The following is a 57671-nucleotide window of genomic DNA, read 5'->3' as shown; positions in this document are numbered from 1 at the left end:
CAGCACTGTCCAGAAATATTGGCCAAGGCAAATCTCGAATAGAGGAAAAATAATCTGCACTGTCTGCCCGGTAGGGCAGTTCAATGATACGCAGGGTCGGTGAGCTCATGCCGGTATTTTACGTGAACTGTCGCCAGCCAAGAAGTGCTAGTGCACTGGCTGGGGCACCGATGGCCGCCTGTTGAGACAGATTTTTATTCAGAGACTGAATCGGGCGATGAAGCGCTTTTGCCAAGCGTTTAGCTAAAAAATGACCAATACCAACCGCAATGATGGGATCCTCATCTCCCAATGAATGCTGCTGTACGACTTGGTTTGCACTGACAATTAACTGTTGGAGTTGCTGTTCGGCATACCAATTTGCCAGAGTCAGCCATTGTTCTGCGGTGAACTGCCCGGCGTCAGTCCCTACCATTCTGGCCAGCCTTTGCCGACAATGCGCCAGCTGCCAACTTTGTCCATCTGCAGAAATATCCTGAATGGTTGCCGGTAACGCATGACATATGCGCCAGATATCACCGGTAGTGGCAAAAAGCTCATTAGCGACGTGTTGTTGATAGCCAGCAAATGGCACCTGTTGGGCCAGGGCAATTAAAGGGGTTCTTATCACACCGGTATAAACCAACTCACCACTGCGTAGACGGGCTTGATCTGTCAACCCGGCTAATGCTGGTCGATGATGTTTGATGGCAATGATATCGGTTGTGGTACTGCCAATATCAACCAGCAAACCAGACTCAATATGTTGTCCGAGCCAACTGGCGGTTGCCAGCCAGTTCATGGAGGCGACTTGATGCCAGTTTTGCTGTGCTGCTGACAGGGACAACCAGCGGTCTGAGGCACTAAATACCCGACATTTTTCCGCTGCAATTTGTTTTCCGATGCAAGAAAGAATCTCATTGACACCATGTTGCCGATCCCTGAAACAGTCTGCTGACTCCCCGGTCAGGGTCAAAAAGTGAAAATCATTTTCATTATTGAGTTCTGATAAGACTTGATTGACTAATTTGTCTAGCTCTTGAATACCCCGCCAAAGAGGACAAACCCATTCCCGGCTATGGATAATTTCGCCAGCAGCATTGCACCGGCTAACTTTGAGATGTGCCCCTCCGATATCCCAGCCTGAGTAATATCTGGTCATGAAGGTAACGCCTCAAGGAGCAATTGTGAGGAAGAAATGCCAAGTTTTGGCACGTGATTAAAGGCGGTTGTCAGGCGCGGATTCACCTCAATGAGGTATGTCCTCTCAGCACTATGCAGCAAGTCAACCCCGATAAATCCCCATAGTCCAGGAATAGCACGGTGCAGTTGCTTGGCCAATTGCTGAGCATCCTGCTGGCTAAAGCTACTTGGATAATCAATCCCGGTTTCAACATGATGGAAATGAAGTTGTCCGGCTTGTTTTTCTATTTGCTGTCGGTTGAGTGATAACACCTGACAAGTTGAGTCACTGATAAATAAACACAGACTGAGTGACTGCCCTGTTAGATAGGGTTGTACCAGTTGTTGAGTCAAATCCTGATGTGAGGATTGTTCCAGGTGGGTCTGTAAGGCTTTTGCATCATTAAAAAAATAAGTTTCAACGCAGCCTGCGCCATCACGGGGTTTACAAATGAACGGACCTGAAAATGCCGGTTGCGCCAGCCAGTCTATGGCTAATTGGCCAGTGATAGTTGTGATACCGGCCCGTTCCAAGTGTTCTGCACAAAGCATTTTATCTGTACAAATAAAAATAGCCTCAGGCGTGCAACCAAGCCATTGACTGGTTGAGTCGGTTACGATTCTGGCCATGTCGTAGAGGATATGATTGGTTTCCGGAGCTATGATTAACGTCGCTTCTGCTTGTTCAAGTTGCGCTGCCAACAGCGCAGGAAATTCTGTCAGATCGCCGACCCACTGGTGTGCTGCGCCTGCTAATGGCAATAGAGATTGCGCTCGCAGTGTGGTGAGATTGAAAGGCGTATTCTGTAGATCCATGATTAAAGCTTGCAGCATGGCATCGCCTTCGGCGGTCAGGGCTGGATCCGGATTAAGGCCGGCTGCACCACTGGTAAAATATTCAAGAATGAGTATTTGCATAGTCGAGGAATATCACAATAGATGAAGATTATACCGGTCATTGATGTCAAGGCGGGGCAAGTTGTCATGGCCAATGGCAAAAATCGAGCTGACTATCCTTTACTGCGTTCCATCATAACGCCGCATACGACGCCGACTAAGGTAGTAGCGGATTTATTGGACTTTCATGACTTTGATACCCTTTATATTGCTGATTTGGATAGTATTATGGGCAATCAGTTTAACTGGCATTTTTATCAGGATTTGGCGGCCTGTTTTCCGCAGCTGACCATTTGGCTGGATGCCGGTTTGAAAAGCACAGATTTGCTGGCTAAAGCTGCGCCAAGAAAAAATGTGCAGTGGGTGGCTGCGTCTGAGACGTGTGCCTACAATGGTATGCCTGAAAGACAACATCCTTGGGTGTTATCGTTGGATTTCAAAGGGGATCAATTACTGGGTGACGCCCATTGGTTGGACTGCGTTGAAAACTGGCCGCAGTCAATTATTGTCATGGATCTGGATAGAGTAGGAAAACAGCAGGGACCGGGCATGTCGCGCCTGAAAACGTTAATGGCAGGTCGGGTGGAGCAAAACTGGATTGCGTCTGGTGGGGTTCGACATGTTCAGGATCTCCATACCTTACACCTGAGTGGGGTAAAGGCGGTGTTGTTGGCCAGTGCCTTACATCACGGCGTTTTAAATAAACAGCATCTTCTGGCGAGTGAATCTTGGACATAAAAAAACCGCCCCAAATGAGGCGGTTTTTCTTAAGCAAAAGTCGGGGCTTATTTTGCGCCGAAAGGATGCTCACTAGATTTGTATTGTGCAACAACGTCTGCTGCTTTAGGCTCACGCGCAACGGCACGTTTAATCGCCTCTTTCGTTGCACGGTAGTTCCAATCCTGGATCTTTTCATCACTGTCCGCTGTTGGTGAAATAAAGACGCCAACACAAATAAAGCAATCATCTGCTTCGGATGCCGGAATAGTCCCATCTTCAACACATTCTGCGACAGCGACGGAAACGCCTCGTTGCGCAGGACCAAACATTTGCACCGCTTGTTTCATGTTTTTGATGGTGACCTTGTTAAACATGACGGTAGCGGGTTTTACCATCAGATTAGGAGCAACAACGGCCAACAGACCGTTAACACCTTGTTTCTGATCCGTCATGGTACGGCAAAAGGCATCTTCTGCAGCTGAGCCACGTGGGCCCATTAGCAAGTCAATGTGAGCAACGTTATCGAGGTCACCGTCTTCGATGACCAGAGATTCACCTACGAGTACGCGATCGATTACTGGCATGATATATCTTCCTGTTCCAAAAAAATTGTCAAAAAGGCTCATTTTTTTTCCGCCCTTATCGGGGCGGTTTATACGTAATAAAGGAACGTATCACCTGCTCAGCGCCGTCCGCTAGATGCATTGAGCTACTGAAATTCGGTTAGCGTCAGCTGTCTCGGAAAGCTGATGTAGCAGCAAAGCGGCTGCAATCATGTCGGCAGTTGTTCCGGGATTGATGGCTTGACGTTTGAGTTGTTGGTCCCAGTCATGGAACTCATCTTGCAATGAATGGATGGAGGCTATCTGTGTCATTTTTGCAATAAAGCGTTGCGCCTGTTCAGATGTTGACTGAGCGAGTCGCCGTGAATATTTACGGCTAATCAATGTGTCTGGTACACGTGCTAAAACATTAAGATACGCGAAAGCCGCAGCCCATTCAACTTTTTCTCCACAATTCAACGCCTTTGTCAATTGCTTGAAAGCGATTTCCCATACTTCATTGAAATTATTAGTGTATTGCCGAGCAATGGTGTCTCGGTTTTCAGCTAATTTCATGGCTGCCAGCAGGGTAATTGTCGGCTTGCGGCTAATATCTTGGTCAACCTGTTTTCCTAATCCCCCAGCTTCAGCTAGCTGAATCGCCTGATAACTTAGCTCAGCATCATAAACAGTTAATGTTGCTAAAACATGACGCAGCATCGGTCGGATGTCTAAAAAGTGGCGTGATTGATAAACAGCCTGAATAATGGGGGCGAATAAAAGAATAATCCCTAAATTTGTATTGCAGTTGACCACCTTTCGTGTCGCCTGAACGCCAGCCAGAATACGCTCACCAACAGTGAATTCGGGGCGAGCCATGACGGGCGCAATGGCTGCTGCACTGCGCAGGAAATCGTCAATCAGCATATCGTGGCCATCACTTTGAGGATTCACATTTCCTGGTTTGGGGGCCATCACTTCCAGTTCACAGGCACGGCGAATACAGGTCGCTAAATCCGTTTCAGAGAGCATAATCAGGTGTTTGCTTGATGGTTGCTGAAATAGATTCCGCAACCATGTTGGCCAAGGCGCCAGCAATATCCTGACCCGTTGCGAGATATAAGCCTTTCCAGGCTGGCACACTGTTGACTTCCAGCACACTGAAATGTCCGTCCGGATCCTGAATTAAATCTACCCCTGCATAAGGGGCTTCAACCGCTTGTGCTGCACTGACAGCAAGTGCCTTCATTTCATCGGTGGCAACGGCGGGTAGGCATCGTGCCCCTTGGGCAAAATTGGTGATCCAACTATCAGATTGACGGGTCATACTCGCCACAACATGACCGCGAATAACCATCAAACGCCAATCCTGCCAATAATCTTGCTGTGCCGGCGAAATATAGCGTTGCAGGTAAAATGCGTGACCAACAGGGGCGATTAAATCCAATTGATCGAGGTGGTTAATACGGATAATGCCTTTGCCTTGGCAGCCAAATAAGGGTTTCATCACCAGCTGGTATCCCGCCGCCAGTTCTCGACGCACAATAGACATGGCTTGATCGCGGTCTTCACACGCCCATGTCATGGGGGTGCGAAGACCAGCTTGATGCAAACGCAGACTGGTTCGCGCCTTATCCACCGTGAGCTCAATAACGCGTGCTGGATTTAACACAGGAACGCCAAGTTCAGCCAAGGTATGCAAGATATCCATACGCAGTGTGATCTGCTCCAGACTGCCCGGTGCGATGCCTCGCACCATTACCGCATCGGGCAGTCCTCCTTGCTCAAAGCCGGGAATGGTGATGCCGGGCGATTGAGCAAGATCAATCCGGCATAGCGCCAGATCGGTAAGAACTGCTTCCATATTATGACGGACGAACGCAGCGATTAGCTGTTCACTGTGCCAGCCATGGGTATCATTAAAAATAGCAACCCGAAAAGGTTTCACAAAAACTTACAAGCCAAACGATTGATGCAGCAGTTTGCTGTTTAATTCGCCTGCGGTAAAACTCTTACCGGACTGCTGATTGGTGATAATCACACGTGCCGGGCTGAACAGCATTGGATCGATTTTGAAAAAGTCGTATTCGTATGATTTGAAAATCTCACCAAACGGACGACCATAATCGGAAGAGGTGTTGCTGGGCATACTTTCAGCCAGTTGCTGCGCCTCATCATCTGAAGCGTTGACGAACAAATGCACTGTACCACCATACAAAATAGCATCATTGGTTCTGCCCATAGCGGTCATAAAATCACCGCCAGGAGGAGCAACGGGTGTGGTGCCAAAACCATCAACAATTTTCTCAAGAGGGAAGTGCAATGTATGGGCTTTATGTAATGCGACCTCCAGGACACGAATCGCAATCTGCATAACACCGGCAAGACTAGTAGTCGGGGTCAAAATTAAGGTCAGATTTTCAGGAGCAATACCACAATTGTCGGCGATTTTATCGGCGATCTCGACAGGTGGCATCTGATCAACTTCCAGAACGATAACCGTTGCATCGGCTTTGTCCTGATAGTCCAGTTCTTTAAATAATTCTTCACGACCCGCTAAAGACCGGCCGGGACCAGAGCCTAGGGCATAAAATTTAATGTCATCAGATTTATGTGACAGACTCCACCCTGCGTACTGACTGCCAAGACAGCTCAGTACGGGTGTTTGAGTATGCACCGTGACAGACCAAGGCCAGTCATTAAAGCCACTGTGGCTACCTAGGGTCGCGGTGCCAAGACCTGCCATACAAATTTCGCCAATTCGGCGACCAGCCTCGAGGCCACCAACGGCTTTGATGCCAGCATCAACAATGCGAGTACCATTACTGAGTGTACTGATAATCAGTTGCAAAGCATCGGCTTGATTAATTAACTCATCAACCAGAGGCTGACAGCTCGCGTTGACACTGGTCCAGTTAGCGGAAAGGGCAGTCATTGATCCATCCTGTCATTAATTTAAAATCCGCATTATACGGCAACAAACACAGGCTCGCAGTGATGGCTATTCGTTATTCTGTTGATTCAGAAGAGCATCGATGGCGGTGATTCTTGCTTGTCGAATGGCTTTACCAATATCTGCTCCAGTCAATCCTTGCGCAACAAATGCCTGTGCTGAAATAGCGTTAGCAGCCTGAAAGCAAGCCATCAGGAAGGTATTATTTTTCAAGGGTTGATCACGGTACCCCGGGCGGCCTCTGAAATCAGCTTCTCCGACCAATAGAAAATCCTCAAACAGGCTAGGCCGACGAAAGCTATCCAGCTGTTCAAGTAGTTCCAGAATTTGTGTGGCAGTCAGCTCATATAGGCGATGAAAGTGGGTGTGCCATTCGGCCACCTTACGTGCCAACTGATGCAAGTCGTTAGGCACACGAAGTCGCTGACAAAGTGCATCCGTTAAAATGATACCCCGCGCTTCATGATCTGGATGTGCGGGTAACGATGCGGACGGGGTGGTGCCTTTGCCTAAGTCGTGACATAAGGCGGCAAATCTAACACTCAGCTTGTCACTTAATTGCGCCGCCTGATCTAGCACCAGCATGGTGTGCAAGCCGGTATCAATCTCTGGATGCCATTTTGGATCTTGCGGGACACCAAATAATTGATCAATTTCCGGAAATAAAATTGGCAATGCGCCGACATCCCGTAATGTCATAAAAAATTGAGAAGGGTTCGGTTCAGCGAGGGCTTTGGCGGTTTCCTGCCAGACACGCTCAGCTACCAGATGATGTAATTCTCCCGCCTCAATCATGGTTTGAATCAGGGTGCTGGTTTCTTCGGCCACAGAAAATCCAAAACGCGCCGCAAATCGAGCCAAGCGCAGAACTCGAACCGGATCCTCAGCAAAAGCAGGGGAAACATGTCGCAATAAACCGGCTTGTAAATCGGCTTGACCGCCATAGGGATCAATGATTTCACCGGTGTCAGTTTCAGCCATGGCATTAATGGTCAGATCCCGTCGTTGCAGATCCGCTTCTAACGTGACATCCGGGGCAGCATGGAAGTGAAAGCCATGATAGCCTGGTGCCGTTTTACGCTCGGTTCTGGCCAGTGCATATTCTTCGTGCGTTTCAGGATGCAAAAAAACGGGAAAATCTTTGCCAACGGGACGAAACCCCGCTTTTAGCATGGTAGTGACATCGGCACCAACGACAACCCAGTCTTGATCTTTTACCGGTAATCCCAGCAATCGATCACGAACACAGCCGCCAACTCGATACGTTTGCATCATGATAATTTACGGTGTTACCGGCTGCACATCCGGCATACGCTGTTTTAGCCGAGTGATTGGTTGTTGCAATTGGTAATCAAAAATAGCCGCGTAACTCATGACTGCACGAATATAGTGCCGAGTTTCATTAAAGGGAATATTTTCTGCCCAAATATCGGCTGGCAAGGCTTGCTGAGTTGGCAGCCAACGATTGACACGATGTGGCCCGGCATTATAGGCCGCCGTTGCCAGAACCGGATTACGTTGTAGATCTGAGTACACTTGCTTGAGATACCGACTGCCAATACGAATATTGCTCTCTGGTTGTAATAATTCCGATACTGAACTGAGTGGCTGCCCCAGTAGCTTCGCTGTGCTGCGCCCGGTTGCGGGCATGACTTGCATGAGCCCGAGCGCACCGGCATGAGAGCGTGCCGTGGGATTAAAAGCACTTTCTCGTCTGGCAATTGCGATTAACCAAGCGTTATCCAGCTTATTCATTTTCGCTGCCTGTTGTATTGCTTCGGTATGGACCAGAGGAAAACGTTGATCCAGTGGATCCCAGGATTGCGCGCGGCCTAATAAGGCAATGGTCTGATCATGCCATCCCCATCGGTGGGTTTCTAGCGCGAGTAATTCTAACTGGCGTTTACTGAGCACGTTTTGTAAATAATAGACTTCGCGCCGTGCTTCTAAATCTTCATTGAGATGAAAGAATTCATAAAGCCGCTGATAGCCAGCTGTTTGGCGGATTTCAGCTTGTTCCGCTGCACTCGCATTAATATCCCGGTCGTGCATCTGATAATCCAGATCAAGCCGGTCTGCTGCGAGGAAGGCATAATAATCACGCGCGTCACTTATGGTTCGCCAAATCGCGGCTGCAGCTTCTTTATCACCGGTCTCATACAGACTCCTTGCCAGCCAATATTGCCACTTGGCTTCTTGACGCAGATTGTCATCAAGACTGGCAATCGCCATTTTCACTGCAGGCCAGTTTTGTTGCCATAAAGCGGCGCGGACACGCCATGGTTCATTTTGTGTTTCACCGAAATAGCGCAGGGCATTGTCGCTACGGTTTAATGCTGCCCAAAGCCCAATTTGACGGTGGATTTGTTGTCGATCACTGTCTGAAAAACGATAGGCATCTTTGAGTCTTTGCCATTGCAGCCAGGCTTTATCGGGATCTTGTCTGGCAAGTCGATGTAGCCCATGCAGGATAATTTCTCGGGCAAGCGGCACATCATTGGCCAGACTGATACGGTTGTGATCAACTTGGGCCGGTAACTGATTCAACAACACGGGGGGATTTTGGTGGATCGTTTCCCAGCGTTCTGTCCAAGCAAGTGCGGTGGCACTGGCATTAACCGTTTTAGCCAGATAACGCGCCAGTCCAAACGCATTATTACGCAACGCTAGGCGCAGTCGTTCCCAGCGCATGTCATCGCTGATCGCATTATTGGCTGCCAGATAGGTGAAGACAGGATCACAGGCTTTGGGTTGCGAGTAACCGACCAGCCAGAGTGCTTTGGCGGATTGCTGCGCGAGTTGATGCTGACCTGTATGAATCAAGGCCTGGGTATACTGACATTGACGTTGAGCGGAGGCAGATTCTTGATAAAACCTTAAAAAGCTTGACCATTGTTTGGTCGCTGCCAGTTTATCGAGCATGGCTTGGCGAAGTCGTTCTGCGTAAAAGGTGTCCTCATGTTTTTCCAAAAAAGCCATGACGCTGTCATCATTCACCATGGTCAATCTTTGTCGTAAATAGAGGTAGTCGAGATAGCCTTGTAAGGGGTAATCGTCTAGTTGATTACGCAGTCTTTGAAACTCGGTTAACTGATTTGACTGAAGCGATTGCCTTGCCTGTTCGTAGGTCTTACGTTGCGTTTCCCGGTCCGAGGCGGCGAATCCGGCTAAGGAATAACTGAGCAAAATAGCGAAAAGAAATAACGGTTTGCAGAGACGCATAAGCGGGGTTTTCATAAAGAAACTGTCCAGACGGTCAGGGTGAGCTAAGTTGCTGATGAAGATGTTGTTCAATGGTATCCATATTTGGAATCAAAGCCAGCTTATTTCCGATTCGTACCTGGCAATGCAGCCACGGCTGAGGGGTGTCCTGTGCTTCTAATTGTAAGGCATCCGCATTCAAGGTGATAAGTTGTGGCGCACCACAACAGGGAAGTCCAAAAAAGCGCCGACTCGGGTGCGCATGGATGCTGTTCAGAATACACAGTTTGGTGATAGGCCGATCGGTTTCCGTACGGGTTGAAATAGAAGTAAAGTGATGTAAGTCAATCACCGGTAACATCGTCTCTCGCCAGTAATAGTTGCCAAGCAGTAAATCCCGGCTGGACTGTTTGGCTAACTGTTTCGGCAGGGGGATCACCTCCGCCACGGTCGTGTTGGGGAGTAACAAAAAATGCTCTGACAAAGGGATCAGCATGCAGTGTACATAGGTTTGGGCAGTCATCATGAATTCCGAAATTCTGAATGGCTGGCGGGATAACGTTGGCCCAGCAAGGATTTCATTACGGCAATCAATTCGTTTTCCTGATAGGGTTTGCCCAAGTAGTCATTGACGCCAATGGCCAAGGCTCGTTGTTTATGCTTGTCACCGGTGCGGGACGTAATCATGATAACGGGTAAATGTTGGAAACGATGGTCATTACGCACAATTGAAGCAAATTCAAAACCATCCATTCTCGGCATTTCAACATCGAGAAGAATGATATCTGGTGATTTTTCATGCAGCAATGCCAGAGCTTCAATACCATCTTTGGCAGTGATAACCTGAAAGCCCTGCCGGCTCATAAACTTGCCAGATGCTTTGCGCATGGTAATGGAGTCATCGACAATCAAAGCTAACGGCATGGCCGCTTCAGCGGTTTGCATTAAGCGGGCTTGCAAAGCATTTAATTTTGAGCTGGTTTGCTGCTGATGTGCTTCGATCAGTGTGGGAATATCCAGAATTAATACAACGCGCCCATCACCGAGAATCGTCGCGCCATTGATAGCGGCAATCTGGGACAGTTGTCGGCCAACCGGTTTAATGACGATTTCCCGGTTGCCCTCAATGCGGTCAACCAGAAGTGCAATATTAATAAGTCCCGAGCGGAATAATAACAGTGGCATCGGCTGACTGGCTTTATCAGGCAGGTTGAGTGGCGCATCAAACAAATGGCTTAGCGGAAAAAACTGATAGTCTTCGCCTTCAAATCGATACACGGGACGATCTTGAGTGAGCAAAGTTTGAATGTCAGCCGCAGGTAACCGCTCACCAGCATTCACATTGGATAATGGAATGGCATATTGCTGACCGCTTGCAGAGACTAATAATGCCTGAGTCAGGGATAAGGTTAATGGCAATCGGATATTAAACGTTGTGCCTTGGCCTTGCTGTGAAGCAATCAAGAGTCGGCCTTTTAATGCACGAATTTCATTATTAACGACATCCATGCCAACACCGCGACCAGCCAGTTGAGAAACCGAATCTGCGGTACTAAAACCGGACGTCAGAATATACTGCATCAATAAGTCATCTGAAGGCATATTTCGAGGATCGATGAGCTTGAGTGCCAAAGCTTTTTCTCGAATCTTATCAATATTCAGGCCTTGGCCATCATCGCTGACCTGAATAACAATTTCAGCACCTTCGCGCGCCAGCGTGATCTGAAGCTGACCATTATCAGGTTTGCCAAGTTGTTGTCGTGTTTGTGCAGTTTCAATGCCATGCGCTAAGGCATTGCGTAAAATATGCTCTAATGGCGCCACTAAGCGATCCAGCATGGCACGATCTAGTTCATGAGCCTCACCGTCGACAACCAATTGTGCCGTCTTCCCCAGTTCGTTAGCACTTTGCCGGACAATCCGCTCCAGCCGTGGTACGACATGACTGAACGGAACCAGCCGGGTGTGCATCAGGCCTTGCTGTAAATCACTGTTCAAACGAGATTGTTGTAACAAAATCGTATCGGTTTCACGCACCAGATTTTCCATGGAGCGACTGATGTCATTCAAGTCGATTACGCTCTCCGTTAAGCCTCGGGACAGCTGCTGAATTGTCGAAAAGCGATCCAGTTCCAACGGGTCAAAATCAATGAGATGATCGGCTTGTCCCTCTTCATATCGGAATAAAATCTGGGTTTCGGTTTCAATTTCAAGTTTACGAAGCTGTTCGTGCAGGCGGCTGACGGTTTCTTCCATTTCCCCCAGTTGTTGTCGCAGTGCACGATGCTGTTGCGAGACACGGTCTCTGGAAATACTGACTTCACCGGCAAAATTACTGAGATAATCAAGTAACGAAGCTCGTACCCGGATTTGCTCACTTGCCTGAGGCATTGAGGGCTGCATGATCTCATCAGGCTTGGTCGAGTCAGACGTCGATGCCACGACAGGATCGGTTTGATCCGGTACTGCATCCGTCGTGAAGGTCACGATTTCGGCTAAAAGACTGTCGTTAACCAGCATCGGCTGACGGGCTTGCAATTGCTCTTGCATGACGCTGAGTTGGTCGTGACAGCGTTGTAGCAGGTCAAAAAAGTCTTCACCAACCTTTGTTGGTTTTGCCTGAGTGACATGCATAACCAGAGATTCAGTTTGATGCGTCAAAGTGGCCATCGGTGCCAGGTTGGTCATTCTGGCGCCGCCTTTCAGGGTATGCAGATCACGCTGTAATTGCATGACAACGGCATCATGGTCCGGAACCTGTTGCCAGAGCCGGATCGCCTCATTGGCGGATTGCAACAATTCAAGCGCTTCTTCGGTAAAGGCGCTAAGTAATTCCGGGTCGGTGGCATCGTAGTCATTCTCTGGCTGCGGGGTAATTGAAGTTACCGGCTCAGTAGCGCTGAGGTCAGACGTGGCTGTTTCCAGAGAATGCAAAAATTGATTGATTTCATCACGAAATGACGGCAAATCAATCATGGGCTGATGCTGAATTAACGCCTCAATTTGATTGTTAAGTAATTCATAGCCCTGATCCAGCAGTGCACTCATACCCGAATGATTTGCTTGTGGGTGTTGAATTAAACCATCCAACAATTGATATAGCGCCGCAAGCGGTGAAATACCAGCGGACTCAGCGTGATCTGCGAGTTGTCGTAAAATATGATTCAGCGATTGTTTCTGCTCATCTTGCCCGCTTTGCTGCCAAGTGGTCAGTTGCCGGGTATATTGATCCAGCAAGCTGTCGGTTTCTTCAAGAAAACTGACCAATTGCTGTGGATCAAGCACGATGATGTTGTCATCGACGAGAGATTTTTCGGGACAGTGCTGTTCAATCTGTTGATGCAACAAACTGATATCGGGCAGTTCACTGCCATCATTAGTCAATTCAACCAATTGCGACAGATTTTGGTAAATCTGCTGGAGTTGGTGGAGTTGCTGGCTGTTGTAGCGACGTTGTTGCCGGTGACATTCACGCAGCATCTGATCCAGATCCGTGGCGATGAGGGCGACCGGTGTCACGCCAGCAATATTGGCGCAGCCTTTTAAGGAATGCGCAGCATTTAATTGCGCTTCGGTCATGGCATCACCCACCCGCATTGCCATGGCTGATTCCATCAAAATAAACAGGTGTTGTCTGGCTTCGCCAAGGAAAATTTGTCGTAATTCATCATCTTCCGAAATGTCGGCTGGCGGTTCAATTGGATCATGGCCATGATCCGCCGTGGCGAGGGCGTTTTGCTGCTCTCGAATATAACGTGTGACAGAGGTTTCTGATGGCGGCGCGGTGCGAACTGGTGGATTGAGCAAATAACGCTCAACACCGGTCAGTGGCCTTGCTGAAAGTTTGGGATCGACATCGATAGTTTGTGGGGCGCCGGATCGCAAGGCATTGGCTTCGGCGATTAACGTTGCCGCCGATGGTGTCAGCGTATTGTTGCCTTGCTCAAAAAGTGCAATTAAATCAGCAACGACGGTTTGTGCTGTTTGAACAACGCTCAGTAAGGCATGGTGAGGCAACCTGAGTCCTGATAAGACCGCGTTCAGTAAGTCTTCAATTGACCAAGCGGTTTCAGCGACTGCCGTTGCCGCAGCCATTCGTCCGCTGCCTTTGAGAGTATGAAAATGACGTCGGATTTCAGCTAGTACGACAGGATCGGCAGTTAATTGCCAATGCGGAATATGCTGTGCCAATAAGTTTAGAACATCATTCGCTTCTTCCAGAAAAACAGCTGCAATCTCGTCATCAAGTTCATCTTGCGATGCGGCTGTCGAAAGATCTTGACTGTCTGCTTGGGTGGCACTGGTCAGAGCGTCTAACGCATGATCATCGTTAGCCATTTTTTGCTGCAGGTAACGCTCTACAGAAGTCAGCGCCACCACTGTGCTACTGGCTTGTTGTTGAAGATAGCGCTCAACCCCGGTCAGTTTGCGGGCTGCCTGTTGTTTTTCGAGATAGCGCGCAACACCAGTTAAGGGCAATATCCGCTCATGACTTTCGCGCGTCGCAATGGTTTCAGGCGGCATTGAGTCACGTTGTCGCAGATAATGCTCAACCCCCGTTAGTCTTGGCTCAGAAACCGATTCAGCTTCGGCGCTGTCATCATTGTGTAATTGTTCGCCAAAGTGCTCCAGTGTCTGTTTGGCATTTGCCAGCAACATCGAATCAGCACGGCCATGTTGTTGCAGGGATTCCATGTAGAGTTCGCTGGCAACCAGAATATCAGCGAGATCCTGTAGTTTTTGGGTTGTTATGGATTCGGCGGTTTCTGTTGCCAGTCTACGTTCTGCGGCATCAAGCAAATCCGCTGCTTCGGGATGATTGAGCATCACGAGGCTGCCATTTAGCTGTTTTAGCGTCGCCGTCATTTGCGCCATTAGCGTTGAATCAATCTGTTGGTGCTGTCCTGCCAGCGTCAAGCTTTCTTTGAGATTGGCCAGTTCCAGCAAGCATTCCTGCAGGACGACGCGGTTAAGTTGTTGTGTTTCCGTATCTGATTGATTGATGCCGGTGCGGAGTTGTTTCTCCAGATCCAACAAAATATCCGCCAGGGCGGCCAGTCCCTCAGTCTGTTCAGGGCTCGTTTTTTCTGACAGCATTGCCAGCTGTTGTTGCTGTGTTCGCAAAATCTGGCTGGCGGGCATTTGATTGAGCATCACCAAGGTCTCAGCGAGCGTATCAATTTGTGGCGTGAGTTGGTTAAGTTGCAACCCGAGATCAGAGGTAGTCGGATCTATTTCACTCACCTCATCTTTGATGCGCTGCAATTCTTCAAGCACGCCTTTGATGGCATCCGACTGGGCAGTGCGGCTAACACCAAATATGGTCTGCTGCTGGTCATAAAAAGATAACCCATAATGCTGCTTGATATGGCTGATTAGCGGACCATGACTATTGGCTTTGGCCACCATCAGCATCAGCTGTTTTAACAGACTATCGGGAAAGACGGCCAACAGCGCATTCGGGTTTTGTTCACTAACGATTTTGATGGGGGCAACCAGCTTGCCAAGCAAGGTGCGTGACTCAGCCTGAAAATTCTCCAGACCTTTTTGCAGCAAGGCTTCAAGAAACGCTTCTGCACACCACCATAGTCGTGTCGTTTGTTCATGCTGGCTAACCAGTCGCAGATAATGCAAAATGCCGCGCATTTTTTTTAAACTGCTGTCATCTTGTTGACGCAGCCAGGTCAGCAGTAAGTGCTGATACGCACGTGCCAGTTGATTCGGCGAAATATCAATTGCAGGCGGACTTTGCAGGGGATCCGGCCGAATACCCTCAGGGACGGCAGGTTGATCTGGTACCTGAAAACACGCAAGGTCATCAAGCGCAGGAACAGAGCGAACTGAGCGTAGTGCATTGATGAGCGGTAGTAGGCAGATGAGATGGTCGGGAAAGATGTCATCAAGTTGTTGTAAATACTCGGGCAATAACAGCAATGCGCGAATCAGAGCCGACGTCGCCTCTTCGACTTGCTCGCCAGGCCTGTCCCGGAGTTGCTGGCAGACTGCTTGCATTTCCGCAGTGCATTGACGTGCGCCATCAAGATCCAGCATTTGTAGTGTGCCGTGGGTTTGATAAAGCTGTTCGATGGTGTCCGATAAGGCGGCGGAGTCACTGGTATCCAGATAATGCTGTACTGAGCGCAACGCAGAAGCTAATGCTTGCTGTAACTCAGCCTGTACCCACTGTAATGCAGTGTAATTGCCGGTTGTCTCTATTGCCATCTGGCTTCTCCGGAATCGGCGCGTAGGGAGTTAAGGCAGTTTAAAGCCGGAAACCGATTTACGCAGTTCATTGGTCAACTGCAAGAGACGCCCGATAGCCGCTGCACTCTCATTGGTACCGGTTGAGGTCTGCATGGTAATTTCCTGAATGACATTCATGCTTTCTGAGGTACTAACCGCAGCATTGGCCTGCTGTCGTGCGTTATCAGAAATATTATTGATGAGTTCGGCCAACTGCTGGGAAACGGTTTCAATCTGTTCCAAAGAGGTACCGGCATCTTGGGACAGCTTAGCTCCAGACACTACCTGTGCGGTACTCTGTTCCATCGAGCTGATAGCCTCACTGGTATCACTCTGGATGGTTTTTACCAGTGCATCAATTTGTCGAGTGGCATGACCGGAACGTTCTGCTAGTCGTTGAACCTCATCCGCAACCACGGCAAAACCTCGGCCGGCTTCACCGGCCATGGCCGCCTGAATCGCAGCGTTCAGAGACAAAATATTGGTTTGCTCGGCAATGTCGTTGATGAGCTCAACGATTTCACCGATTTGTTGCGAGCTTTCGCCTAATCGTTTCATTCGTTTGGCAGTTTCTTGAATTTGCTCGCGAATGGTATCCATGCCCTGAATCGACTTTTTAACAGCGCTATTACCTTGTACAGCTAGAGAAACCGACTGGCGAGCAACTTCTTGAGACTGGCTGGCATTCTGGGAAACCTGTTCGATAGAGCCGGCCATGCTGGTAATTGCAGAACTGACCTCAGTGATTTGCTGAGCCTGATGATCACTGGCATCGGTCAAGTGTAACGCCGTTGCCTGAGTTTCTTGCGCGGCCGAGGCAACCTGAAGAGTCGTCGAATTGATTTGTTCTACCAGACTGCGTAATGCGTCGATGGTGTAGTTAACTGAGTCTGCTATGGCGCCGGTGATATCTTCGGTCACGGTGGCAGAGACGGTCAGATCACCATCAGCGAGGTCGCCCATTTCATCCAGCAAGCGCAAAATGGCATCCTGATTGTGTCGGTTTTGCAGCTCCATGTTATCCATAGTTTGCTGTAATTGACTCAACGGAGCATAAGCCAGTCTTGCCGCCATCCAGACAGCACCGATTGCTGCCAGTATACTTATTATCACCGTGACGCGCGGGTCAGTGTAAATAAGGGTGTGTTGGTCTGTCGCTAAAAGCCAAAGCCCTGCGGCGACAATAATCAGAAAAAACAGGATTAACAGCAGATGAACAAGGTTGGCTTTTTGTTTAAGCGATGCAATGAAAATTTGGCGGGTCGCGTTCATAAAAAGAGTCCTAGCAAAGAATTAGGCAGCCGCATTGATAAACCTGGGATCATCGGCGAGTTTATGAAAATTCAGCACATACCAGAGTCTGTCCTGCTGGCGTAGTGTGCCTTGCAGATACGGTCTGATATTCATATGTAGAGTGGGGTCATTGATTGCGGGTGGCCGCTGAAAATGTTTTAGACCAAATACCTCATCAACCAGTAAACCGCTGTATAGCGAAGGGTGGTTGAGAATCATGATTCGACTGCGCTTATCAGGCTGACTGGTTTCGCCCTGCAAGAACAATTTCAGGTCGATTAAGGGTAATAAATCCCCTCGAATATTGGCGACTCCATAGATCCATGGTTGTGCTTTGGGAACGGAGGTGATTTGTGTTGGTAGCGGTAATACTTCACGGCTATGATCCAGCGGCGCCAGGAAAAACATATCCGCCAAACGAAAACCGATGCCAGTCCAACGCTCGCTACTCGGGTCATGTTGTGTGGATTGACCACTGACCGCTTGTCGGCTACGCCGCTCTATTTCCTGTAGCAAGGTAATAATGTCTGTGGAGGTGCGAAGGTCAGCCATGATCAGCCATCCGTTAAGTCATTAATTTGTGATAATAGTTCTGACTCGGCAACCGGTTTACCCAGATAGCCTCTGGCACCTTGACGTAAACCCCATAACTTATCGGTTTCCTGATTCTTTGAAGAAACAATAATGATCGGGATGTGGGTCGTTTCCGGATCTCGGGTCAGGCGCCGCGTTGCCTGAAAACCGTTAAGTTCAGGCATAACAACATCCATCAAAATCAGATCAGGCTGGGCTGACAACGCAACCTCAATAGCTTGTTCGCCATTATCCGCGACAATGACTTCATGACCATGTTTCTCCAGCATCTGGCGTAAAACATACACTTCCGTTGGAGAATCATCGGCAATGAGGATCAGTGCCATAAACTAGCTCTCCTTGTTGTTGGCGGGCGCGCAATAACGGCGAATGGCATCCAGCAGGTCTTCACGGGTAAAAGGTTTGGTCAGATATTGTTCTGCACCAACCATGCGACCTTTGGCCCGATCAAACAAACCATCTTTGCTTGATAACATGATGACCGGGATCTGCCGATAAGCAGGATTATTTTTGACCAGCGCACAGGTTTGATAGCCATCTAGGCGGGGCATCATAATGTCGATAAAAAGAATGTCCGGATGTTTTGCACTAATTAGCGGCAGCGCTTCAAAACCATTATCAGCCGTGATAACGTCACAGCCGGCTTTTTGAAGCAAAGATTCTGCGCTGCGCCGAATCGTTTTACTGTCATCGATGACCATCACTTTCAGGCCGGTAAATTCTGTCAAGGTTTCGCTCACGGTGATTGCAGTAGCTGAAAATAAATTATTGTCCGATTCTTACTAGTCCCGAAGATAACGTATTTTGTTCACATCGGCTAGTAAAATACCGGCATTTGAAACTAGGCGAAACACCCCGTTTCAATTCGTTAGCCCGAGTATGAAGGACTTGAAATCGGGAATCTGTGTCCCATATCACAGTAATCTGCGGCGTGATGTCGCTCAAGCAAAGGATACGATTGGTTATGAGTTCTGTTGTGCCTCACCTGACGACGGCTTTGAACGGGCCGCTACTACAATTAGAGTCGCACCTTCTGGCACGACAAACCGATGTAGAAGCCTGGCTTCGTGAGCAGTGGTTACAAACGCCGGCACCATTTTATGCTTCTGTCGATTTGCGTAATGCCGGATTTAAACTGGCACCTGTTGATACCAATTTATTCCCGGCAGGTTTCAATAACCTTAATCCCGCCTTTATGCCGCTGTGTATTCAAGCGGCTCAGGCAGCAGTGGAGCGGGTCTGTCCTCGCGCTCGGCGTATTCTCATCATTGCTGAAAATCATACCCGAAATCTGTTTTATCTCGAGAGCCTGGAAACCTTGCGCGGTATTTTTGAGCAAGCCGGTTTAGATGCTCGCATTGCCAGTTTGCGTGACGATATAACAGACGCAATGGAAGTCACGTTACTTTCTGGTAAAACGTGTCATTTGGCGCCGTTAGAACGTAAAGGAAATCGCGTTGCGATTGGTGATTTTTCGCCTTGTCTTGTGTTGTTAAATAATGATTTATCAGCTGGCAAGCCGGCGATTTTGGAAGATATTGAGCAAGAATTAGTTCCGCCGCTTAAAGCTGGCTGGTCAACCCGAAAAAAATCGGATCATTTTACCCATTACACGGATGTGGCGAATGCCTTTGCAGAAAAGCTTGATATTGATCCGTGGCTGGTTTCTCCCATGACATTGCAATGTGGCGAAGTCGATTTTATGGCGCGCAGTGGTACTGAATGTTTAGCCAGAAATGTGGAGACAATGCTCAACGCGGTGCAAAAGAAATATGATCAATATGGTATTGACCGGCAGCCCTTTGCAGTGGTTAAGGCTGACTCCGGTACGTATGGCATGGGTATCATGACCGTCAAATCAGTTGAAGAAATCACCAATCTGAATCGTAAGCAGCGCAACAAAATGGCTTCTGCAAAAGAGGGGTTAGTGGTAGATAATGTGTTGATTCAAGAAGGCGTTTATACCTTTGAAACTCTAGGCGAAGACCAGGCTGTCGCCGAGCCCGTCATTTACATGATGGATCATTTCGTTGTCGGCGGCTTTTACCGCGTTCATACTGGGCGAACCTTTGATGAAAATTTAAATGCCCCCGGCATGCATTTTGAGCCATTGGCGTTTGCGCAATCGTGTATTGAGCCAAACAAAGCGGATAAACCTGATGCGGAGCCAAACCGGTTCTATGCTTACGGTGTGATTGCTCGGTTGGCGTTACTTGCCGCAGCGCGAGAGCTTGCTTGACTCAATTAAGATGCTCGCCCAGATAGGCGATGGTCATGGTCTGATTATGTAGCAGGCCATGGCGGTCATCTTCACCTGAGCAAATCTCGCCATTAGAATAAAAACCCGTAATGGCCGTTTGCATACCCAGTAAACGCTGGACGGCGAAAACCTCATCGGAAACCTGCTCATCCATTACCAGCTTGCGGCCGACGCAACTGACACAGATAGCCAAAGCTTTGTCATTGATATTGACCCCTTTCTCCAGGATTTGCCGAGCAGCGTCACTGGCACCAATGACCAATTGATCATGGTCAGATTTCAAAAAACGTACCGTGGCACCGGTTTCAATATTCCCAGCAAAAGTCAGGCTATTATCTTGTTCGTTAATGGATAATAAGGTTCGAATGACATTGATATTTTTGTCATCCATGATGGCAAAAGGAAAGTTAAGTCCAGAAGAAGGCAGCGTATTGGCGTAATAACCGATATACATTTTATACAGAGGCAGGGCTGGCTTGTTATCCAACTCAAACACCACGTTTTTTTCAGCACGGGTAATGCGTCGTGGTGGACCGTAGGGTTTCCAACCGCCTTGAGCGCCGCTGGTAACAATAGCGTCTTGGCCATAAATGCCAACGGCAATCACAACCCGATCCTGAATTTTGCCATCATTCAACATTAATGTTTGTGTGAATTGTGCTGCATCACCAGCTAATCCACCCGTAATCGGAATGTTTGGCAGCACTTCCTGCAACCCTTCGACCAACTCAGAGCCATTGACATTGAGACCATCGCTCAGCACAAATAAACCTTTCAGATCCGGGGCGAGTAACTCATTCGCAATTTGGGCGCCAAGCGCATGAGACTGCGCCATACTGTTTACAGGTTTCGCGATAAAGCGTAACTGGCTTCGCTCCCAATGCATAGCGGTGATGTGCAAGCTGTCATCAAAGACGCCATCACCGGTGATTTCGCCCGAGGTGGTGCAGCCAATAATTTGGGCATCGGGGTAACGTTTTTGTAGCTGCAAGGCCAGATTGCGTTCACTAAAACGGTTGACCGAGCCAAACACCAGTACCCAATTCGCATTTGGTAATGGCGACTTGCCAGATAATTTAGACAGCGCCGTTTTGGCGGTGAGGTGTTCTTGAGCAAACTTCATTTGGCGGTATCCGGCATTCTGAAAAAAGGGTCGTTACGTCCATGTCATGACATTGCAACAAAACGCTCGACCGATACTACATCAGATAAAACCAGATAGGGAACCAAAAGCGATCGCTTTGTGAACTGCTCGCCAGATTTTTTATAGCGACTGCGACAGTCAACGGCACCGTCGCAGTCATGACTTACTCTGCCAGCTTTTGTTTTAAAATCGCATTGACTTGTCCGGGGTTGGCTTTGCCTTTCGAGGCCTGCATAACCTGGCCAACAAAATAGCCGAGCAACTGTTCTTTACCTTCTCGATACTGAACAACTTGCTGTGGATTGGCGGCGATAACGTCATCAATCATGGCTTCAATTGCGCCTATATCGGTGACTTGTTTGAGACCTTTCGCTTCGATAATGGCATCCGCATCCGTTGCTTCACCCTGCCATAAGGCTTCGAAGACTGACTTGGCAATTTTGCCGGAAATCGTGTTGTCTTCAATACGTTCGATAATCCCCGCCAACTGCTTGGCGGAAACAGGTGAATCCTCAATATCTAATCCGGCTTTATTCAGAGCGCCACTTAATTCAACAATGACCCAGTTGGCACAGATTTTCGGTGCCTTGCCGCCCGTTTCTGCCAAGACAGACTCATAGTAGTCGGCTAACTCGCGGCTGCTGGTCAGGACTGAGGCGTCATAGAGCGACAGGCCGAGCGCTTGTATGAAACGATCTCGTTTTTCATTGGGTAATTCGGGCAGACTGGAGCGGAGCGTTTCGAGTAAGCCAGGCTCCAACACGAGTGGCAGCAAATCTGGGTCCGGGAAGTAGCGATAATCATTGGCTTCTTCCTTGCTGCGCATGGAGCGCGTTTCATTTTTATCTGCATCAAATAGCCGGGTTTCCTGGATCACTTCTCCGCCACTTTCAATGACATCAATCTGGCGTTCCACCTCGATATTGATAGCACGTTCAACATTTCGGAAAGAGTTGATGTTTTTTAATTCGGCGCGGGTGCCAAATTTTTCTTGGCCTTTAGGACGAACAGAAACGTTGGCATCACAACGGAAAGATCCTTCCTGCATGTTGCCATCACAAATCTCTAAATACCGTACGAGAGAATGAATTTTCTTCATATATGCGACCGCTTCTTTAGCGCTTCGCATATCCGGTTCAGAGACAATTTCCAATAATGGCGTTCCAGCCCGGTTTAAATCGATACCGGTTTGGCCATCAAAGTCTTCGTGCAATGATTTACCTGCATCTTCTTCGAGGTGGGCACGGGTAATGCCAATCACCTTTTCACTGCCATCGTCTAATTCAATACTGATTTTGCCTTGCCCAACAACGGGTAACTCATACTGACTAATTTGATAGCCTTTGGGCAGGTCTGGGTAAAAGTAATTTTTTCGGGCAAACACAGAACGATCAGCAATTTCTGCGTCCACTGCGAGGCCAAATTTTAATGCCATGCGCACGGCTTCTTTGTTCAACACTGGCAAAACGCCTGGCAAGCCCAAATCAACGGCGCAAGCCTGTGTGTTTGGTGCAGCGCCATAATTGGTCGCTGCGCCCGAGAAAATTTTTGTTTTGGTTGCTAACTGGGCATGAATTTCCAGCCCGATAACCACTTCCCAATCCATAATTGATGGCCTGATTTAATTAGTTTGAAATGCTGAATTGTAGCAAGGATTACCGCAAGCTGAGAATTTTCCAGCCGCGTTGTTCGGCGACCTTGCGCAAGGTGGCGTCCGGGTCGACGGCAACCGGAAAGGTCACTTTCTCCAATAAGGGTAAATCGTTATGAGAGTCACTGTAAAAAATACTGTCTTCTAAGGTCTCGTCTTGTTCTGACAGCCAAGTCGTTAAACGACTTACTTTACCGTCTTGAAATGAAGGGATACCGGCAACCTTACCGGTATAACGACCATCGATCATTTCAGGTTCGGTAGCAATAAGGTGTTCGATACCTAAAGCTTCAGCAATAGGCTGAGTGAGAAAACGATTCGTTGCGGTAATAATCAGCAGGGTGTCACCTTGCTGTCGGTGATAAGTAATCAGCTCACTGGCTTTGGGTAGCATGATGGGTCGGATTTTTTCCTGCAAATAAGCTTCACGCCATTGCAGCAGATCCGGCAAGGTATTTTCCTTAAGCGGGGTGAAAACAAATTCCAGAAAAGCATTAATATCGAGCTGTCCGGCCTGATAATCATGATAGAAAGCCAAATTGGCCTCATGGTAAGCCTTGGCATCGACAATATTGTTTTCCGCGAGATAGCGTCCCCACAGATAATCACTGTCACCGCCAAGCAAGGTATTGTCGAGATCAAAAATTGCTAAAGCCATGGTGTTCCGTTGCATTGATAAAAAGAAAGTTGTCCATTGTAAGACAAAATGCGTTGCAACCTCGGATGGCATTGACTAATCTTAACTTAACTTAAATTAAATGCGGGCGCTTAAAGGTGCTGCCCGCGAGAGATGACACCGTGATTGACAAAGATGGCTTTAGAGCCAACGTGGGGATTATCATCTGCAATGATGACAATCAGGTTTTGTGGGCGCAACGTACCCAGCATGATTCCTGGCAATTTCCTCAAGGCGGCATAAAACAGGACGAAACGGCGGAGCAGGCCGCTTTTCGTGAACTGGCTGAAGAAGTCGGCTTATTGCCGCAACATGTTGAGTTGCTTGCCCAGTCGCGAGGCTGGCTACGTTACCGTTTGCCTAAACGTTATTTAAGATATGGCAATAAACCCCTTTGTATCGGTCAAAAACAGCGCTGGTTTTTAATGCGGCTGATTGGCAGCGAAGCGGATGTCCGGCTTGATGTGCACGAAAAACCCGAGTTTGATGATTGGCGCTGGGTAAATTACTGGACGCCGGTCGAAGAAATTGTGTTTTTTAAACGACGTGTTTATGAAAAAGCTTTGCACGAATTTGCCCCGGTTTTGTTTCCCGAGTATCGGCGTCATCGCCAGAAAAAAATCAATTGAGTGATTTTCGAAAAACGCTGGAATTACGTTGATAATTATACAGTGCCTGCTTTTCAACAGGCAGATCAGCAATATCAGAGCGTTGAAAACCATGCTCAATAAACCAATGTGCCGTCTGCGTCGTTAATACATAAAGCGCTTGTAACCCTTGCTGTCTCGCCCGTTGTTCTAATACGGCTAACAGCTGTTTGCCGCGACCGCGACGACGGTAACTATCTGAAACGGCTAGGCAGGCCAGCTCCGCTACCTGGCTTTCTGGATAGGGATATAGGGCAGCACAGGCAACAACGCTGCCGTCACGCTCCATGACGGTGAATTTTTCAATTTCTCGTTCTAACAGTTCGCGCGAGCGTTTAACCAAAACACCATTTGCCTCTAATGGGTGCAATAACTCCAAAATGCCACCGACATCATCAATAGTCGCTTGCCGGATAGACTCAAAAGAGTGCGCACTAATCAAGGTGCCAACGCCATCACGACTGAATAATTCTTGCAGTAGCGCCCCATCAATTAATCGATCCAGTAAATGCACTCGCTCAACGCCACCTAAGCAAGCGGTTTGTGCTGCAGCAAGCATGGGATGCTGATAGTCAGTTATCTGATCCAGCGTGATTTCTCGAGGCAAAGCCGCATCACGTTGACCAATAAAGATGAGTTTGTCTGCCTGTAAGCTGGTCGCCACAGCGGTGGCGATGGCTTCCGCTGACAAATTAAAAATTTCACCGGTTAGCGAGTATCCCAGCGGGGATAACAATACGACATTGCCTTGTTCTAATTGCTGATGAATCGCGACACTGTCAATACGCCTGACTTCGCCTGTATGGCCTAAGTCAATGCCATCAATAATGCCGGCAGGCCGCGCTGTGACCCAATTGCCACTCACGCAGCGAATACGCGCATCTGCCATCGGTGTTTGCGGCAGTCCCGCAGACAGCTTGGCCTCGATCGCAATCCGCAAATCACCGATAACCTGTCTGGCTATTTGCATGCTTGCATCGTCGGTAATGCGCAAACAGTGATGATAATGCACTGGTACCTGCAGTGCATGACAGCGCTGTTCGATTTGCGGGCGCGCACCAAAGATAAGGACAAGGCGAATTTCAAGGCTGTTTAAAATGGCCAGATCATGAATTAAATGATCAAACTCTGGCCCCGCAATGCTTTCACCATCAAAGGCAATAACAAAAGTCGCGCCGCCGTGCGCATGAATATAAGGCGCTGCAGCCCGAAACCAGCGAATCATATCCTGGCCAGACAATTGGTCATTTTTGCTTGTCATAGGATCCTTTTTATCGTAGTAACAGCACGCTTGCCAAGTTGCGTGTAAAATTAGTAAGTAATTTTGTGCAAATCTGCTTTTTTTTGCACGTATAAAAAGTCAGTGGAGAGTAAAAATGCCTGAATATCGTTCTAAAACCTCAACGGCCGGCCGAAACATGGCGGGCGCCCGAGCGCTTTGGCGGGCAACGGGGATGAAAGATGACGATTTCAATAAACCCATTATTGCTATTGCCAACTCATTTACCCAGTTTGTGCCAGGGCATGTCCATCTTAAAGATTTAGGCCAGTTAGTTGCGCGTGAAATCGAGTCTGTGGGCGGCGTTGCCAAAGAGTTTAATACCATTGCGGTCGACGATGGCATTGCCATGGGCCACAGCGGCATGCTTTACAGTTTACCGTCACGCGAAATTATTGCCGACTCGGTAGAATATATGGTTAATGCGCATTGTGCGGATGCGCTGGTTTGTATTTCCAATTGCGACAAAATAACCCCGGGCATGCTGATGGCGGCAATGCGTCTGAATATCCCAGTAGTATTTGTATCTGGCGGGCCGATGGAGGCGGGTAAAACCAAGCTGGCCGGCAAAGATGTCAAACTGGATCTGGTTGATGCCATGGTGCAGGCAGCGGATGATCGGATCAGTGATGCTGATGTCGAACAAGTCGAGCGTAGTGCTTGCCCGACCTGTGGCAGCTGCTCAGGCATGTTCACCGCTAACTCCATGAACTGTTTGACCGAAGCGTTGGGTTTGTCTTTGCCCGGCAATGGCTCATTGCTAGCCACGCATGCCGATCGGCGCGAATTATTTCTGGAAGCAGGCCGCCGCATTGTCGATTTGGCCAAACGTTACTACGAAAATGATGAAGCAGATGTCTTGCCCAGAGCCATTGCTAGTAAAGCCGCTTTTGAAAATGCTATTGCATTAGATATCGCCATGGGGGGGTCGACCAATACAGTGTTGCACTTATTGGCTGCGGCGAATGAGGCAGAAGTGGATTTCACCATGGCAGATATTGACCGCATGTCTCGTAAAATACCCAACCTCTGTAAAGTTGCCCCGGCAACAAATAAATATCACATGGAAGATGTACATCGTGCCGGTGGTGTTGTTGGGATTTTGGCCGAGCTGGCAGCGGGTGGCTTATTGCATACTGATGTCCCAACAGTACATAGCAAAACCATGCAGGTCGGCTTGGAACAATGGGATGTGAGTCGTAATCAGAATGAAGCCGCGCATAAACGTTATTCTGCGGGACCAGCAGGTATACCAACCCAGACGGCATTTAGTCAGGACTGTCGCTGGCCAGAGTTGGATCTGGATCGTGAAAATGGCTGTATCCGTCAGATATCGCACGCTTACAGTCAGGATGGTGGCTTGGCAGTACTTTACGGCAATATTGCAGAAGAAGGCTGCATTGTGAAAACGGCTGGTGTCGATGATTCGATTCTCAAGTTTTCAGGTCCGGCACGGATTTTTGAATCTCAGGATGCCGCCGTAACGGCCATCTTGACCGAGCAAATCGTTGCCGGTGATGTCGTCCTGATTCGCTTTGAAGGCCCGAAAGGTGGCCCTGGAATGCAAGAAATGTTGTATCCAACCAGTTATCTAAAATCTAAAGGGCTGGGCAAATCCTGTGCATTATTAACAGACGGCCGCTTTTCCGGGGGCACCTCAGGCCTATCCATCGGTCATGCCTCACCAGAAGCGGCAGAAGGCGGCAATATTGGGTTAGTTGAGGAAGGCGACATCATTCACATTGACATCCCCAACCGCACCATTAATGTTGATTTGACCAATGAAGAACTGGCCCATCGGCGTGCAAAAATGGAAACGCGAGGGGAGCAGGCCTGGAAGCCCGTCTCACGCCAACGCAAAGTTAGTCTGGCACTGCAGGCTTATGCCGCATTAACGACCTCTGCGGCTAAAGGTGCCGTTCGGGATGTGGACCAGCTCAAACGACGCTAGACCTGTCGGGCATAGAGTTTTCGATACAGTTGATCTTGTTTTATCAAACTATCGTGGTCGCCATCAGCAATGATGTCGCCACCATCGAAAACAATAATCCGATCCGCCTGGCGCACCGCGCTCAGGCGGTGCGCGATAATAATGGTTGTCCGGTCAGATAGGTAATCAGCAAGGGCTTCATGGAGTTGTGATTCTGTGTCGCTATCCAGTGCAGAGGTTGCTTCATCCAATACGACAACGCTGGGGTTTATCAATGCCATACGAGCGATGGCGAGTCTTTGTCGCTGACCACCCGACAATTTGACGCCATCTCTGCCCACCAAGGTGTCGAGTTGTTCGGGCATTTTGCGAATGATCGATTCCAGCTGTGCGATACGCAAAGCGGACCAGACTTGCTCGTCACTGCTGGGGCGGCCAAGCGTGATATTTTGTCTGACACTGTCATTAAACAGGGCGGGACTTTGTAACACGGTGGCGACGTGCTCCCGCACCGTCGGTAGTCCAATATCACTGACAGGTATCCCATTAAAATAAACCATGCCCTGATCTGCCGGATACAAGCCCAGTAAGACATTAACCAAAGTCGATTTGCCGGCGCCACTGGCCCCGACCAGCGCGACTTTCTCGCCGGCGTTGATACGCAGTGAAACGCCGTTCAGAATTTTTTCGTCGCGCAAATAGCCAAAGTGCAGATTTTCAACGTGAATATCACAAGCCTTGCCGGGTACAAACGGATTACGATGCGCCTGAAACTGTTGCTCCTGCTGTAGATTAAACAAATTATTCAGTCTGGATACAGCAGCTTGTGCGGCATAAAAAGCATATTGGATATTCAGAATTTCCTGCACGGGCGTCATCATGAACCAGAGATAGCCAAATACGGCGAACATCTGGCCAATGGATAGATCGGAGAACACCACCATAAACATGCTAACCGCTCGAAATACATCGAAGCCAAACAAGAAAATAACAAAAGAAAATCGATTGGCTGCTTCACTTTTCCAGGCAAAGTCAGCGGCATGTCGACGCACTTGCCGGGCGTGGTCGATGATGCGCTGCAGGTAATGCTTCTCCCGGTTGGCTACTCGGATCTGGGCGATGGCATCCAGTGTTTCGGTCAAACTTTGCTGGAAAATCTCAAAAGCCGAATTTTCCTTTTTTTCAATTGCTTGACCCGTTTCCCCACCACCATCGTGAAGTAGATAACCAACGGGTTCATTAATAAAATTAACAGGGCAAGCTGCCAGTGCAAAAACAGTAAAATCAGCGCCGTGCCAATAATACTTAATACAGCGACCACAAAACGGCTCACCGTATTACCGATAAAGTTATCAATGACTTCAATATCCGTGATGAAATGCGAGGCAATACTGCCACTGCCCCGGCTTTCATATTCACTGATGGCAATCCGACCAAGGCGATGAATCAGTTTTTGTCGTATCCGAAAGGTAATGCGTTTGGCAATAAGTGTGAAATAGCGGGACTGCACAACGTTGAGAATTAAAGCGGCAATGCGCAGTATTAGGGTCAAAAGCAGTACTGCCAGGATATAAAGCACCGGACCATGCCAGAGTTCCGGGGTGAATTGGTTGATAAAGCTAACGGTGGGACCGGGCTGATCCAGCAGTACTTCATCCACCATTAATGGCAGCAATAACGGCACCGGTACGGCACAGAGTGTGGCGATAATGGCGATAAGATTCGCTTTGACCAAATGTTTTTTAAAATGCAGCGCTTGGCGCAGGATGCCGGTTAAATCGTAGTTATTCTCAGTGGTCATAGTGCCCGTCATTGAGATGAGATGTTCAGACTAATACCTGACGACCATCCCTCGACTGCAGAACCTCAGGGTAATAACCCCAAACAGATTTCACCCGGTCTGGATGCAATATCGCATCAGGGCGGCCAGATGCAACCATCTTACCTTGATTTAACAACCAGATCTGATCGGCATAACGTCCCGCCAGATTAAGGTCATGCATAATCATCAGAATGGTGGCCTGTTGCTGTTGAGTGAGCTCGCGCAACATCGCCAGCAAGTCATGTTGTTGACCCAGATCCTGTGCCGAGGTCGGTTCATCAAGCAACAATAAAGGCGCTCGTGTTGCCATTGAGATTTGTAACAATACGCGGGCAAGTTGCACCCGTTGGCGCTCCCCTCCAGACAGGCTGGTATACAGGCGGTCAGCCAATGTCAGCGTGGCCGTTTTTTGCATCCAATGCCGGGTTTGTTGATCGATAGTGTGTTTATCCATGGAAAGCGGCGTGGCGCCAATCGCCACGACTTCTTGTGCGCGAAAAGGGAAATTCAGCTCACTGCTTTGTGGTAAGACACCAATATGCTGGGCGCGATCGCGTCGAGTCAAAGTCTGTAGTGGGGTATTGTGGAATAGAATGTGACCACTCTCTGGCTGCCATTGCGACGCCAATATTTTTAACAGACTGGATTTACCCGCGCCGTTAGGACCCAGCACGGCGACAATTTCAGCCGTATTTAGACTGGCCTGCTCAATATGCAGAATCGTTTTGCTGCTTCGTTGCAGGTGCAAATTATGAATATCCAGCAAAGCCATGATTAAAGCGCACTCAACCGCTGACGTTGCTGCAATAGCAGGAACACGAAAAATGGTGCTCCTAATAAGGCCGTAACCAGGCCGACCGGTAATTCAGCGGGTGCCATCCAGACTCTGGCACCAATATCGGCCATAAGCAGTAATCCAGCCCCTGCAAGGGCAGAGAGTGGCAGTAAAAGACGGTGATCCGGCCCCAGACTCATTCGAATCAAATGCGGTATCACCAGTCCAATAAATCCAATAATACCGGATGCTGAGACAGCAACACCGACGCCCACCGCCGTGATGACGATGAGTCGTCTTTTTAGCTTTTCGGTATCAATGCCCAGGTGCTCAGCTTCTGCTTCACCAATCAACAAGGCATTCAGTGACGCAGCGTGATGATGATAGATAACAAAAAGTACCAAGCTGGTCAGGCCAGTAAGCCAGAGCATTAAAGTTGATGCCCCGTTAAGCGAGCCCATCCCCCAAAGTGTGAGATCACGCAGAGCTTGATCATTGGCGATAAAAGTTAAAAATCCGACTACCGCACCGGTGAAAGCGGCAACGGCAACCCCTGCTAATAAGAGAATCAAAACCGAGGTTGACCCATATTGAGATTTGGCCAATCGGTAAACCAGCAAGGTTGTTACCAGGCCACCCAAAAAGGCCGAAACCGGCGTGAGAATGGTTGCCAGTGAGGCCGGTAACAAGACGATGGCAATCGCAGCGCCTAAACCCGCACCGGAAGAAACGCCAATAATGCCTGGATCAGCCAGCGGATTTCGGAACAAGCCTTGTGTTACGGCACCACACAACGCCAATAGGGCACCAACAAACAATGCCAGTAACGTTCGTGGCCAGCGAATGTCGGTGATCACCAATTGTTGATAACCTTCCAGTCCGGAAAACGACGAACCAAACAGCGCATCCCACAAGGTCAGCAGACTTTGGTCGGCGGGTAACGCCATCGGACCTGAGGTGATAGACAGCAAAACCCCGAAAATCAGCAAAATCAGCATTGCCAGCCAGACCAGTCTGACAACAAACACGCCGGAAAAGTACATGATGGATTAAGGCGAGCGGCTAGCAGACAGCAATGCGCTAACTCGCAAGGCTTCATCCAGAGCGCCAAGGCTCAGGCCGGCGATGAGTTTGGCAGCGTTGATGCCAATAATCTGTTGCTGAGTACCGGCACGGGTATTCTCCAGCAAAGGGTAACGTTCTAATAGATTCGCAGGATCCAGCTCTCCATCGGCACGCTGACCGATCAGAATGACATCCGGGTTAGCGCTGAGTAGGGCTTCAATGGAGACAGATTGGTAGCCTGAAAAAGTACTGATATTGTTGCCATTGAGTAAGGTAATCAAGGCAGCGGCCGTTGTACCTGTACCAGCCTGTGACAGACCACGATCGCCTAGATCCAGCAAAAAGACCATACGTAATTGATGACTCGAATTGGTATCAGCCAGTTTTTTCTGCCGCTGAGCAATATCGGTAACCAATGCCTTTGCCAGATCTTCTCGCGCCAGCATCGTACCAAGCTGCATGACATTGCCAGACAATGCGTCAAGGCTGGTTGGACTGGCCAGTTGCACCAGTTTTAAAGGGGCCTTTTCTAACAGGCGCAGTGTTTCAGGTGGCCCCATATGATCACTGCCAATCACCCAGTCAGCATTGGTTTGTAGCAGACCTTCTGCGGAAAGGGTTCGATGGTAGCCAAGATTGTCAACCGCTGAGGGCAATAACGACTGACTGGTGATGTCGGTTGCAACAATATGATCCCCCAGTTCAAGGGCAAGCAGAATTTCCGTGGCATTACTGTCAACACTGACAATTCTTGGCGCCAAGGATGTCACATCAGCATGACTGTATAGCGGGATAAATAGCGTTATCAGCAAGATAAGTTTTTTGAGCATAGGTGACATCACTGTTTTTTCTGGGAGGCAATACGCAGCAGTTTACGACAAAAAGCGGTGAGTAAAAATAGTTGGTAAATAATGAAAATAACAATTATTATCAGTTAGAATCAATTTATTTGTGGATAACCTTGCGAGAATTAAGCCAATGCATCTCTTAACCCGTAACAGACTATCAGTACTGATTGCCGCATTACTGCCCATTACATCCGTGCAAGCCACGGAAACCATTGCATTGGAGGACATGAAAATTACCGCAATAAGAGCAGATAGTGAGGCTTGGCTAACACGGCATGTCGATTTGGTTGAACAAGATGCGCTAGACCGACTGCAAGCGCAATCTGTGCCGGAAACGGTATCTAAGCTGGCCAATGTCAGTCTGCGTGGCGGACCACGAGAAGATGTGCAAAATGTCAATATTCGTGGCTTAGGGGATAATCGCGTTCTGCAACTGGTTGATGGCGTTCGCCAGAACTTTTTTTCTGGTCACCGGCCAACTTATTTCTTGGATCCCGCGTTATTGCAAAACGTTGAAGTCATAAAAGGCCCGGTTAGCTCATTGTGGGGATCGGGCGCACTCGGTGGCGTGGTTTCCAGCAATACCATCCACGCTGCTGATTTACTGGATGCAGGCGAATCTTTTGGTGGTTTTATTAAACAAGGTTTTAACAGCAATAATGACAAATGGTTAACGACGGCCGCGCTGGCAGGGCGTTATGGTGATGTTGACTTGCTGGTATCGGGATTTTATCGTGATGGTGATGATCTGGAAATTGGGGGCGGTGACACGTTAACCGACTCTGCCGTCAGAGATCGCGGCATGCTGGCCAAAATGGACTGGTTTATTGATTCGGCGCAAACGGCAACATTTAATTTCCGGACTTCGAACACCGATGGTTCTGTGCCCAGTAATGGCTCTGCGGTGCCAACAACGACATCCAATTTCCTGATTGAACGTCGCAATATTACCAATCATGCTTCAGTTGATTATCAATTTAACCCGGATAGTGACTGGATAAACAGCAACCTGAAGCTGTATTGGAATGAGACCAGAATGGACGAGCGTCGTGTTAGCGATGGTCGCAGCGACAATACCGAGATACGAACCTTAGGGATGAATCTCAATAATCTGAGTCAGTTGGGCAAGGTGCAACTTTTGTACGGAATTGATGGCTATCAGGACAAGTTCACTTCTGATCGCGGCGGCATGAACCGTCCGGCGCCACCGGAGGCAACTACGGATGTATGGGGCGTGTTTGCCAATGTGCAAGTACCGTTTAATACGCAATGGCTGCTGGAATTGGGCGCGCGTTACGACTATTTTGCGACTGAAGCAGATAATCTGGATGCGGATCGGAGTGATAATGCCTTTTCACCCTCAGCGGCGGTCAGCTGGTTACCGACAGAGGATTTACGCTTGACGTTCCGTTATGACGAGGCATTTCGTGCGCCAACAGCAGAAGAACTGTACACAACGGGCAGTCATTTTTGTATTTTCCCCGGTTTTTGTAACAGCTTTGTACCGGATCCGAGCCTGAAACCAGAAGAAGCGCAAAATATTGAGTTATTGCTCGATTATCAAATGCGTTCGATCTTTAATGACAATGACACATTGACCTGGCACGCGGCGGCTTTTCATAACGATGTGGATAATTTTATTGAGCAGATTGTGACGGATCCGGTTTTTAATGTCATGCCAAACCCACCCGGTCCGCCATCGGTGATTCCGGTTAATGCCGGTACCACTTTTAACCGCAATGTGGATGAAGCCAAACTGGTCGGCTTTGAACTTGCCATGCGTTATCAATGGCAGTCATGGCAGGCCTTTGTCAGTTATGGGCAAACACGGGCTCAAAATGAGCAAACAGGTGAGGCCTTGACTAATATCCCGGCGGATAAATGGGTCTTGGACTTAAATAAAAGCTGGCGTGCTGATAGTCTGCTGACCGGCCTGACAGTGAGTCGGGTAGAAAGCCAGACACATTTGCCCAATAGTTTTCAAAGTGCTGAATACGATCACTACACGTTGCTTGATATGTACGCCAGTTGGACACCACAGCAGTTTGATAATCTAACCGTGGATTTGACGCTCAATAACCTGACGGATCAAAAATATACAGTTGCGTTTGAGCAACTCGCTATGCCAGGCCGGGATGTTCGGCTTAGTGTAAAATATGATTTTTGATCGACCGAGCAGGAGCAGAGTTTGGCACCAACAGGATTTATGCCGGGACGACAGGCAGCGTCATTATTAACCGAAATAGCCGATTGGTCATGGGTGACCACGATTGTCATTCACGGCGGCAGTGTTTTTGAGTTTAAAGGCCCCTTCCCATCTGGCTCGGAAGGGCATGGCTTTTATAACCTGACGGGTCCATTGCCTGGTTTTCATGGCCATCTTAACCTGGAAAAAGTGGCTAAAATACAGTTTCAAGACAGACCGCACCGAGGCCGAGAGAGCTATGCATTTGTCTTTGAAGACGACCAGCAAGAGACGATATTTAAAATTTTTCTGGGCCGCACAGAATCAGGGGAGCTGATTGATAGTCAGGTCACCCGGTTTAAAGCATTACAACAACATTATTCCCAAGAGAGTCTGTCATGAATAACGCAGGGCTGGAAACCAGTATACAAAATGAAATCATGGCGTTGGTTGATGACCGTAAAAGCCTTATGTTGTCGTCGTTAGATGAGGAAGGCTTGCCATATGCGTCTTACGCGCCGTTTGCCTTTGATGAGCGTCATTTATATGTATTGATAAGTGATATTGCGGTTCATGGCAGAAATTTGCGTGCCAACCCGCAAGCATCTGTGCTTATCATTGAGGATGAGTCCTCAGCGGCAGAGTTATTTGCCCGTGTTCGCGTTTTTTATCGTGTACGAGCGAGTTTATTGGCTCCAGACAGTGCAGACTGGCAAACCGGTATCCGGGTTCTGCAAGCGCGTCATGGTCAGCGAATTGAGAGCCTCAGCCAGTTGAGTGATTTTCGGTTATTTCGATTACAACCTGAAGGGGGGCGATACGTCAAAGGATTTGGCAAAGCTTACCAAATTGAAGGCGGTAGCCTCGCTGGCGAGAGTCTGCAACACCTTCGTGAAGGCCACAAAAAACGTAATTAGCCCAGCCAATCAGAGGCAGCCGTAATTTACAGGCTGCCCCAGCTGCTTTTACGGCGTAATCTAAGACGCGGCAAGATCAGTCCCAGCACGATTCCAGCAAATAATACTGCGGCACCAATCAAAAACCAGCTTTTCGTGCTGTTATCCCGAAGAGCATTATTTTCAATCTGAGTGGTTTGAATTTCGCTGTCCATTTCCTGCAGTTTTTGTTTCAGCTGGCGGTTTTCATTTTCCAAGGCAACCGCGCTAGAAGCAGTTCGACGTAAATCATCCAATTCTTTGCGTAATCGTTGTGAGGTTTCTTTTAGAGACAGGTTTTGCGTGTCGGTTTCGTTATTCTGCGAACTGAGTTGTTCAATCTCGGTTTTGTAGTTCGCGACTTCAAGTTCCAGATTAGCCAGTTTTTGCTCATTTTCAGCAAGCAAGTCGCGCGCGCTGCCGGTTTGACTCAAATATCGGGTTAAAACCCAGCCTTCAACACCCTCTGCGGTACGAACTTGTGAGTAGCCACTATCACTGTTGTTTTGTAAAACCTGCAAACGTGTGCCTGACTTGAGCATTTTGCGGATGCCAAATTCCAGTCCTTGTCCATTTCGTAGCGTGATTTCCAGTTCATCAGAAACATAGCGTGTCTGAGCAAGCGCGACATCGACAGCCAGCAGAGACAGTATTAATACTAAAAATCTGGGAAAAATCATGTTCACATTAGAGTCCAGCACTATCAAAACTTTGCATTTTAACAGATGCCCAAAGGGAAAATCTTGACCTGTCCGGCAAAAAAAATAGTTTGAAATGACCGTGAGTAATCAGGCTGTCATATCTTGTTGATACCCTGCCAGAAATTTATAAAGCTACTTAAATTAGATATGGACACGATTCGAATTTTATTCTTATGTACGGGGCATTCGTGTCGTTCGCAGATGGCTGAGGGCTGGGCAAAAAAACTGGCAGGGAATGAATTTGAAATTCGCTCAGCTGGAATTGAAGCACGAGGTCAAAATTTACTGGCACGCCAGGTTATGGCTGAGGCAGGCGTAGATATTTCTGCGCAAGAGTCGATTCGCGTCAATGGTGAAATGTTGGAGTGGGCCGACTTGCTGGTTACCTTGTGTGATAACGCAGAAGAACAATGTCCTGTCCTGAATCCGCATACAGCGAGACTTCATTTACCGTTGACCGATCCCGCGAAATACCGCGGCAGTGAGGCTGAGAAATTGGCGGCATTTCGAGAAACGCGTGACAAAATTCGCCAGCGTGTGGTTTACGTGTTATCCGAATTGCGGGCCAAGGCGGTCGTTAACAGCCGTTGAAGCGCCCGGTAAATCGAGATCACGATTTGCCGGATACAATTCATACAGACTATGGCCGGCAATTTTCTTTGCCGCGGACTTTGCTTTACTGGCGTGTTCTGCTAGATCGACTTCATTCAGAATATCGTTAAATAATATAAGTTTGACGGCACCTACGGACAGGCTCAGTAGCGGATAAAAAACGGGTTTGCCATTGCGATCGGTTGCATAGAGACCTTGCTGCTGCAAATGTTGGGGCTGATACAAATCGGTATGCAGGGTATTAAAGGCATCAAAAATAAGCTGACATCGTGATCGCCAGTCATGACTTTCAAATGCAATGATGAAATCATCTCCGCCAACATGACCTAAAAAGTCGATTTCAGGATCCAGATTCTCACTTAGTAGACGCGCTGTCTGACTAATTACTTTGTCGCCTTTACCAAAGCCATAGGTATCGTTATAAGGTTTAAAGTTATCCAAATCAAAATAACAGACAGTGACGTCACGTTGCTCGGCAATGGCATCACACAAGTGTTCGGTCAGAGGAACGTTGCCTGGTAAACCACTCAAAGGGTTGGCATAGCGGGCTATGGTCAACTGCATATCGGTAATTTGTCTCAACAAATCCATCAGGCTGCCAATACCGCGGTAATAGCCATGTTCAGTGATAATAAACATGCTGTGTTGCTGCGTTGAATCCTGGCTTGTGATCTGTTGGGATAACGTTTTTAGTGGCAGCGCAGTTTCGGCGATAATTGGGCTGCGATCCATGAATTGATGAATCGGTTTACGTCCATGCAAATCACGGCCATAGCGGCTGGCATATAAGGTCATAAATTCATCACGCCAGACCATGCCGGCAATGGAGTTATCATCGTTGATAACGGGCAGAGCGGCTAATTGCACGGCATGCTGAAAGCGCTCACCAACAGAATTGACATCATGGTAAATCCGAACTGGCGTCAATGGGGTTAACAGACTGCTCACTAAGGTATTTGCTCGGGGCTTTCCGGTGTTGAGCAGGTTGGGCGTTTGCCGCTGTGCAAATAAGTTGGCATCCAACTCTTGCTTGGGAATCGCGTTCGGACGCGCAAAATAGTAGCCTTGAGCAAATTGAATTTCCATGGTCTGTGCCGCGAGATATTCTTCTCGCACTTCGACGCCTTCACCAATAATCTTGCAGTTGATACCTTGTGCGATATCAATGATCGATTGCACAAACTGACGCTTTTGCCGATCTTCGTGAATATTCTGAATAAAGTGCCGATCAAGTTTGACATAGTCAGGCTTTATTTCTGACCAAGTACGTAAGCCGGAGTAGCCAGCACCGAGATCATCAATGGCAATAGAAAACCCCATATCACGATAATGTGCGGTGGCTTCACGCATCACATCGTAATCATCAATAGGATATTGCTCCGTCAGTTCAATAACGACATGATGGGCAGACAGCCCCGCTTTTTTTAAAAACTGCAGGGTTAGTCCATGCGGATAGTCCGGTTGCAACAAGGCGGCAGGAATGGTGTTAATAAAAAGTTTGCTGGTCAGACCGAGTTCGCCAAACTTAGCAATAGCCAGTTCTCGGCATAGCAAATCTAATTCAGCTAGACGGCCATGGCGGCTGGCAGCGTCAAATAAATTAATCGGAGAGTGTAATAAACTATTTGAGGGGCCACGAATTAGCGCCTCGTAACCGTAAATCTGATGTTCCTTAAGTGACACAATCGGCTGAAAAATGGGCGTTAGGGCTGCATTTGCCAGAATATCTTCTAATGACTGAAATTGCAGTAGTTCTTCTTTGGTCACGTGATCATCTCAGCTAAACAAAAAAAAGCCCCACCCAAATGGGTAGGGCTTGATTCTGCATATCGGCCTACCAGAAAGCCTGTGCGCGGAATTTCAGTGCTGAAGGTTCAGCATCTGTATCCACACCATTGACGGTCAGGTCGGTGATTTTGTCGTAGTTAAGCATCAGACGCAGGTTTTTACGTGGAATATAGTTGATACCAAATGTAAATTTGTCTGCTTCGTCTTCAGTTTGAACGCTACCACCGATTACCCCTTCCGTTTCGATGTTCTCAAAGCGAGCAACTAGCTGCCATGCACCCCATGGTGACTTAGGTGAAACGCCAGAGTTGTAACCTTTTTTCCATTTGTAAGACTCACCAGTCAAGAAATAACCCGCTTCAACTGAGTAACCAGTAAAATCCTGGTCTGAGTTCACATTGCTTTCAGCACTGTAGTCAACGTATTCTGCCAATGCGTGGAACGGACCATAGATACCTAATACATCCGCAGTAAATGCCGTTGAGCCATCGTAGCCAGCAACTGACGTATCAATTGGACGCTCAGAAGTAATGTGGCTGACAGCGCGTTGGCGATAGCGGAAGGTGCCATCACCATTACCACGGTTCAAATAACCTGCACCAATTTGTAACAAGTGTTTGCTGTCTTGCATAAAGGGAACAAATGAACCACGAATCGCCCAAGTGTCTGCATCATCGACATCTGTTTCACCCGCGTCGATTGCACCACTCGTGAAAGATGTCGCTAACAACCAGCGGTAATCTTTATCATTGATTTGGAATACTGCACCACTTTCACGTGCCGGTGACAAAGCTGAATCAGCATAAAAAGGGCGATCAATGAAGCTCATGTATTTAGAACTGGCTTTCGTGTTGTAACCGAATGCAATGTGAGACTGACCGAGCTTAACGCCCCATTTGATGTTGTCGCTCAAGTTATTGCCATAACCAACATAGGCATCTTTGATAGAGGCATCGCCGCCAGCGAAGTCAGCTTCGAATTTGTAGCTCCAGTCGTAAATGCTGCCTTGAAAACCAAGACGGGCACGACGTAATTCTGTCCCGCGACCTTCGTTATCGCCGATACCTGTGCCATCATACAGGCCATCATTATCAACAGAGAGTGCATCCCACATGACACGGCCAATGGGTTGGAATTCCCAGTTGCCTTTTTTGTCAGCAACAACCAATTTTCCGTCAGTTGTGATTTCAGGCATGTTTGCTGTTGCTTCTTCGACTTCTTTTTTCATTTCTGCTTTTTCAGCTTCTGCCATTTCTTTGTCGGCGGCAGCAGCATTTTTCAGCATGTCGTAATCGTTGGCACTGATCGTGCCCTTATCACGCAGGACTTTTAATAAATCCAGCATGGCTTCGTTGTTCGCCTGAGCAGGCAAAGTGGCTGCGCCGAGTAACGCACCCGCGATAAGCATTGCAGATGTTTTTAATTTCAAGGGACTGTCCTCTTAGTTTGACAAAACATACGTTCGGCCCCGTAAGCCGGAGACCCGCACACGATAAGTCCGCAATGTTTCAGCGTGATGAAAAAACCATGACAGTTATATGACAGCGCAACAAAAATGCTTTTTTGTGGTTTTTAAGCGACAGCGACACGCTTGATATTAAGGCCAGATACCCCAATCTATTCATAAACGCTTAGATAAAATGGAAGGAATGCGCATGTTTCGGGGATTAATTTTACTTTTCTTGCTGGTGCCCCTGATAGAGCTATTTGTTCTGATTGAGGTGGGTGAGATGATTGGGGCTGCTTGGACGATCATGCTGGTATTAGGCACAGCCATTTTCGGCGCTTACTTGGTTAAACTTCAAGGTATTCAGACTTGGTATCGAGCACAAAATGCGCTGCAACAAGGGCAGCCACCTGCACTGGAAATGCTGGAAGGAGCAACCTTGTTAGTCAGCGGTTTCTTATTATTGATACCCGGGTTTGTCACTGATGCGCTGGGTTTTTTGCTGCTGGTACCTGCATTGCGGCAAAAACTGTTATTGCCTTTGGTGGACAGGAGCACCATGGTTTTTCGGCAACATACCACTAGGCGACCAACCTCGCAGGATAACATTATCGAGGGGGAGGTCATTGACGATGATGAGTCCCATTTTCGACGTTAATGGCTGCGGTAAATTTTTTTTCGTTTCTCTCTTGAACTCTGATTCAACAGCCCCATTTAAGGGGTTCTTAAACAACTTGTCTGTTAATTTTTTTACTGGAGGATATAACTGATGAATCTTCGTCCCCTTCATGATCGTGTGATTGTGCGTCGCATGGAAGAAGAGACCACCACCGCTGGTGGGATTGTCATCCCTGATAACGCAACGGAAAAACCGTCACGTGGTGAAGTGATCGCTGCGGGCAATGGCAAAGTCACTGATTCTGGCGATATTCGCCCATTGGCTGTAAAAGTTGGCGATAAAGTGCTGTTTGGCAAATATTCCGGCACGGAAGTCAAAGTTGAAGGCGAAGAGCTGCTGGTCATGCGCGAAGACGATATCGTCGCGGTCATTGAAGCTTAAGCTGAATTTTTACGAACGCCACATCGTTAATCACGTTAATTAAAGCATTAAAGAGGAATTAAGATGGCTGCTAAAGAAGTCAAATTTGGCGCTGATGCGCGTCAACTCATGGTCAAAGGTGTCAATACACTGGCCAATGCGGTCAAGGTAACCCTTGGCCCGAAAGGACGTAATGTCATTCTGGATAAAAGTTACGGTGCACCGACTATCACTAAAGATGGTGTTTCTGTCGCCAAAGAAATCGAACTGGAAGACAAGTTTGAAAACATGGGCGCGCAAATGGTTAAAGAAGTGGCTTCACACACTTCTGATGCGGCAGGTGACGGTACTACCACAGCGACCGTCTTAGCGCAGGCTATCCTGCGTGAAGGCATGAAATCAGTTACGGCAGGCATGAATCCGATGGATCTGAAACGCGGTATTGATAAAGCGGTTCAAGCTGCGGTTGAAGAACTGAAAACAATGTCTTCACCTTGCGATGATGACAAAGCCATTGCGCAAGTCGGTACGATTTCAGCCAACTCAGATAAATCTGTCGGTGACATCATTGCCGATGCAATGAAAAAAGTCGGTAAAGAAGGCGTTATTACAGTTGAAGATGGCCGTGGTTTTGCCGATGAACTCGATGTAGTTGAAGGTATGCAGTTCGACCGTGGTTATCAGTCACCTTATTTTGTGACGGATCAACAAACCATGGCAGCAGAGCTGGAAGATCCCTATGTTCTGTTGTTTGATAAAAAAATCTCCAACATACGTGAACTGCTGCCAACCCTTGAAGCAGTAGCAAAATCAAGCCGCCCACTGTTGATTGTCTCAGAAGACGTAGAAGGTGAAGCACTGGCGACTCTGGTTGTGAATAACATGCGTGGTATCGTTAAAGTCTGTGCCGTTAAAGCGCCAGGTTTTGGTGATCGTCGTAAAGCTATGCTGGAAGACATTGCCGTATTGACTGGCGGTACCGTTATTTCTGAAGAAGTCGGTCTAAGCCTTGAAAAAGTCACGTTGGATGACTTGGGCCAAGCCAAGAAAATCACGGTTAGCAAAGAAAACACTACCATTGTTGATGGTGCTGGCCGAGCAGATGAAATCAAAGCTCGTGTTGAACAAATTCGTGCCCAAATCGCTGAGTCTTCTTCTGATTACGATAAAGAAAAACTGCAAGAGCGTGTTGCCAAACTGGCTGGCGGTGTTGCCGTGATTCGTGTTGGTGCCGGCTCTGAAATCGAAATGAAAGAGAAGAAAGCCCGCGTTGAAGATGCGTTGCATGCAACTCGTGCAGCCGTAGAAGAAGGTGTTGTTGCGGGTGGTGGTGTAGCGCTGGTTCGTGCTGAAATGAGCCTGGGTACCCTGAAAGGGGACAATGCTGATCAAGATGCCGGTATTGCGATTGCCCGTCGTGCGATGCAAGAACCACTGCGTCAAATCGTCACTAACTGTGGCGATGAAGCGGCTGTTGTGCTGAGTCAAGTTGCTGATGGTGAAGGTAACTACGGTTACAACGCCGCAACCGGCGAATATGGCGATATGATTCAGATGGGTATTTTGGATCCAACCAAAGTTACCCGTACCGCATTGCAAAATGCTGGTTCTGTATCAGGCCTGATGTTGACCACGGAGGCGATGATTGCGGAACTGCCAAAGGAAGAAGCCGCAGCGCCGATGCCTGATATGGGTGGTATGGGCGGTATGATGTAAAAAATTAAACTCAAGTTTAATTTTTGCCTTCCCAAAAAGCCCCGGCATGAGCATGTCGGGGCTTTTTTATTGCCTAAACAACAAAGCACGTAGGTCAGAATTAGCCACCATCCCGATTAGCGGGATACATTGCGTTGTGCGTCCTGCGCTATTAGGGTGTAAAAGGCGTTAACAGGTCACTGGATATTGAAAAAGTCACGGTTAATTTGGCTTGGCAGACAGTCCGAATTCAAAGTAACAGTCTGTTCAGGATTTAATGGCACGGCTAAAAGAGGCCATTGCTGTGCCGGGCTAGCGTTTCCTCGATGTATTCTCTGACCCAAGTACGATGTGCAAGCTGATCTGAAACCAATGCAAAAGCACTTTTGGCTGTCCCTGAGCCTGCCAGCAGGTGAATGACATCTTGCCGTAGAGTGTTACGGCGAGGCCTTATCCAAGATCTTTGTGATGAGCAATGCTTGCGGATTAAACCGGGCCCTGTAATCAGTTACAAGCCTTGCCAAAAGGGCATTAAGGTCAGGGTCAGGACAAAGAGAATTAACACGAGGATGATGGAAAAGCGAAACGGATGCTGCAAAATAAAACCGCCAAACCCCGGTATTTCGCCATTAGCGCGCAGCGTGTCGTAGTGTTCACGTTGTATTACCGCACGCTGGGCCTGATATTCATCAATTATGGCACGGGCAACGGGCAATTGTTCATCGTTGTGTAACCAAATTGCGGCGACACCTAAGCCAAAAAAACCCGCATGGGTCTCATAAAAATCGAGGTTTTTGTCGGTCAGTAATTGCCGAACATCGTCGGCTTCATCTTCCGGTACATTGTTTAGATGAAACAACAGCGTCGCCATTTTTCTTCCTTGTATAATAGCGGGTTAACAATTTGTCGGTATAGCAAAGGCTATATTGTCACTGATTTTGCAAGGTGTTCGCAAAATTATGATTGACGTCCCGGTGACCGGCCTCATCGTCCCTGACTTTCAGGATGACATCACGTAACCGTGCATTATCTGGCAATTGCCAATAATCGATAGCAATTTGTGGTGCAGGAATGTTGTCGTAGGTGCCATCATCGACGCCATTGAGGTACTCGGTATAGCTGTACACCGCTTCTTCTTCGAGATAGCCAACGATGCGGTGGGCAACCTTGGAAGAAAACAGGTACAGCAGAAAAAACAAATTGTAAAAAACGCCTTGGGCAATAATGATGATTAATCGCTCCAGCCAACTTGGTTTAGCGATGTGAATGAATGTCATTAAGTGCATGCGCTCATTTTCCGCTTCATCAAGCAGCGTGCGAATCCAGCCCTCATCATCCTGCATGCGTCTAAGAGAACGTAAATGTTGCAGTGCCCCACCAACCATTCCCGGTACCGCTGCTACCGTTTCAAGAACTACGGCGCGATGACCGTAGCGCCCTGAAAAAAATGCGTCAGCGAAAAATCGCATGAATTTAACGACGCGCAGAGCAATCCGATCGGAAAGACATTGCGGTTGATAGTGGCTATGTAAAATTTGTTTCTCTGACATGACAGTGTCTCTTGTATTTTATTGTGATGGTACGACGTTAATCATGAACACAAAAGGGCAATTTTTCATTATCTTTAAGAGAGAGTTTTCGCCAATATTTCAGGCTTCTGGTAGTTTAGAAAAACGTTTGCCAATAGGCCAAAATCAGCGTGTTTAGTTAAAGAGGTAGTAATGCAGCAAAGTGATTTTTCTGATAATTGGCAGCATATTTTAGCTGAGCAGCCAACGATGGCAGACAGTGCGCTGACGGTATTGGCGGGGAGTGATTATGTCGTGCAGCAAGGGGAACGTAAACCCGAGCAAGTAAAGACGCTTCTGGCCAGTGATGATATCCGTCAGATCTATGATGACGAGACATTGCAGCAACGCTTGCCGGTGATTCTGGATACGGTCACAGAGGAAGCGGCCCTGCACCAGACGCTTCGCCAATTTCGTCATCGTGAAATGGTACGTATTATCTGGCGTGATTTGGCTGGCTGGGCGGATTTGGCGGAGACAACCCGGGATCTGTCTGCGCTGGCTGATGCCTGTATTTGTGCGACTTTGGCAAAATTGTACCAATGGCAGACTGCTACTGACGGCACGCCGCTGAATAACGATGGCGAACCGCAGCAGTTGGTTGTTTTGGGAATGGGCAAGCTGGGGGCCGGTGAGTTAAATCTTTCTTCAGATATCGATCTTATTTTTTGTTACGAGGACGAGGGTGAAACACAGGGGGGAAGGCGTAGTTTAACCCACGGTGAATTTTTCACCCGTTTAGGCCGGAAGCTGATTCAAGCACTGGATAATGTGACCCCGGAGGGTTTTGTTTTCCGCGTCGATATGCGCTTAAGGCCGTTTGGCGAGAGTGGGGCGCTGGCGGCCAGCTTTGATGCCATGGAAGAGTACTACCAAACTCAAGGGCGTGAGTGGGAACGCTACGCCATGATTAAAGCAAGACCCATTACCGGCACGGAGGCCGAGCGAAAAGGGATTAGCGCGTTATTACGACCCTTTGTCTACAGACGCTATCTCGATTACGGCATGTTTGAGTCTCTACGCGAAATGAAAGCCATGATTGCCAGTCAGTTGCAACACAAAGGCATGGAAGACAACATCAAATTGGGAGCGGGTGGCATTCGTGAAATTGAGTTTATTGGTCAGGTGTTTCAACTTATTTACGGCGGGCGTGATAAACCTTTACAACAACGACCTATTCTGATCATTTTGGATTTGCTGGCTTCACGTCAATTATTGTCTGACTATGCTGTGCAAGCGTTGAAAACGGCTTATGACTTCTTACGCCGAAGTGAGCACCGAATTCAGGCCTATGCCGATCAGCAAACGCACCTGTTACCGAAGCAAGCGATAGATCGTCAAAGGCTAGCCAGTTTGATGGGGTTTGCCGATTGGGCTGCGTACTTGCAGGTGTTGCAGGAGCATCGTCAACAAGTGCATGAACATTTTGAGCAACTGCTGGCATCACCTCAAGCCGACGATGAAGACGCGGATAAAAATTTATCCTTATTTACCGCAACAGATGAGCAGCGGACTGACTATTTGCAACGGTGGGGTTATCAAGATGCTGAGGCCAGCCTGAATACGATTGATAACTTGCTTAACGGTCATGCTTGCAGAAACCTCAGTGTGACGGGGCGAAATCGCTTGAAAAAGCTCTTGCCATTATTGGTTCAGGCAGCAGCAGGAACAGCCGATCCGGATACTTGCCTGAAACGGCTTATTCCGCTGATGGAGTCCATTATGCGCCGCAGTGCCTACATGGCACTGTTGGTTGAAAATCCGCTGGCCTTATCACAGTTGATCAAGCTGGCCGCGGCGAGTCCGCTGATCAGTCAACTGCTGGCCCGGTTTCCAGTGTTGCTCGATGAGTTACTGGATCCACGTAGTCTGTATGAAGTGCCAGATAGACAGACGCAGACACAAAGATTGGCTCAATATCTGGCCTCTGTCGATGAACATGATCTTGAGCAACACATGAATCGGCTTCGCGAGTTTCGCCAGATTGCAACGCTGCATGTTGCTGCCGCTGATGTGACAGAGGTATTGCCTTTAATGCGGGTGGGCGATCAGTTGAGCGAGTTGGCTGAAATCCAGTTAGCACAAGTGTTTGTCTTGGCATGGCAGTACTTGACGCAGCGGCATGGTTTGCCACCCGGTGCGACAGCCAATGAAGCAGAGGCGCAAAGCGGATTTGCGGTGATTGCGTATGGCAAATTAGGCGGGCTTGAACTGGGCTATGGATCAGACCTGGATTTGGTGTTTATTTTTGACGATAGCCGAGAAGGGCTGACAGATGGGGAAAAGCCAGTAGAGCTAATGGTGTTTTATACTCGGCTGGCACAGCGTATGATTCATCTGATGTCCACCGTTACGGCGGGTGGCGCCTTGTATGAAGTCGATACTCGACTCAGGCCGAGTGGTAATGCGGGGCACTTGGTTGCGTCGATAAGCGGCTTTGCCCATTATCAACACGAAGAAGCTTGGACATGGGAGCATCAGGCTTTGGTCAGAGCGCGCTGTGTGTTGGGGGATCAGCGACTTATTGAAGCGTTTGCTGATATCCGGCAGCAAATATTAGCCAAGCAGCGTGATGAAACGCTGGTCTCGCAAGTTGCGGAAATGCGGGAAAAAATGCGACTTAATCTGGATAAGTCCAGTGAAGATAATTTCGACCTGAAACAAGGCAGAGGTGGCATCACCGATATTGAGTTTCTGGTGCAATATGCGGTGCTTGCCTGGTCGGCAGACTTGCCTGAGCTCATGATTTACACCGATAATATCCGGATTTTGGACGCATTGGCGGCAACGGGAAAACTCACCGAAAGTGAACGGGATGCGTTAGCAGACGCCTACCGTTTTTATCGCAGTGAGGCAAATCATTGCGTATTACAACAACAACCGGCACAGGTGCCGGTCGATCGAGTTGCTGATTACCGACCGCCGGTGCAGCAAATATGGCAACGCTGGCTTGGTTGAAGCCGGCACATTCAACAGAACGGAAGACAATATGGCAACAGTAACAATGGCTGATCGTGATGGCCTGATTTGGTTTGATGGTGAGTTTGTGCCATGGCGAGATGCCAAAGTTCATCTACTGACACATACATTGCACTATGGCATGGGGTGTTTTGAAGGGGTGAGAGCCTACAAAACCGATGCGGGTACGGCAATTTTTCGTTTGCATGAGCATACCAACCGGTTGTTTCGCAGCGCTAAAATTCTCGGCATGAAAATGCCCTTTGATAAAGAAACACTGAATCAGGCGCAGTTAGATACGGTCCGCGAGAACAACCTTGAGTCTGCTTACATTCGTCCAATGTGTTTTTATGGTTCAGAGGGGATGGGCATTCGCGCAGATAATTTGAATGTTCACGTGATGGTTGCTGCCTGGAGCTGGGGCTCTTATCTGGGTGAAGAGAACATGACCCGGGGGATTCGCATCAAGACGTCCTCATTCACCCGCCACCACGTTAATATCACCATGTGTAAGGCAAAAGCCAATGGCAATTACATGAATTCCATGATGGCTTTGCAGGAAGCGGTGAATTGTGGTTATGACGAAGCGTTACTGCTTGATGCTAATGGATTCGTCACCGAGGGCAGCGGTGAAAATTTCTTTATGGTGCGTGATGGCGTCTTATATACGCCTGATTTGACCTCTGCCTTGGAAGGTATCACTCGCGATACGGTTATTCGTCTGGCTACCGATTTAGGGTTAAAAGTGGTTGAAAAACGCATTACCCGTGATGAAGTTTACATTGCTGACGAAGCCTTTTTTACGGGGACTGCTGCTGAGGTGACGCCTATCCGAGAGCTAGATAACCGACCAATTGGTTCGGGTGGGCGTGGACCTATCACCGAACAATTACAAACCCTGTATTTTGATCAGGTCTATGGTCGTAGTGACTATTATCGTGATTGGAACTCATTGGTTTAGAACTAAAGCAAGATAGAGGTTAGAAACATGGCAGGTCATAGTAAATGGGCCAATATTCAGCACCGTAAAGGGGCTCAGGATGCAAAACGCGGCAAATTGTTTACCCGATTAATTCGGGAAATCACGGTCGCTGCTCGGATGGGGGGCAGTGACCCCGCTTCAAATCCGCGTTTACGGGCGGCGATTGATAAAGCGCTTGGCAGTAATATGACCAAAGACGTCATTGAGCGCGCCAGTAAACGGGGCGCCGGCGAATTGGAAGGGGTGGCGTATGAAGAAGTCCGTTATGAAGGCTATGGTCCGAATGGTATTGCCATCATGGTGGACTGCATGACCGATAACCGTAACCGCACGGTTGCGGAAGTGCGTCATGTCTTTACCAAGCGTGGCGGTAATATGGGTACGGATGGCTGTGTTGCCTTCATGTTTAATCAGAAGGGAATTATCAGCTTTGCCACGGATGTTGAAGAAGATGACATTATGGAAGTTGCTTTAGAAGCTGGCGCAGAAGACATCGTGACCAATGATGATGGCAGTATCGATGTATTCACGCCGCCGGAAGATTATGCGGCAGTGAAAGATGCATTGGATAATGCTGGATTTAGTGCGCAATCCGCTGAAGTCACCATGCACCCCGACAATACAGTTAGTCTTGAATTGGATGATGCCCAAAAAGCCATCGCGTTGATTGAGGCTTTTGAAGAGTTGGATGACGTGCAGCAAGTCTATTCAAATGCGGATTTCTCTGATGAGGTGATGGCACAGCTGGATAGCTGATGGCCGCCATACTATGTCTCGCATTCTTGGCGTCGACCCCGGCTCGCGTAAAACCGGATTTGGCATTATCGAGATGCAAGACAAACAAATTCGTCATGTTATCAATGGCAGGTTGATGGTTGGTGATGGCGATTTTGCCGACCGATTGAAACAAATATTTGAGGGCTTGACCGACTTGATCCAGCGCTATCAGCCGCAGGTGATGGCCATTGAAAAAGTTTTTTTACACAAAAATGCAGATTCGGCCTTGAAGCTGGGGCAGGCGCGTGGAGCGGCAATTTGTGCGGCAGTCAGCCAACAGTTGCAAGTGGCTGAATATACGGCCACGCAAATAAAAAAAGCAGTGGTGGGTAACGGGCATGCACACAAGTCACAAGTACAATATATGATGGCAATTATGATGCAGCTCTCAGATACCCCTGCCGAAGATGCCGCCGATGCGCTTGCTTGTGCGGTGGCACATGCACATCATGGCTGGCTGGGCACCAATAGCAAATTACCTGCTGGTATGCGAACAAGTCGCCGGCGCGGAGGGCGCTACAGTCGATGATTGGACGATTGAACGGAATTTTGCTTGAAAAGTTGCCGCCGGATCTGGTTGTGGATGTGAATGGTGTGGGCTATGAGTTATCGGCACCGATGTCAACTTTCGTGAATCTACCGGCTTTGCATGAACCGGTCAGCCTTTACACGCATTTGATTGTTCGTGAAGACGCTCATTTGCTTTATGGTTTTGCTTCTGATCGAGAACGACTGTTATTTCGCAGTTTGCTTAAGGTCAATGGCGTAGGCGCTAAGCTTGCTCTCACGATTTTATCGGGCAGTGATGTCGATAGTTTTGCACAGCGGATTCAGGAGGGGGATGCTGCCAGCCTGACCCGATTACCGGGCGTCGGTAAAAAAACGGCCGAACGGCTGATCATCGAAATGCGGGATCGACTTAAAGAAGTGGGAACCGCAATGGGACTGGACACGCAAGTTGTGCAAACCATGCCATCCGCATCTGGCACACGAAAAGAAGCGATCGATGCCTTAATTTCACTAGGTTACAAAGCCGCTGAAGCCGATAAAATGGTTCGCAGCATTGACTCAGATAATCTGTCGACGGAACAAATTATCCGTCTTGCCTTACAAAGAAGCTGATGATGGAAGATCGATTTATCTCCGCGACAGCTAATCAGGACGAAGCACGTCAAGATCGGGCAATCCGGCCGATTCAGCTAAGTGATTACATTGGCCAGTCAACGGTGCGCGAGCAGATGGAATTGTTTGTCTCCGCGGCGCGCAATCGTCATGAAGCCTTGGACCATACCTTGATTTTTGGACCGCCGGGCTTAGGCAAAACCACCTTGGCGCATATTATTGCCAATGAAATGGGCGTTAATCTGCGCCAGACTTCGGGACCAGTGCTTGAGCGGCCGGGCGATCTGGCTGCGCTACTGACCAATCTTGAAGCGAATGATGTGCTGTTTGTTGACGAAATTCATCGCTTAAGTCCGGTTGTGGAAGAAGTGCTGTATCCGGCGATGGAAGATTATCAAATCGATATTATGATCGGTGAAGGACCCGCAGCGCGTTCAATCAAGCTGGATTTGGAGCCTTTTACCCTGGTCGGTGCCACCACCCGTGCCGGGTCGCTTACCTCGCCATTAAGAGATCGGTTTGGTATTGTGCAACGTTTGGAGTTTTATCGGGTTGAAGATTTAAGCACGATTGTGCGTCGCAGCGCCGGCATTTTGGACGTGGTACTGGATGCCGCCGGTGCCGGTGAAATTGCCCGGCGTTCACGGGGTACACCGCGCATTGCCAATCGCTTACTGCGCCGCGTAAGGGACTATGCTGAGGTGAAGTTTGATGGCAGAATTACCGCTGAAATAGCCAGACAAGCCTTGGATTTGCTCGATGTGGATAATGTGGGCTTTGATATGCTGGATCGCAAGCTGTTATTCGCCATTATCGAAAAATTTGCTGGCGGGCCGGTAGGTCTGGATAATCTCGCCGCCGCCATTGGCGAAGAACGCGGCACCATAGAAGATGTACTAGAACCATACCTGATTCAGGAAGGGTATATGATGCGTACGCCAAGAGGCAGGGTTGCGACCAAACGCGCCTTTTTGCATTTAGGCCTGCAAGCCGACTTCGACCTGACGGGGGCGTGATGACAAAGTTCGACTGGCCTATCCGTGTTTATTATGAAGACACCGATAGCGGCGGCGTCGTTTATCACGCAAACTACCTGAGATTTATGGAAAGAGCCCGGACAGAATGGCTGAGGCAGCTGGGTTTTGAGCAGGATGTATTGCGTCGTGATGCTGGTATTTTATTTGCGGTACATTCCATGCAGTTGAATTTTCGCCAACCGGCCCGATTTAATGATCAATTGTTTGTCCGCTCAGCCTTGCACAAAATGAGCGGCGCTAGTATGCAGTTTGTGCAACAAGTTTTTAAAGACGAAACACAATTATGTGAGGCTATGGTCAAAGTCGCCTGTCTTAATGCCGAGACATTCCGAGCTTGTCCTATTCCCGATTTTATCCTGACGGAGATGCAATGTGAGTGCTGATATGTCGCTGCTTGGCCTGATTTCAGAAGCCAGCTTGCTGGTGAAACTGGTCATGCTGGTTTTATTGCTGATTTCGCTGTATTCGTGGACATTGATTTTTAAAAAACGGGCTGAACTGGCCGAGGCGCGGCGAGATGCCGATGCCTTTGAGGATAAATTCTGGTCCGGTAATGAACTTAACAAGCTCTATGAAGATATTACCGCGAGGCCGCATAGTGCACGGGGCATGGAAGGCATTTTTGAAACCGGGTTTAAAGAGTTTATACGCCTGAAAAAAACGGTACCCGATTCCAATTTTGTTTTAGAGGGGACGCAGCGCGTTATGCGCATATCGCTGGCCAGAGAAATAGACCAGTTGGAGGTCTCGCTACCGTTTCTGGCAACCGCGGGTTCCACCAGTCCCTACATAGGTTTATTTGGTACCGTATGGGGCATTATGAATTCATTCCGGGCGCTGGGTGAGGTGCAGCAAGCAACGCTGGCTATGGTTGCGCCTGGTATCGCTGAAGCCTTGATCGCGACAGCAATGGGTCTGTTCGCTGCGATTCCGGCTGTTATCGCTTACAACCGCTACTCGCATGAAGTAGAGCGATTGATTAACCGTTACGACACCTTTGTCGAAGAGTTTTCTTCGATACTGCAACGCCAACAAAGTTAATTTCGGAGCAGAACATGGCTGGTTATAAACCACTGCGTCAGCGCCGCAAGCCCATGGCCGATATCAATGTTGTTCCATACATTGATGTCATGTTGGTGCTGTTAATTATCTTTATGATTACCGCACCGCTGCTTACACAAGGTGTTCAAGTCGATTTGCCGCAAGCCGTGGCAAATCCGGTGGAGTCACCTGAAAATAGTGAGCCATTGGTGATATCAGTTGATGCTGAGGGGAATTATTACTCTTCCATCGGGGAAACACCGGATGAGCCGGTTGAAGCCAGTGTCCTGGCAGCCAGAGTTACCGCTGTATTGAAACGAAATCCTCAAGTTCCGGTCATGGTAAAAGGGGACGCCAGTGCCAATTATGGTCAGGTGGTCGGCTTGATGGCATTATTGCAACAGTCCGGTGTGCCAAATGTAGGACTCATTACGAAACAACCTGAAAACTAATTCAACAGACACCTCATCATGAAGCATCCAATATGGCAAAACTTTCTCGCAGGCGGTTACAGCACCGTGCTGCATTTGCTTTTGGTGCTTTTATTGTTGTGGAGTTTCGAGTTACCGAACAAACCAATCAAATTGGGTACAGGTGATGAGGTAGAAATTGTTCAGGCCGCGGTTGTTGATGAGCAGCAGATTCAGGAACAAATGGAAATGCTGCAAAAGCTGGAACAAGATGAACGCGATCGGGAAGCTGCGCGTCAGCAAAAATTAGATGATGATTTGAAAGCACAACAGGAAGCGATTCTCGAGAAACAGCGAGAAATGGCTAAGCTACAACAGCAGGAACGTGCTGAAGAGTTACGTCGATTAGAGGCTGCTGAAGCTGAAGAGCAGCGATTGGCTGACTTAGAAAAGCAGCGTCAAGAAGCTGAGGCGGCCGAAGCCGAACGTCAGCGCCAAGCTGAGGCTGCGGCTGAAGCAGAACAACAGCGGTTAGCTGAGCTGGAGAAACAACGCCAGCAAGCGGAAGCGGCCGAAGCCGAGCGCCAGCGCCAAGCTGAGGCTGCGGCTGAAGCAGAACAACAACGGTTAGCCGAGCTGGAGAAACAACGTCAACAAGCGGAAGCTGCCGAAGCCGAGCGTCAACGTCAAGCGGAAGCGGCGGCCGAAGCCGAAAGGCAACGGATAGCAGAACTTGAAAAAGAACGTGAAGCGGCCGAAAAAGCGGCGGAGCAAGCCAGACAAAAAGCGGCGGAAGAAGAAGCAAAACGCAAAGCAGCAGCAGAAGAAGCCCAGCGCAAAGCCGAAGAGGAAGCTCGACGCAAGGCCGAAGAGGAAGCTCGACGCAAGGCCGAGGAAGAATCAAAACGCAAAGCGGAAGAGGAAGCACGGCGAAAGGCAGCGGAAGAGGCCAGGCGTCGTGCTGAAGCTGATCTGCAGCGACAGCTGGATGCCGAAGCTGACCAACGTGAACAGACGCGAATCGCCGGTGTTTTGGATGTTTATGCTCAGCAAATTCAGCAGCGGGTGAAGCGCTATTGGGTCAAACCAGCCAACGCGACATCAGGCCTGTTGGTTACCTTAGAAGTAAAGCTGATTCCTGGTGGGGATGTGAAAAGTGTCAGAGTCATTAAAAGCAGTGGCAACAGTGTCTTTGACCGCTCTGCGGAAAATGCGGTCTACAAGGCAGCCCCGATGATAATGCCAAGTGATAAAGCCGCTGCCGAAAGGATTATTCGCGAAGGCATTGAGTTCGATTTTAAACCTGAATAAGAGGACAGACTATGGTCTTGAGATGGATGCAAATGATGCTGGCCACCGCCATGATGCTGTTGTCATGGCAGACGCACGCCGTACTGAAAATTGAAATTACGGGCGGATCTGGTGCGGCATTGCCAATTGCTATTGTGCCGTTTGGTGAAACTGGTATGACACCGCCGGAAGATATTGCTGAGGTTATAAAAAATGACTTGGCGAGTACCGGCCGCTTTGCGCCGGTTGATGAGGGTGATTTAATTTCGCGCCCAACCGAGCAGTCCCAGATTAACTTTACCGATTGGCGCTTGTTGCGTTCAGAGGGACTGCTGATCGGTAAGGTCAGTAGTCAGGATGGTGAAAATTATCAGGTACAGTTTCAATTGTTTGACGTTTACAAAGGCGAACAATTGGTCGGCAAACGCTATAATGTACCGGCCTCAGGGATGCGTAATCTGGCCCACCAGATTGCCGATATCGTCTATGAGACACTGACCGGTGAAAAGGGTATTTTCTCAACCCGTTTGGCGTTTGTGACACAGATCAACGCAACAGATGGCAATAAACGCTACGCTTTGCAGATTTCGGATGCTGACGGTGCGAACCCGCGGACGGTGTTACAGTCAACACAACCGATTATGTCACCAAGCTGGTCTCCGGACGGCGAACAGTTAAGCTATGTGTCCTTTGAAAATGGCAATACCGAGATTTTTGTGCAGCAGATGCGCAGTGGTCAGCGTAAATCAGTGGCGGCCTTTGATGGCATCAATAGTGCACCAGTCTGGTCACCAGATGGGCGTAAGTTGGCATTAACGTTGTCTAAAAATGGCAATCCGGAGATTTACGTACTGGAGTTGGCCAGTGGTGACTTATTGCGTATTACCAATAATTCTCAGGCGATTGATACTGAGCCGGTCTGGACTCCTGATGGCCGAAATATCATTTTTACATCGGATCGGGGCGGCAACCCGCAAATTTATAAAGTGCCGGCTAATGGTGGACGTGCAGAGCGGTTGACATTTGAAGGCGGCTACAATGCCTCGCCTGATTTGTCTCCGGATGGCACGATGATGGCCATGGTACATGGCACGAATGGCAAGTATTATATCGCTGTGCAAGATTTGAGCAGCGGCAGTGTACAGGTTCTCACTGAAAACGGCCGGGACGAGTCGCCCAGCTTTGCGCCTAACGGGCGTATGATCCTGTATGCTACAGAGCAAAAGGGCAACGGCGTTCTCGCTGCGGTCTCGGTTGATGGCCGGATCCATCAACGTTTAAGCGAATCCGGAAAAAAAGTGCGTGAACCAGCATGGTCACCACTGGATCAATAAACCTTTTTTCAGGAGTATTTGTTATGCAAAGTTTGAAGTTGTCCGCCCTGTTGATGGCTGCTTTGTGGCTGGCCGCCTGTAGTGGTAATACCACCAAAGATGGCGAATTAGCGGGAGATGATGTGCTGGTCGAAGATTTGGGCGCAAACAGTAGCGGTGTTGATGGTCGAAACGCCAATGGCGAAGACATGGGTGCCGAAGCGCGCGTTGTGGTGGGAGAAGGTAATTTTTCAGGTGATGAACTGAATGATCCGGATAGCCCATTGTCAAACCGAGTTGTGTACTTTGAATACGACAGTTCAACTGTTCGTGCTCAGGATCAGGCAACACTGGAAGCGCATGCGGAGTATTTAGGTAAAAACCCGAATATCACAGTTCGGCTGGAAGGCCACACTGATGACCGTGGCTCGCGTGAATATAACTTGGCGCTGGGTGAGCGGCGTGCGTTATCTATTCGGCAAATCCTGATGTTGCAAGGGGCTAGTGCGGATCAATTTCGCGTCACCAGTTTTGGTGAAGAACGTCCTGCTGCAGAGGGCAGTAACGAAACAGCCTGGGCGGAAAATCGCCGTGTTGAAATCGTCTACACAGGTCGATAAATGATGACAAAAAAAAGCCAAAAACGTTATGTGCTGGCTTTAATAGCGGGTGTCATGCTGACACCCGCTATCAGTATGGCGGAAACAGAAGCTGAGCTTATTCAGCGAGTGGACCGATTGGAGCGAATCATTCAAGGGCAAGGGTTAACTAACCTGATTACCGAGGTGGATCGACTGCAACGTGAAGTGCAGCGATTAAACGGGGCCAATGATGAGCTTCAACATGCATTAAAAAAAATGCAGGAAAGTCAGCGTGATCAATACATTGATTTAGACGAGAGAATGCAGGCGCTGACGATTCAGCCCCCCAGCTCAAATCAGGAACCAGTGGCGGAGCGTGCTGATAATGCCAGTCAAGCAGCCGATGCCGAATTAGCGACTTCAGCTAATAACTCGGATGGCACAACCTCAGACAATGGGCCTGTTTCAGTGGAAAGCGGTGAGGCAGCCTATCAGTCAGCTTTGCAAACGTTGCGTAGCGGACAGTACGAAGCAGCGATTGCGGAGTTGTCGAGTTTCCCGCAGCAATATCCAGGTAGCACCTATCTACCAAACGTTTATTACTGGCAGGGGGAAGCAAATTATGTCGTGCGTAACTTCCAGCAGGCGATAACCGCATTTCAAATTGTTTTGGATCAATATCCGAACAGCAATAAAGTTGCTGATGCGCTGTTAAAGCGTGGTTTTAGTGAACATGAGTTAGGCAATATCGCACAGGCGGAGTCAACGCTAAAACAAGTAGTTCAGACTTATCCAGACAGTGCTGCCGCACGACTGGCTGAGGTTCGGCTGGATCGTATCCAGCAGTCGCAATAAATTCTGGTGACACAACATCATGGCGCAATGTCGGGTCACCGAGATTTTTTATTCGTTACAGGGTGAGACCCGTACCGTTGGATTGCCGACGGTCTTCGTTCGTTTAACTGGTTGCCCACTACGCTGTGGCTATTGTGATACGGAATATGCGTTTTACGGTGGTCAAAAACGCGAGATCAGCGACATTGTTGCGGAAGTGGCAGCATATCAACCACGATACATTACCGTATCTGGTGGAGAACCATTGGCACAAAGCAGTTGCCGACAGTTATTAAGCGAGTTATGCGATCTTGGTGCGGAAGTGTCATTAGAAACAAGTGGCGCGATGGATATCAGTAATATCGATCCTCGCGTGATTCGTGTGATGGATCTAAAAACGCCGGGTTCGGGCGAAGAAAAACGTAATCGCTATCAAAATCTTCAATTGCTGACCACGCATGATCAATTAAAATTTGTGATCTGTCATCGACAAGACTATGACTGGTCCGTTGAAACCATCCGTACTTACCAATTGCAAGACCGTTGTGAACTGCTTTTTTCGCCGGTGCATAGCGAGTTAGATCCGGCGGAATTAGCCGAATGGATCATTGCTGATAACCTACCGGTCAGAATGCAGGTGCAACTGCATAAATATCTTTGGCAAGACGCGCAAGGCCGTTGATGACTGAACAGCGCGCCGTCATTTTATTATCGGGTGGTTTGGATTCGGCCACAGTGTTAGCCATGGCCCGCGCACAAGGCTATCGCTGCTATGCGCTGAGCTTTGATTATGGCCAACGCCACAGGACAGAACTACAAGCCGCCCAAAAAATTGCTGACCGCATTGGTGTCGATCAATACAAAACAGTACGTATCGATTTGCGAAATATCGGTGGCTCCGCATTAACGTCTGATATTGCTGTACCAGAACAGGAAAGCACCGGTATTCCCATTACCTATGTGCCGGCACGTAATACCGTCTTTATGTCAATTGCCCTAGGTTGGGCAGAAGTCTTGGAAGCCGATGCCATATTTGTTGGCGTTAATGCGGTTGATTATTCTGGCTACCCTGATTGCCGTCCAGACTATATTCATGCCTTCGAAGCGATGGCTAACCTAGCGACGAAGCGTGGTGTAGAAGGTCATAAGCTAAAGATCCATACCCCACTCATGCAGTTAACAAAAGCACAGATAATAAAAGAAGGTACCGCATTAGGGGTTGATTATGCGTTAACTATCTCGTGTTATCAGGCGAATGACTTCGGACAAGCCTGTGGTCGGTGTGACTCATGCCGATTACGCCGCCAAGGCTTTATTGAAGCTGGCTTAAGCGATCCAACGCTTTACCAATAAATTGTTACCCACCCTTGTCTTTAACAGCAGAATATTAAAAAAACGCTGTAAAAGACTTGTCATTTTTGACAAATCCAGTATTATGTCGCGCTTGGTTTGGGCCGTTAGCTCAGTTGGTAGAGCACCGGACTTTTAATCCGTTGGTCCTGCGTTCGAGTCGCAGACGGCCCACCATTTCATCACAAAATTTCTGCTTTAAAATTTCATTAAAGTGTCATAAATGTGATTGACGAACTTAAAAAGAAGCGTATAATTCTCGCTTCTTTGCTGGCTGAGATTGAGTTGGCAAAATGCTCTTTAAC

At 48.5% G+C, this 57671-nt stretch carries 53 protein-coding genes, 1 tRNA gene and 1 pseudogene (1 of these 55 cut by a window edge); 27 read left to right on the top strand and 28 right to left on the bottom strand.

Annotated features, from left to right (window positions below; translation table 11 throughout):
• The 3 genes in view from pabB to Q7C_RS08555 are tightly spaced (at most 9 nt apart) and all read right to left on the bottom strand, a layout consistent with a single transcriptional unit that may run on beyond the window.
• Positions 1-109: the 5' portion of an aminodeoxychorismate synthase component I gene (gene pabB / locus Q7C_RS08565; RefSeq protein WP_014704340.1), read on the bottom strand. 1274 nt of this gene lie to the left of the window's left edge; 109 of the gene's 1383 nt are visible here — the first part of the coding sequence; it begins with the start codon at positions 107-109; its stop codon lies beyond the left edge, outside the window.
• 9 nt (positions 110-118) lie between these two features.
• Entirely contained in the window at positions 119-1141 is a 1023-nt protein-coding gene (locus tag Q7C_RS08560; RefSeq protein WP_014704339.1) for a hydantoinase/oxoprolinase family protein, read from the bottom strand.
• The gene (locus Q7C_RS08555) at positions 1138-2079 is read right to left on the bottom strand and encodes an ATP-grasp domain-containing protein (RefSeq protein ID WP_014704338.1); all 942 of its coding nucleotides are present in this window, start codon (positions 2077-2079) and stop codon (positions 1138-1140) included. Before Q7C_RS08555 ends, Q7C_RS08560 begins: the two co-directional genes overlap by 4 nt.
• Positions 2080-2100: 21 nt before the next feature.
• Here Q7C_RS08555 and Q7C_RS08550 point away from each other — a divergent pair, with 21 nt between their 5' ends.
• Entirely contained in the window at positions 2101-2796 is a 696-nt protein-coding gene (locus Q7C_RS08550; RefSeq protein WP_014704337.1) for a HisA/HisF-related TIM barrel protein, read from the top strand.
• A gap of 47 nt (positions 2797-2843) precedes the next feature.
• Here Q7C_RS08550 and fae read toward each other — a convergent pair whose 3' ends face one another.
• From fae to pilG, 12 genes are all read right to left on the bottom strand, one after another.
• Positions 2844-3362, bottom strand: coding sequence for a formaldehyde-activating enzyme (gene fae, locus Q7C_RS08545; protein ID WP_014704336.1), 519 nt, complete (start codon positions 3360-3362; stop codon positions 2844-2846).
• Positions 3363-3473: 111 nt separating this feature from the next.
• Entirely contained in the window at positions 3474-4352 is an 879-nt protein-coding gene (locus Q7C_RS08540) for a triphosphoribosyl-dephospho-CoA synthase (protein WP_014704335.1), read from the bottom strand.
• On the bottom strand, positions 4342-5268 hold the full coding sequence (locus Q7C_RS08535) for an ATP-grasp domain-containing protein (RefSeq protein WP_014704334.1): 927 nt from the start codon (positions 5266-5268) through the stop codon (positions 4342-4344). Before Q7C_RS08535 ends, Q7C_RS08540 begins: the two co-directional genes overlap by 11 nt.
• Positions 5269-5274: 6 nt before the next feature.
• Positions 5275-6255: a methenyltetrahydromethanopterin cyclohydrolase gene (mch, locus tag Q7C_RS08530; protein WP_014704333.1), complete on the bottom strand. Its 981-nt coding sequence runs from the start codon at positions 6253-6255 to the stop codon at positions 5275-5277.
• Positions 6256-6321: 66 nt separating this feature from the next.
• Positions 6322-7545: a multifunctional CCA addition/repair protein gene (locus Q7C_RS08525; RefSeq protein ID WP_041367046.1), complete on the bottom strand. Its 1224-nt coding sequence runs from the start codon at positions 7543-7545 to the stop codon at positions 6322-6324.
• A gap of 9 nt (positions 7546-7554) precedes the next feature.
• Complete coding sequence (locus tag Q7C_RS08520; RefSeq protein WP_014704331.1) at positions 7555-9510, bottom strand: transglycosylase SLT domain-containing protein; 1956 nt, start codon at positions 9508-9510, stop codon at positions 7555-7557.
• A 19-nt stretch (positions 9511-9529) separates the two neighbouring features.
• Positions 9530-10000, bottom strand: a complete 471-nt coding sequence (locus Q7C_RS08515; protein WP_041366679.1) for a chemotaxis protein CheW — start codon at positions 9998-10000, stop codon at positions 9530-9532.
• Complete coding sequence (locus Q7C_RS08510; RefSeq protein ID WP_014704329.1) at positions 9997-15696, bottom strand: Hpt domain-containing protein; 5700 nt, start codon at positions 15694-15696, stop codon at positions 9997-9999. The genes Q7C_RS08515 and Q7C_RS08510 overlap by 4 nt, the downstream gene beginning before the upstream one ends.
• A gap of 30 nt (positions 15697-15726) precedes the next feature.
• Complete coding sequence (locus Q7C_RS08505; protein WP_014704328.1) at positions 15727-16989, bottom strand: methyl-accepting chemotaxis protein; 1263 nt, start codon at positions 16987-16989, stop codon at positions 15727-15729.
• Between the two features lie 21 nt (positions 16990-17010).
• Complete coding sequence (locus Q7C_RS08500; protein WP_014704327.1) at positions 17011-17562, bottom strand: chemotaxis protein CheW; 552 nt, start codon at positions 17560-17562, stop codon at positions 17011-17013.
• A 2-nt stretch (positions 17563-17564) separates the two neighbouring features.
• Positions 17565-17930: a twitching motility response regulator PilH gene (pilH, locus tag Q7C_RS08495; protein WP_014704326.1), complete on the bottom strand. Its 366-nt coding sequence runs from the start codon at positions 17928-17930 to the stop codon at positions 17565-17567.
• Positions 17931-17933: 3 nt separating this feature from the next.
• Positions 17934-18344, bottom strand: a complete 411-nt coding sequence (pilG, locus tag Q7C_RS08490; RefSeq protein ID WP_014704325.1) for a twitching motility response regulator PilG — start codon at positions 18342-18344, stop codon at positions 17934-17936.
• A 224-nt stretch (positions 18345-18568) separates the two neighbouring features.
• On the opposite strand from pilG, the gene gshA reads away from it, so the two are divergent.
• Positions 18569-19843 carry a glutamate--cysteine ligase gene (gene gshA, locus Q7C_RS08485; protein WP_014704324.1) on the top strand — a complete coding sequence of 425 codons (1275 nt, stop codon included), beginning with the start codon at positions 18569-18571 and terminating at the stop codon, positions 19841-19843.
• A 1-nt stretch (position 19844) separates the two neighbouring features.
• Here the strand turns inward: gshA and Q7C_RS08480 are convergent, their stop codons facing one another.
• The 3 genes from Q7C_RS08480 to Q7C_RS08470 form a co-directional block, all read right to left on the bottom strand.
• A complete protein-coding gene (locus Q7C_RS08480; RefSeq protein WP_014704323.1) occupies positions 19845-20987 on the bottom strand; it encodes an FIST signal transduction protein in 1143 nt (380 codons plus the stop codon).
• Positions 20988-21171: 184 nt separating this feature from the next.
• A complete protein-coding gene (gatB, locus tag Q7C_RS08475) occupies positions 21172-22614 on the bottom strand; it encodes an Asp-tRNA(Asn)/Glu-tRNA(Gln) amidotransferase subunit GatB (protein WP_014704322.1) in 1443 nt (480 codons plus the stop codon).
• 49 nt (positions 22615-22663) lie between these two features.
• A complete protein-coding gene (locus tag Q7C_RS08470) occupies positions 22664-23317 on the bottom strand; it encodes a histidinol-phosphatase (protein WP_041367042.1) in 654 nt (217 codons plus the stop codon).
• A gap of 140 nt (positions 23318-23457) precedes the next feature.
• On the opposite strand from Q7C_RS08470, the gene Q7C_RS08465 reads away from it, so the two are divergent.
• On the top strand, positions 23458-23964 hold the full coding sequence (locus tag Q7C_RS08465; RefSeq protein ID WP_041367040.1) for an RNA pyrophosphohydrolase: 507 nt from the start codon (positions 23458-23460) through the stop codon (positions 23962-23964).
• On the opposite strand, the gene argA is transcribed toward Q7C_RS08465, so the two are convergent.
• The gene (gene argA, locus Q7C_RS08460; protein WP_014704319.1) at positions 23957-25243 is read right to left on the bottom strand and encodes an amino-acid N-acetyltransferase; all 1287 of its coding nucleotides are present in this window, start codon (positions 25241-25243) and stop codon (positions 23957-23959) included. The two genes, Q7C_RS08465 and argA, sit on opposite strands and share 8 nt — an antisense overlap.
• Before the next feature lie 115 nt (positions 25244-25358).
• On the opposite strand from argA, the gene ilvD reads away from it, so the two are divergent.
• Positions 25359-27212 carry a dihydroxy-acid dehydratase gene (gene ilvD / locus Q7C_RS08455; protein WP_014704318.1) on the top strand — a complete coding sequence of 618 codons (1854 nt, stop codon included), beginning with the start codon at positions 25359-25361 and terminating at the stop codon, positions 27210-27212.
• Here the strand turns inward: ilvD and Q7C_RS14075 are convergent.
• From Q7C_RS14075 to Q7C_RS08435, 4 genes and pseudogenes are all read right to left on the bottom strand, one after another.
• Positions 27209-28992: pseudogene (locus tag Q7C_RS14075) on the bottom strand (ABC transporter ATP-binding protein). The gene ilvD and the pseudogene Q7C_RS14075 overlap by 4 nt on opposite strands.
• Positions 28993-29017: 25 nt before the next feature.
• Positions 29018-29785, bottom strand: coding sequence for a heme ABC transporter ATP-binding protein (locus Q7C_RS08445; RefSeq protein ID WP_014704315.1), 768 nt, complete (start codon positions 29783-29785; stop codon positions 29018-29020).
• 2 nt (positions 29786-29787) lie between these two features.
• The gene (locus Q7C_RS08440) at positions 29788-30831 is read right to left on the bottom strand and encodes a FecCD family ABC transporter permease (protein WP_014704314.1); all 1044 of its coding nucleotides are present in this window, start codon (positions 30829-30831) and stop codon (positions 29788-29790) included.
• Between the two features lie 6 nt (positions 30832-30837).
• On the bottom strand, positions 30838-31683 hold the full coding sequence (locus Q7C_RS08435; protein WP_014704313.1) for a heme/hemin ABC transporter substrate-binding protein: 846 nt from the start codon (positions 31681-31683) through the stop codon (positions 30838-30840).
• A gap of 148 nt (positions 31684-31831) precedes the next feature.
• Here Q7C_RS08435 and Q7C_RS08430 point away from each other — a divergent pair, with 148 nt between their 5' ends.
• From Q7C_RS08430 to Q7C_RS08420, 3 genes are read left to right on the top strand one after another with little or no spacing between them, the layout of a single operon-like run.
• Entirely contained in the window at positions 31832-33868 is a 2037-nt protein-coding gene (locus tag Q7C_RS08430) for a TonB-dependent hemoglobin/transferrin/lactoferrin family receptor (protein WP_014704312.1), read from the top strand.
• Positions 33869-33889: 21 nt separating this feature from the next.
• Positions 33890-34288 carry a heme utilization cystosolic carrier protein HutX gene (gene hutX, locus Q7C_RS08425; protein ID WP_014704311.1) on the top strand — a complete coding sequence of 133 codons (399 nt, stop codon included), beginning with the start codon at positions 33890-33892 and terminating at the stop codon, positions 34286-34288.
• On the top strand, positions 34285-34803 hold the full coding sequence (locus tag Q7C_RS08420; protein WP_014704310.1) for a HugZ family pyridoxamine 5'-phosphate oxidase: 519 nt from the start codon (positions 34285-34287) through the stop codon (positions 34801-34803). Before hutX ends, Q7C_RS08420 begins: the two co-directional genes overlap by 4 nt.
• Before the next feature lie 26 nt (positions 34804-34829).
• Here the strand turns inward: Q7C_RS08420 and Q7C_RS08415 are convergent, their stop codons facing one another.
• Positions 34830-35501 (bottom strand): TIGR04211 family SH3 domain-containing protein, encoded by a 672-nt coding sequence (locus Q7C_RS08415; protein WP_014704309.1) that lies wholly within the window; start codon positions 35499-35501, stop codon positions 34830-34832.
• 168 nt (positions 35502-35669) lie between these two features.
• Between Q7C_RS08415 and Q7C_RS08410 the strand changes: the two genes are divergently transcribed.
• Complete coding sequence (locus Q7C_RS08410; protein ID WP_041366677.1) at positions 35670-36113, top strand: arsenate reductase ArsC; 444 nt, start codon at positions 35670-35672, stop codon at positions 36111-36113.
• Here the strand turns inward: Q7C_RS08410 and Q7C_RS08405 are convergent.
• Positions 36072-37901, bottom strand: a complete 1830-nt coding sequence (locus tag Q7C_RS08405) for a GGDEF domain-containing protein (RefSeq protein ID WP_014704307.1) — start codon at positions 37899-37901, stop codon at positions 36072-36074. The genes Q7C_RS08410 and Q7C_RS08405 overlap by 42 nt on opposite strands.
• Before the next feature lie 67 nt (positions 37902-37968).
• Positions 37969-39351: an OprO/OprP family phosphate-selective porin gene (locus Q7C_RS08400; protein WP_014704306.1), complete on the bottom strand. Its 1383-nt coding sequence runs from the start codon at positions 39349-39351 to the stop codon at positions 37969-37971.
• Between the two features lie 226 nt (positions 39352-39577).
• Here Q7C_RS08400 and Q7C_RS08395 point away from each other — a divergent pair, with 226 nt between their 5' ends.
• The 3 genes from Q7C_RS08395 (at position 39578) to groL (ending at position 42124) form a co-directional block, all read left to right on the top strand.
• The gene (locus tag Q7C_RS08395; RefSeq protein WP_014704305.1) at positions 39578-40027 is read left to right on the top strand and encodes an FxsA family protein; all 450 of its coding nucleotides are present in this window, start codon (positions 39578-39580) and stop codon (positions 40025-40027) included.
• Between the two features lie 111 nt (positions 40028-40138).
• Positions 40139-40429: a co-chaperone GroES gene (groES, locus tag Q7C_RS08390; RefSeq protein ID WP_014704304.1), complete on the top strand. Its 291-nt coding sequence runs from the start codon at positions 40139-40141 to the stop codon at positions 40427-40429.
• Positions 40430-40492: 63 nt separating this feature from the next.
• A complete protein-coding gene (gene groL / locus Q7C_RS08385; protein ID WP_014704303.1) occupies positions 40493-42124 on the top strand; it encodes a chaperonin GroEL in 1632 nt (543 codons plus the stop codon).
• A 487-nt stretch (positions 42125-42611) separates the two neighbouring features.
• Here groL and Q7C_RS08380 read toward each other — a convergent pair whose 3' ends face one another.
• Together Q7C_RS08380 and Q7C_RS08375 are read right to left on the bottom strand one after the other, a co-directional pair.
• Entirely contained in the window at positions 42612-42974 is a 363-nt protein-coding gene (locus Q7C_RS08380) for a DUF6164 family protein (RefSeq protein ID WP_014704302.1), read from the bottom strand.
• Between the two features lie 58 nt (positions 42975-43032).
• A complete protein-coding gene (locus tag Q7C_RS08375) occupies positions 43033-43653 on the bottom strand; it encodes an alternative oxidase (RefSeq protein WP_014704301.1) in 621 nt (206 codons plus the stop codon).
• Between the two features lie 171 nt (positions 43654-43824).
• Here Q7C_RS08375 and glnE point away from each other — a divergent pair, with 171 nt between their 5' ends.
• The 16 genes from glnE to Q7C_RS08295 all read left to right on the top strand — a co-directional run bounded on the left by glnE (position 43825) and on the right by Q7C_RS08295 (position 57543).
• Positions 43825-46629 carry a bifunctional [glutamate--ammonia ligase]-adenylyl-L-tyrosine phosphorylase/[glutamate--ammonia-ligase] adenylyltransferase gene (glnE, locus tag Q7C_RS08370; protein ID WP_014704299.1) on the top strand — a complete coding sequence of 935 codons (2805 nt, stop codon included), beginning with the start codon at positions 43825-43827 and terminating at the stop codon, positions 46627-46629.
• A 31-nt stretch (positions 46630-46660) separates the two neighbouring features.
• Positions 46661-47590 (top strand): branched-chain amino acid transaminase, encoded by a 930-nt coding sequence (locus Q7C_RS08365; RefSeq protein WP_014704298.1) that lies wholly within the window; start codon positions 46661-46663, stop codon positions 47588-47590.
• A 27-nt stretch (positions 47591-47617) separates the two neighbouring features.
• On the top strand, positions 47618-48367 hold the full coding sequence (locus Q7C_RS08360) for a YebC/PmpR family DNA-binding transcriptional regulator (RefSeq protein ID WP_014704297.1): 750 nt from the start codon (positions 47618-47620) through the stop codon (positions 48365-48367).
• Positions 48368-48380: 13 nt separating this feature from the next.
• Positions 48381-48917, top strand: a complete 537-nt coding sequence (gene ruvC, locus Q7C_RS08355) for a crossover junction endodeoxyribonuclease RuvC (RefSeq protein WP_014704296.1) — start codon at positions 48381-48383, stop codon at positions 48915-48917.
• A complete protein-coding gene (gene ruvA, locus Q7C_RS08350) occupies positions 48914-49510 on the top strand; it encodes a Holliday junction branch migration protein RuvA (protein ID WP_014704295.1) in 597 nt (198 codons plus the stop codon). Before ruvC ends, ruvA begins: the two co-directional genes overlap by 4 nt.
• 2 nt (positions 49511-49512) lie before the next feature.
• The gene (ruvB, locus tag Q7C_RS08345; protein WP_238532367.1) at positions 49513-50526 is read left to right on the top strand and encodes a Holliday junction branch migration DNA helicase RuvB; all 1014 of its coding nucleotides are present in this window, start codon (positions 49513-49515) and stop codon (positions 50524-50526) included.
• Positions 50526-50930 carry a tol-pal system-associated acyl-CoA thioesterase gene (gene ybgC, locus Q7C_RS08340; RefSeq protein WP_041366674.1) on the top strand — a complete coding sequence of 135 codons (405 nt, stop codon included), beginning with the start codon at positions 50526-50528 and terminating at the stop codon, positions 50928-50930. Before ruvB ends, ybgC begins: the two co-directional genes overlap by 1 nt.
• On the top strand, positions 50920-51588 hold the full coding sequence (tolQ, locus tag Q7C_RS08335) for a protein TolQ (RefSeq protein WP_014704292.1): 669 nt from the start codon (positions 50920-50922) through the stop codon (positions 51586-51588). The genes ybgC and tolQ overlap by 11 nt, the downstream gene beginning before the upstream one ends.
• A gap of 14 nt (positions 51589-51602) precedes the next feature.
• On the top strand, positions 51603-52040 hold the full coding sequence (tolR, locus tag Q7C_RS08330) for a protein TolR (protein WP_014704291.1): 438 nt from the start codon (positions 51603-51605) through the stop codon (positions 52038-52040).
• Positions 52041-52058: 18 nt separating this feature from the next.
• On the top strand, positions 52059-53309 hold the full coding sequence (gene tolA, locus Q7C_RS08325) for a cell envelope integrity protein TolA (protein WP_014704290.1): 1251 nt from the start codon (positions 52059-52061) through the stop codon (positions 53307-53309).
• An 11-nt stretch (positions 53310-53320) separates the two neighbouring features.
• The gene (tolB, locus tag Q7C_RS08320; protein ID WP_014704289.1) at positions 53321-54622 is read left to right on the top strand and encodes a Tol-Pal system beta propeller repeat protein TolB; all 1302 of its coding nucleotides are present in this window, start codon (positions 53321-53323) and stop codon (positions 54620-54622) included.
• A 23-nt stretch (positions 54623-54645) separates the two neighbouring features.
• Positions 54646-55221 (top strand): peptidoglycan-associated lipoprotein Pal, encoded by a 576-nt coding sequence (gene pal, locus Q7C_RS08315; RefSeq protein WP_014704288.1) that lies wholly within the window; start codon positions 54646-54648, stop codon positions 55219-55221.
• Positions 55222-56037: a tol-pal system protein YbgF gene (gene ybgF / locus Q7C_RS08310; protein ID WP_014704287.1), complete on the top strand. Its 816-nt coding sequence runs from the start codon at positions 55222-55224 to the stop codon at positions 56035-56037.
• A 19-nt stretch (positions 56038-56056) separates the two neighbouring features.
• Positions 56057-56698 (top strand): 7-carboxy-7-deazaguanine synthase QueE, encoded by a 642-nt coding sequence (gene queE / locus Q7C_RS08305; RefSeq protein ID WP_014704286.1) that lies wholly within the window; start codon positions 56057-56059, stop codon positions 56696-56698.
• Positions 56698-57369, top strand: coding sequence for a 7-cyano-7-deazaguanine synthase QueC (queC, locus tag Q7C_RS08300; RefSeq protein ID WP_014704285.1), 672 nt, complete (start codon positions 56698-56700; stop codon positions 57367-57369). Before queE ends, queC begins: the two co-directional genes overlap by 1 nt.
• A 98-nt stretch (positions 57370-57467) precedes the next feature.
• Positions 57468-57543: transfer RNA gene (locus Q7C_RS08295), tRNA-Lys, on the top strand.
• The last annotated feature ends 128 nt before the right edge of the window (positions 57544-57671 follow it).

This window comes from Methylophaga frappieri (assembly GCF_000260965.1).
GTDB classification, from domain to species: domain Bacteria; phylum Pseudomonadota; class Gammaproteobacteria; order Nitrosococcales; family Methylophagaceae; genus Methylophaga; species Methylophaga frappieri.
Note: the sequence above shows the minus strand (reverse complement) of the source record. Positions and strands in the feature narration are given on the sequence as shown.

Excerpts from the sequence above, each read along its gene's own strand:
- groES (WP_014704304.1), top strand. The coding sequence starts at position 40,139 with ATGAATCTTCGTCCCCTTCATGATCGTGTGATTGTGCGTCGCATGGAA.
- gatB (WP_014704322.1), bottom strand. The coding sequence starts at position 22,614 with ATGGATTGGGAAGTGGTTATCGGGCTGGAAATTCATGCCCAGTTAGCA.
- pilH (WP_014704326.1), bottom strand. The coding sequence starts at position 17,930 with ATGGCACTGATCCTCATTGCCGATGATTCTCCAACGGAAGTGTATGTT.
- Q7C_RS08550 (WP_014704337.1), top strand. The coding sequence starts at position 2,101 with ATGAAGATTATACCGGTCATTGATGTCAAGGCGGGGCAAGTTGTCATG.
- ruvC (WP_014704296.1), top strand. The coding sequence starts at position 48,381 with ATGTCTCGCATTCTTGGCGTCGACCCCGGCTCGCGTAAAACCGGATTT.
- Q7C_RS08540 (WP_014704335.1), bottom strand. The coding sequence starts at position 4,352 with ATGCTCTCTGAAACGGATTTAGCGACCTGTATTCGCCGTGCCTGTGAA.
- Q7C_RS08515 (WP_041366679.1), bottom strand. The coding sequence starts at position 10,000 with ATGATGACTGCCCAAACCTATGTACACTGCATGCTGATCCCTTTGTCA.
- fae (WP_014704336.1), bottom strand. The coding sequence starts at position 3,362 with ATGCCAGTAATCGATCGCGTACTCGTAGGTGAATCTCTGGTCATCGAA.
- ilvD (WP_014704318.1), top strand. The coding sequence starts at position 25,359 with ATGCCTGAATATCGTTCTAAAACCTCAACGGCCGGCCGAAACATGGCG.
- ruvB (WP_238532367.1), top strand. The coding sequence starts at position 49,513 with ATGGAAGATCGATTTATCTCCGCGACAGCTAATCAGGACGAAGCACGT.
- Q7C_RS08360 (WP_014704297.1), top strand. The coding sequence starts at position 47,618 with ATGGCAGGTCATAGTAAATGGGCCAATATTCAGCACCGTAAAGGGGCT.
- Q7C_RS08365 (WP_014704298.1), top strand. The coding sequence starts at position 46,661 with ATGGCAACAGTAACAATGGCTGATCGTGATGGCCTGATTTGGTTTGAT.
- Q7C_RS08420 (WP_014704310.1), top strand. The coding sequence starts at position 34,285 with ATGAATAACGCAGGGCTGGAAACCAGTATACAAAATGAAATCATGGCG.
- argA (WP_014704319.1), bottom strand. The coding sequence starts at position 25,243 with ATGACAAGCAAAAATGACCAATTGTCTGGCCAGGATATGATTCGCTGG.
- Q7C_RS08435 (WP_014704313.1), bottom strand. The coding sequence starts at position 31,683 with ATGCTCAAAAAACTTATCTTGCTGATAACGCTATTTATCCCGCTATAC.
- Q7C_RS08525 (WP_041367046.1), bottom strand. The coding sequence starts at position 7,545 with ATGCAAACGTATCGAGTTGGCGGCTGTGTTCGTGATCGATTGCTGGGA.
- Q7C_RS08415 (WP_014704309.1), bottom strand. The coding sequence starts at position 35,501 with ATGATTTTTCCCAGATTTTTAGTATTAATACTGTCTCTGCTGGCTGTC.
- tolB (WP_014704289.1), top strand. The coding sequence starts at position 53,321 with ATGGTCTTGAGATGGATGCAAATGATGCTGGCCACCGCCATGATGCTG.
- groL (WP_014704303.1), top strand. The coding sequence starts at position 40,493 with ATGGCTGCTAAAGAAGTCAAATTTGGCGCTGATGCGCGTCAACTCATG.
- ybgF (WP_014704287.1), top strand. The coding sequence starts at position 55,222 with ATGATGACAAAAAAAAGCCAAAAACGTTATGTGCTGGCTTTAATAGCG.
- mch (WP_014704333.1), bottom strand. The coding sequence starts at position 6,255 with ATGACTGCCCTTTCCGCTAACTGGACCAGTGTCAACGCGAGCTGTCAG.
- queE (WP_014704286.1), top strand. The coding sequence starts at position 56,057 with ATGGCGCAATGTCGGGTCACCGAGATTTTTTATTCGTTACAGGGTGAG.
- Q7C_RS08480 (WP_014704323.1), bottom strand. The coding sequence starts at position 20,987 with ATGAAGTTTGCTCAAGAACACCTCACCGCCAAAACGGCGCTGTCTAAA.
- Q7C_RS08375 (WP_014704301.1), bottom strand. The coding sequence starts at position 43,653 with ATGTCAGAGAAACAAATTTTACATAGCCACTATCAACCGCAATGTCTT.
- tolR (WP_014704291.1), top strand. The coding sequence starts at position 51,603 with ATGGCTGGTTATAAACCACTGCGTCAGCGCCGCAAGCCCATGGCCGAT.
- Q7C_RS08555 (WP_014704338.1), bottom strand. The coding sequence starts at position 2,079 with ATGCAAATACTCATTCTTGAATATTTTACCAGTGGTGCAGCCGGCCTT.
- Q7C_RS08520 (WP_014704331.1), bottom strand. The coding sequence starts at position 9,510 with ATGAAAACCCCGCTTATGCGTCTCTGCAAACCGTTATTTCTTTTCGCT.
- Q7C_RS08430 (WP_014704312.1), top strand. The coding sequence starts at position 31,832 with ATGCATCTCTTAACCCGTAACAGACTATCAGTACTGATTGCCGCATTA.
- ybgC (WP_041366674.1), top strand. The coding sequence starts at position 50,526 with ATGACAAAGTTCGACTGGCCTATCCGTGTTTATTATGAAGACACCGAT.
- Q7C_RS08380 (WP_014704302.1), bottom strand. The coding sequence starts at position 42,974 with ATGGCGACGCTGTTGTTTCATCTAAACAATGTACCGGAAGATGAAGCC.
- Q7C_RS08510 (WP_014704329.1), bottom strand. The coding sequence starts at position 15,696 with ATGGCAATAGAGACAACCGGCAATTACACTGCATTACAGTGGGTACAG.
- Q7C_RS08445 (WP_014704315.1), bottom strand. The coding sequence starts at position 29,785 with ATGGCTTTGCTGGATATTCATAATTTGCACCTGCAACGAAGCAGCAAA.
- glnE (WP_014704299.1), top strand. The coding sequence starts at position 43,825 with ATGCAGCAAAGTGATTTTTCTGATAATTGGCAGCATATTTTAGCTGAG.
- tolA (WP_014704290.1), top strand. The coding sequence starts at position 52,059 with ATGAAGCATCCAATATGGCAAAACTTTCTCGCAGGCGGTTACAGCACC.
- Q7C_RS08470 (WP_041367042.1), bottom strand. The coding sequence starts at position 23,317 with ATGGCTTTAGCAATTTTTGATCTCGACAATACCTTGCTTGGCGGTGAC.
- pal (WP_014704288.1), top strand. The coding sequence starts at position 54,646 with ATGCAAAGTTTGAAGTTGTCCGCCCTGTTGATGGCTGCTTTGTGGCTG.
- Q7C_RS08560 (WP_014704339.1), bottom strand. The coding sequence starts at position 1,141 with ATGACCAGATATTACTCAGGCTGGGATATCGGAGGGGCACATCTCAAA.
- Q7C_RS08505 (WP_014704328.1), bottom strand. The coding sequence starts at position 16,989 with ATGAACGCGACCCGCCAAATTTTCATTGCATCGCTTAAACAAAAAGCC.
- Q7C_RS08500 (WP_014704327.1), bottom strand. The coding sequence starts at position 17,562 with ATGGCTGACCTTCGCACCTCCACAGACATTATTACCTTGCTACAGGAA.
- ruvA (WP_014704295.1), top strand. The coding sequence starts at position 48,914 with ATGATTGGACGATTGAACGGAATTTTGCTTGAAAAGTTGCCGCCGGAT.
- Q7C_RS08395 (WP_014704305.1), top strand. The coding sequence starts at position 39,578 with ATGTTTCGGGGATTAATTTTACTTTTCTTGCTGGTGCCCCTGATAGAG.
- Q7C_RS08440 (WP_014704314.1), bottom strand. The coding sequence starts at position 30,831 with ATGTACTTTTCCGGCGTGTTTGTTGTCAGACTGGTCTGGCTGGCAATG.
- queC (WP_014704285.1), top strand. The coding sequence starts at position 56,698 with ATGACTGAACAGCGCGCCGTCATTTTATTATCGGGTGGTTTGGATTCG.
- Q7C_RS08410 (WP_041366677.1), top strand. The coding sequence starts at position 35,670 with ATGGACACGATTCGAATTTTATTCTTATGTACGGGGCATTCGTGTCGT.
- gshA (WP_014704324.1), top strand. The coding sequence starts at position 18,569 with ATGAGTTCTGTTGTGCCTCACCTGACGACGGCTTTGAACGGGCCGCTA.